The sequence below is a fragment of the Pseudomonas sp. KNUC1026 genome (assembly GCF_021650705.1).
Classification (GTDB): domain Bacteria; phylum Pseudomonadota; class Gammaproteobacteria; order Pseudomonadales; family Pseudomonadaceae; genus Aquipseudomonas.
Map to the genome: position 1 here is coordinate 2,058,990 of NZ_CP087138.1, position 57,216 is coordinate 2,116,205.

Genomic DNA, 57,216 nt, shown 5'->3' on the forward strand with positions numbered 1-57,216 from the left:
CTGTTCGGCGTATACCGCTTCATGTCGATGGCCATCGCCACCTGCAACACCATCGGCAACAGCGTGGCCACCGTGGTGGTGTCGAAATGGTCGGGCGAGTTCACCGAGCAAACGGCACGTTCGGAGTACCACCGGGTGTTCGGGCGCAAGCTGGAGGCAGCGCTCTAGAACGCTGGCCCAAGGCCCTGCGCTGCTTCGTCGAAGCGGGCTACGAGAAAATCCACTAACGCGCGCACCCGTGGTGCCAGGTAGCGGCCGCTCGAGTACAGCGCGTTCACTGGCGCTTCAGGTGAACGCCAGGCTGGGAGCACCTGCACCAGGCGCCCGCTGGCCAGGTCCTGGTGCACATCCCAGATGGACTTGAGCACAATGCCGTGCCCATCCAGCGCCCACTGGCGCGCCAGGGCGCCGTCGTTGGTTTCGCGCGCCTTGGCGAGGGGCACCTTGAAATCGAAGCGCTGCTCGCCGTTGCACAGTTGCCACTGGCTGGCCCAGCCCGCCTGCGAGCTGATGATCGGGTCGAAATCGCCCAGTTGCTCGGGGCATTCGGGTGCGCCTTTTCTTTGGAGATAGCCAGGTGCCGCACACAGCACGCGCCAGTTGTCGGCCAGCCGGCGTGCCGCCATGCCGCTGTCGGGCAGCACGCCGAAGCGCACCACAAGGTCGACATCGTCGCTGAGCAGGTGGGCCATCTGGTCCGACAGCAGCAACGCCGGTAACACTCGCGGATGAAGGCTCGCGAAGTCGTCCAGCCACTGCCGCAGCACATGCCGGCCGAAATCGGACGGCGCGGCGATGCGAATCTTGCCGCTCAGCGTGCCATTGGCCTGTGCCAGCGCTGCACGGCCCTCCTCCAAGGCGGCCAGCGCAGCCTGGCAATGCGCCAGATACCTGCCGCCCTCCTGCGTCAGGCGCAGTTGGCGGGTGGTGCGGTCGAACAACCGCGCGCTCAATGCCGCCTCTAACCGCTGCAACCGAGCGCTGGCCGCTGCGGGAGACAGCCCGAGCTTTCTGCCGGCGGCAGACAGGCCGCCTTGCTGCGCGGCCTCAACGAACAAGCGGATCGCGTCGAGATCTTCCATGGATTGTTCCAGTATTTTTGAAAATCCTTTCGAGCCTAGCCGCATTATCAAATCGATAGCAAGGATGCAGCATTGAGGTGCGGCCATGAGCCGTTCCCCTCGCAACGGACTTCAGGAGTCGAACCATGCGCACTTTCCTTGCCATCATTTTTGGTACAGCCGCTGTGGCTTGCGCCGCAAGCCCTGACACGTACGCTGCCGCAAGCCCGTCGCTGGTCGCGCCGGCAGAGTTGGTGGGCGGCAACGCCGGTAACGCCGCGCAAGTCCTCGCCGCCCGCCGCTACGCCAGCTTCTGGCAATCGGGCGACCCGGCGCTGGCACGCGCCGCGCTGGCACCCGGGTTCATGGATCGCACCCTGCCGCCAGGCCGGCCCCAAGGTATCGACGGGCCGCTGGCGGCTTCCGAGGCATTTCACACGGCCGTGCCGGACCTGCGCTGCGAGATCCGGCAGATGATCGTCAGTGGTGACCGAGTGGTGTCGCATCTGCACTTTTCCGGGCATTTCACCGGGGCGTTCAAAGGTGTTCAGGGTAAAGGCCAGGTGGTCGACTTTATCGCCACGGACATCTACCGGATCGCGGACGGGCGGATCGCCGAGAACTGGCATCTGGAGGACAACCTGACGTTTTTGCAGCAGATCGGGCTGGTGCCTGCAGGTTAGGCTCTGTTGGCTGAGTTTCTACCAATTACGACGGAGCCTGAATCAGCCCCTCTTCGGAGGGTTGTCAGGCTCTCAATGGCAGTCATATTGTCACCCGTCGAATCAGGCAGTTGGGGTTTGTTTTCGACGACTGCTTGCAAGCCGAGCTTTCAGAGAAATCCAGTCAAGCTCGGTGACAACCATGCCCACTAGTATCAGGCATGCACCCACTACGTTGGTTTCTGTGAGCCTATCACCTCCTATCAAGTAGCCAAATATCCCACCGAATACGGGCTCGAATACCAGTATCAGAGCTATGGTGGAAGCCTTGGCTCCCACTTGCGCCCGAGTTTGAACATAGTATGCAACAGCGGTACCGAGCACCCCAATAACGATCAGAGACAAGAACACTCCAGTTGTTCTTACAGGTGCAAGGGTGCCTTCCAGAAAACTCCAGGCCAGGGAGAGCAGCCCTACAACAAGAACTTGCACATATGCCAGCGGAAGCGGATCTACATTTTTACTGTATTTGGACAGCAACACGACGTGAAGAGCCGTAAATATGGCACACACTAAAACAAGAAGATCACCGATGTGTGTGGAAAACTCTTTCAAAGTGAGCAGCCCCAAGCCGAGGGTTGCTAACACTGCACCCGCCGCTTGACGCTTGTTAGGTACTTCTCCAAAAAGCAGATATGAAAATACCGGTGTAAACACTACTGCCAGCCCGGTAATGAAGCTCGCATTGGATGCAGACGTGTACGCCAGGCCACTGGTTTGAAATGTGAATGCGAGAAAGAGGATAAAGCCCACCCCTGCCGATTGCAATATCGCAAGAATCGGAACTTTCCTGAGTGCACCTGATACGAAGGGCGTCATTGCTATTGATCCGAATATGAATCGATAGGCATTGAGCGATGAAGCCGAGATTTCCTGAAGGGCAGAATGTATCGCGACGAACGACCATCCCCATAACGCAGTGACGAGCACCAGTGATATGCACCAGAACTTTGGCCCCCTCATGGCTGAGCCTCCCTGCAAAGGCTAGCGGCAAAGGTACGGTCAGGATTTGCGTGCATATGCAGGGACCTTTTATGATTCGATGAGTATTCGCTTATACCGAGCGAATAGACTCTTTCATAATTTTTAGCGGTACCTGCCTCTCAGACAGTAGACAGGAGCTGTTACGGAATCAATTTCGGAATCCCGCTTTTTTATAATTTTTTATCATATCGAGGATGCACATTCGAACTTGAGCCATCTGATCAATGACCACGATCTGCTCTACAAGCCGTTCCGCATTCTTTTCCAACGTCCGAGCGGAGCGCTAAACGCGGGCTTCGCAGCTTTCCATGTTTCGCAATGCCCCATACCTGCCCCGGAGCACCTAATGGCGCGCCTGCCGAGACGCTTTCGAAACGCTGAGCCTTGCGCTCTACCACTTGCCCGTCGTAAGGCGCGATCACGCTGCAGCGCTTGACCTGAACCTGATAACCCTGAGCGTGGGGCTGGGCAAAACGCGGGCGAACAGACGCTGCATCGGGAGGACTCCTTGTCACACCCACCGGAGTCTATGCGAGCCGCCCGAGACGTCAAGCGAAATGCCAGCATCCGTGCCAGGCGCGCCGCCGCGCGATCAGCCGCTACGCGGCATGGAAAAACGCCACCTTCTCGGTCAACCGATCCGCCAATTGCGCAAGCTCCGTGCTGGCAGAGGCCACGCCTCTGGAGCCGGTCGCCGACTGCACGGTCGACTCATGGATGCGGTTGATGTTCTGCGCCACATCATCGGCCACCGAGGTCTGCTGCACCGAGGCGCTGGCGATCTGGGCATTCATGTGGGTAATGGCGCCCACCTGCTCGCTGATCTTGGCCAGGGCGTCCTGAGCGCTGCGGGTTTTTGCCACGGTCCGGGTCACCAGCTCACAGCTGCTGCGCATGGTCTGGGCTGCGGCGTCTGTGCCCGATTGCAGGGTGGTGATCATCTCGCGGATTTCTTCGGTCGACTGTTGCGTGCGGTTGGCCAGCGAACGCACCTCATCCGCCACCACGGCGAAACCGCGGCCATGCTCGCCCGCCCGCGCAGCCTCGATGGCAGCGTTGAGGGCCAACAGGTTGGTTTGCGCCGCGATGGAGTTGATGACCTCGATCACCGATTCGATCTGTTCGCTGTGGCGAGACACCTGCTCGACGGTGCCGGTGGTCTGCGCCAGGGCGTCGGCCAGTTGCTCGATGGCCTGGGTGGTGCTGGCGACCAGCTGGTTGCCGCTTTCGACTTCGGCATCGGCCATGCGTGAAGCATCTGCCGCTTGCGCGGCATAACCCGACACTTCGTTCACCGTGGCGGCCATCTGCGTGATGGCGGCGGCCACCTGTTCTGCCTCGCGGGTCTGCAGGCTGATGTGGTCGTTATTGGCCGACGAGGTCGCAGACAAGTGGTTCGAAGAGTGATTGACCTCCTGAGCCGCCATGCGCACCTGCTGAATGGTCTCGGCCAGGTGGCTGAGCGCATCCTTCAACACACCCATCACGCTGCCGGGGTAGGCCGTGGTGATGGTTTGGCGCAGGTCACCGGCCGCCAGCCGCTCGATGGCTTTGGCCACTTCGGTCGGCTCGGCGCCCAGGGTGGATTTGACGAAGCGAATGATCACGGCGGTGAGCAGAATGCTCAGCACCAGGGCAATGCCGGTGGCGATAAGCATCAAGCTGCTGAACTGGCTGGCAGTGGCCTGCACCTGGCCCAGCTTGCCGTTGATCGAGGCTTCTTCGTAGTCGATCAGCGCGTTGACGCGCTTGAGCCACTCGCTGTAATACGCCGAGGTCTGGCGCAGCAGCAAGGTTTGCGCGCCCTGGATATCGCCTGCCACGCGCAGTGTGATCAGCGCCTGGGTCGATTGCAGGGTGCGCTGTTCGATTTCCTTGATGGCAGCGAGCAGCTGGCGCTCTTCGGCGGTCACGTTGGAGTGGGCAAACAGCTGGTCCATCGGGGTCGCCGAATCGCTGTAAGCCACTTCAAGGGTTTTGACTTCCGCCAGGTGCTGCCTGAGGTCTGCGTCGTTGGTCACCAGCACCGCATCACGGATGGCTATGGCGCGGTTGTGCACGCTGCCGCGGAAGTTGATCGCATAGCGCTGCACTTCGGCAGCGTTCTGGCTCACGTCGCTCAGGGTGGCGTCGATGAAGCCGACACGCTGGATGCCGATGGCGGTGATGATCACCAGCAGCGCGAGGATGGCCGTGAAGCTCAAGCCAATGCGCTTGGCCAGCGAGAGTGGTTTTTTCATGAGGGACCTCGGCAGTTTGCCCGAGCGGGCACGGCAACTTGAGTGATGCTATCGAGCTATCACTCTAATGTGCCGATCATAGGCCGAAGCAGTCCCTTTGCGAACTAAATTTAAGCAAACAAGTTAATAGCAGATCGCTATCGTCCCGCACATGCATGGCACGGGGGCCAATCAGTGAGCCGTCGCAGCGGTCAGCTCTACCTTGGCCGGGCCATTGACGTGGGCATCGCTATGTACACCGCTGGACGGCTTGCCCAGCTGGCCATACACCTGAGCCAGGTCGTCGGCCATCAGGTCGCTGGGCAGGTCATAGCCTTTGCCGCCCGGGCTGCGGATGGTCTCGAAGGTGCGCCCGTTGCTCAGGCGGATGAACACCGGGCCGACCAAAGGCTCGGCCGGGCGGCAGCGGGCGAAGTTGGCGTTGTCCTGCAATGCGGCGAATGCTGCGGTGCGGCATTCGTTCAGGGTGAGGCCGGCACGTACGGGCAACTCCTTGTGCAGGTTCAGGGCGGTGGAGAGAAACAAGGTGTAGATGTCCATGCCGGGGGGCCTCCCTATGAAAGATGAGCGCTATATAGGAGCGGGCCGGAGGGGTGTCAAACGCACGGATGTAATGGTTTTCCACCCCACCACGTGCAGTTTTCAGCAACACGCCAAGTTTTATTCTTTCAGTGCATTTAGCTGGTTTAATCGTATTTTTGCCGAAATTTACAAGTGTTAAGCGAGCGCTTGATTTCAAATATCTGACGCCATGAAGTGATCCCGTTTTGGGATCCGGTCCAGGAATGCCTGATTGATGGCGCGTACTGGCGGTTTGATGACGGGTTGGATGACCGGTCTCGCACGCCAGGGCCACATGCGGATAATCTGCGTCGACCTGTAGTCGCCTCCCGGATTGCCCCATGCGCATCGAACCGCTTCCTCCTTTGCACAACCTGATCGCCTTCGAAGCGACCGTGCGCCATGCCAGCTTTTCTCGCGCGGCAGTGGAGCTGCACCTGACCCAGAGCGCCGTCAGCCGCCAGGTCGCGCAGCTGGAGGAGTTTCTCGGGCGGGCGCTCTTTCGCCGCGAGCACAAGCGCATCGTACTGACCGTGGCCGGGCAGAACTACGCAGCCGACGTGCAGCGGCTGCTCACGCAATTCGCCGAGTCCACGGCGCAAGTGATGGCCCGGACCCACGAACAGACGCTCACCGTTGCGTCGTCATCCGGGGTGGCGCGGTTATGGCTGGCACCGTTGCTTGCCGAATTCGTGGAGCGCTTTGCCGAAGTGGATGCCCGCCTGCGGGTGGTGGACAGCCTCGAATCGCTGGTGCGGGCGGAAATCGACCTGGGCATCTACTTCATGCGTTCAGCGCCGCCCAAGGGCCTGGATGCCCGGCTGCTGTTTCAGGAGAAAGTCGGGGCCTACTGCTCGCCTGGCTACCTGGGCGGCCGCCAACTGGCTGCCCACGAAATAGCCAATGAGCGCTTGCTGATGGTCGAGGATGGCCAGCGGCAATGGCTGTCCTGGAACCAATGGTTCGCCCTGCAAGGCGTCGACAGCCCACCCAACCCTCGGCGTATCACCGTCAGCCTGTACCCGATCCTGATCGACCTGGCCATCGCCGGCCATGGCGTGGTGCTCGGCTGGTCGCCCTTGATAAATGCCCAACTCGAAAGCGGCGCACTGGTGCCTGCCTGCGCCAGCCAGGTGGATGGCGCGGGAGGTTATTACCTGCTGCAGCCGGCCGACCGCCTGCCCAGCCGCAGTGCCCGCCAGTTCGAGCAGTGGCTGATGCAGGCGAGCGAAGCGCTGAAAGCCTAGGCTCTGCATGCGCTCAGCGCATGCAAATGCACGCATTAAGCGTTTTATCCCTCGCTTGCCTCCAGCCTATGCTCGGCTCACTGGACAGACAGATCCAACCCGCTCCAATAACGATGTCACTGCCTTTCACTCGATCGCGGGGCGTTTCCCCGCACCTGTAAAAGTGGGAGTCCCAGCTGTGAGCACCACCACCCTTCCCCCTCACGTATCGTCCTCCGGCCAGGCTCGCCGTGCTGTCATCGCCACGGTGATCGGCAACGGCCTCGAATGGTTCGACTTCACCGTCTACAGCTTTTTCTCGGTCATCATCTCCAAGGTGTTCTTTCCAACCGGCGATGAGCTGACGTCCTACCTGCTGGCACTGGCCACCTTCGGCGTGGGTTTCGTGATGCGGCCGGTGGGCGGCATCGTGCTGGGGATCTACTCGGACGAATACGGGCGCAAGGCGGCGCTGTCGGCGACGATCTTGCTGATGGCCCTGGGCACGTTGATCATTGCCGTCACTCCCGGCTATGCACAGATCGGCCTGGCGGCGCCCGCGCTGATTCTGTTCGCGCGGCTGTTGCAGGGCTTTTCGGCGGGGGGCGAGATGGGCAGTGCCACGGCCTTTCTGACCGAGCACGCCCCGGCGGGGCAAAAGGGTTTCTACTCCAGCTGGATTCAGTCGAGCATCGGCTTGGCCGTGATGATCGGCGCAGGCCTGGGCGCGTTGCTGTCGGCCTGGCTCAGCCCCGAAGCCCTGGAAAGCTGGGGCTGGCGTGTGCCGTTCATCGTGGGTTGCCTGATCGGCCCGGTGGGGTTTTATATCCGCCATCGCATGGAAGAAACCCCTGCCTACCAGGGTGAGCAAGCACCCGACTCACCTTTGCGTGAAGTGATTCGCAGCTATCCCGGCAAACGCTGATCAGTTTCTCGCTCATCGTGCTGTGGACGGTGTGTACCTACGCGATCCTGTTCTACATCCCCTCCTACGCCACGCGGGTGCTCAAGCTGCCCAGCAACGTCGGCTTTGTTGCCGGGCTGCTGGGTGGCCTGGTGCTGGTGGTCGCCACGCCACTGGTGGGCAGGTTGTCCGACCGCTACGGCCGCAGGCCCTGGCTGCTGGGTTCAGCGCTGGCCATTTTCCTCTGCGCCTACCCGATGTTCTGGTTGATCAACGCGATGCCGGGGCTGGGCAGCCTGCTGGTGTTCGAGCTGGTGCTGGGCCTGTGCATCAGTGGCTACATCGGCTCGATCCTGGCGGTGTTCAGCGAATTGCTGCCGGCGCGGGTGCTGTCCACCGGGCTGTCGGTGGCCTACAACCTGGCCGTGACGCTGTTCGGTGGCTTCGCCACCTTCACCATCACCTGGCTGATCGCGACGACTGGCAGCAATGTGGCGCCGGCCTTTTACATCATGATCGCCGCCGCCATCAGCACAGGGGGTGCGCTGCTGTACCGGGACACCGCCCGGCCGTTTCACGCTGTATTCAAGGAGGCTCACCGATGAGCGACACCACTGCAGCAACCCTCATCCTGCGTAATGGTCGGGTTCTGGACCTGGATAAAGGCCAACTGATCTCGGGGCTGGAGGTGATCATCGCCGGCGAACGCATCCAGGCCCTGCGCCCGGCAGGCCAGGCTGCCGAGCCCACTGCCAGGGTGCTGGACGTCAAAGGTCGCACGATCATGCCGGGGCTGATCGACTGCCACGTTCACGTGCTGGCCTCCAACGCGAACCTGGGCCTCAACGCGCTGCAGCCCAATGCCATCGTGATGTACCGGGCCATCCCAATCCTCAAGGCCATGCTCGAACGGGGCTTCACAACCGTTCGCGACGCCGGCGGGGCGGATTGGGCGCTGGCCCGCTCCATCGCGCTGGGGCTGATCGCCGGGCCGCGGATCTTCGCCTCGGGCAAGGCACTGTCGCAAACCGGCGGCCATGGGGACTTTCGCGCCCGCGGCAGCCTGCTTGCGACCGAGCCCTGCACCTGTTGCTTCCGCGCCGGGGCCATAGCGCGGGTGGTGGACGGGGTCGACAACGTGCGCCTGGCGGTGCGCGAAGAACTCCAGCAAGGCGCCAACCAGATCAAGATCATGGCCTCCGGCGGCGTGGCCTCGCCCACCGACCCCATCGCCAACACCCAGTACAGCGAGGCGGAAATCCGCGCCATCGTCGATGAGGCCCGGGCCGCCAACACCTACGTCATGGCCCACGCCTACACGCCCCGGGCCATCCGCCGCGCAGTGGAGTGCGGCGTGCGCACCATCGAGCACGGCAACCTGGCCGATGCCGAAACCGCGCGCATCATGCGCGAACACGGCGCCATCGCGGTCCCCACGCAAGTGACTTACGAGATGCTCGCCGAGCACGGAGAAAAGTTCGGCCTACCGGCCGAGTCCCTGGCCAAGATCGCCGATGTCCGCGAGGCCGGGCGCCAGGCGCTGTTGCATTTCGCCGAGGCCGGTGTGCCCATGGGCTATGGCTCGGACCTGCTCGGCGAGATGCACGAGTACCAGACCTGGGAGCTGAAGATCCGCGCCGAGCTGCTGGGCAACCTGGAGGCGATCCGCAGCGCGACCTGTGTGGCAGCGCACATTCTGGAGCGTGACGGTGAGCTGGGCTGCATCGCAGCGGGGGCCTTGGCCGATGTGCTGGTGGTCGACGGCGACCCGCTCAGCTCGATCGAATGCCTGCTGGGCCAGGGGGAGCGGCTGGATGTGATCCTGCAGGCGGGCAAGGTGATCAAGAACGGGTTGTCGATCTGAGCGCGACCCTCAACCGCATTCCCGGCAGTTGACGAGAGCAACGACCCTCTCCACTGCCGCCTGGATGGACCGTACCGAGGTGTCCAGCGTGAATGGCTGAGGCGCCCACACTTCAAAATCATGCGCGAGCACCGACGCCCAGCTGGGCGGCACCAGGCCAGGGATATCGCTGCCGGCGGCTTTCGACGCGGCGCCGATGTTCCTGGGTGTCCGAACAGATCACCTGGATGTCCAGCAGCGCCGCGTCGGCGCTGCGCGCGGTCGCAGCCCAGGCCTGCCGGCTCTCGGATACGGGATTTACGCAGTCGGCCACCACGGTGTGGCCCAACCGCAGATTGGCCAGCGCCAGTTGATTGGCGACCTGATAACCGCTGGCGCCTACGTCACCCGCCAGCACCCCGGCATTGCGAATGGCTTGCTCGATGGTATCGATGCGCAGGTACACCGCCGCGATGCGCTGCGCCAGCGCATGGGCCAGCGTCGTTTTACCGGTGCCCGGCAGGCCGCTGAATACGATCAGCACGGGGTTTGCCCGGCAGCACCTATCACTGCTCGCCCTCTTCTTCTTCCGCCTCGGCCTCCTCGTTCACCTCCTCGTCCCGCGCTACCGGCGGCTTGCCCTTGTCGGGGTCATCTGATGAAGGGGATACGGTTGGGGCCCTGTTCTTCCAGGCCTTCGGTACGAGGGTTCATGCGCGTTCTCCGGTTGGCATGCGTATTGGCTCTGATTCAGCGCCCACGAAATTGTTCATCCGGCCGCTGCGCTTGCCCTTGAATAAATGAAACCAACATCCCTGCTTCGCTCTCCAGAGAAAAGGCAGCTCGCCACTCACCTGTGAAGAGGTTCGCATCATGGATCTAGGCTTGAACAATCGCGTTGCATTGATTACCGGCGCCAGTGGCGGAATCGGGCTGGCCACGGCTCAGTTGCTGGCCGAGGAAGGTGTGAAGCTGGTGCTGAGCGACCTCAAGCAAGAGGCCCTGGAAGAGGCCTGCAGCGGCCTGAGCAGCGACGTGCTGATGATCGCTGCCGACATGACCCAGCAAACCGAGGTCGATGCGCTGGTGCAAAAGGCCCAGGCGCGCTTCGGCGCAGTCGATATCGTGGTGCACACTGCGGGCGTCACCGGCGCCAAGGGCGACCCGCTGGAGCTCTCTGACGACGACTACCTGGAAGCCTGGGAAACCGACTTTTTCAGCGCTGTTCGCGTAGCCCGCGCCACCATCCCCAGCATGCGTGGCCGCGGCTGGGGCCGATTCGTCTGCATCACCTCCGAAAACGCCGTGCAGCCGTATTGGGAGGAGGCGGTGTACAACGTCGCCAAGGCTGGCCTTGCGGCCTTCATCAAGAACCTCTCCTACAAGGAAGCCCGCCACGGCGTGCTCTGCAACACCGTTGCACCGGCCTTTATCGAAACCGGCATGACCAACGGCATGATGGAAAAGCGCGCCGAGGAAATGGGCGTGAGTTTCGACGAGGCGGTCAAAAGCTTTCTCGAAGAAGAGCGCCCGGGGATCGTGCAGCAGCGCTGTGGCCAGCCGAAGGAAGTCGCAGCGGCGATCGCACTGCTGGTGTCGGAGCGCGCCTCGTTCATCAACGGCAGCAACTTGCGGGTAGACGGCGGCTCGGTGCAGAGCGTGCAGAATTGAGTTGAACCTTCCCTGTTGCCGTGGCGCCTAAATTTTCAGGCGCAACATTGCGCCAATCTTGGCTGCCTTTTAAGGCCTTCGGGCCGTCCATCTGGAGAACAAGCTATGACCGATATTCATAAAGAGACCATCAAGGTACTGAACGACCTGATCGAAACCTCCAAAGATGGTGAAGCAGGCTTCAAAGATCTGGCTGAACACACCAAGAACGATCACCTGCGCGGCGTGTTCGCCAGCCGCGCTGCCGACACCGCCTCCGCAGCTGTCGAGCTGCAAGCCATCGTTACCCGCCTGGGCGGCGAGCCGGAAACCACCACCAGCGTCGGCGCTGACCTGCACCGCCGCTGGGTCGACCTCAAGGCTGCCCTGACCGGCAAGGACGACGAAGCGCTGCTCAACGAAGCCGAGCGTGGCGAAGACGTCGCCAAGAAGAGTTACTCCAAGGCGCTCGAGAACCAGCATCTGACCCCGGACGTGCGTGCCGTGATCCAGAAGCAATACGACGGCGTGCTGCGTAACCACGACCAGATCGAAGCGCTGCGTGACCAGGCGCGCGCTGCCAAGTAAGCCTGCGTTCAGGCCCTGTGCGGAGTGCTCCACGCCGCCAGGGCCTGTTACTCACTGATTCGTTTCACCTCGCCTGTCCCCCTTCCCCGCTTCAACGGAATTTCCGTCCTCGCTCTGCTGTCCTTTCTCCGTACCCTTTCACCCCGCGGAGGCACTCAGATGGCTAAAGTTCTGGTTCTTTACTATTCCATGTACGGCCACATCGAAACCCTGGCCAACACCGTGGCCGAAGGCGCGCGCAGCGTCGAGGGTGTGGAAGTGACCGTCAAGCGCGTTGCCGAAACCATGCCGCCAGACGCGTTCAAGGCCGCCCACGGCAAAGCCGACCAGCAGGCGCCGGTCGCATCGCCCAAGAGCTGGCCGACTACGACGCGATCATCTTTGGCTCCCCGACCCGTTTCGGCAACATGGCGGGCCAGATGCGCACCTTCCTCGACCAGACCGGCGGCCTGTGGGCCAAGGGTGCATCGGTGGGCAAGGTCGCCAGCGTGTTCACCTCCACCGGCACCGGTGGCGGCCAGGAAATGACCATCACCTCGTTCTGGACCACGCTGGCGCACCACGGCATGGTCATCGTGCCGCTGGGCTACAGCATTCCTCGAGCTGGCCGATATCTCCGAAGTGGGCGGCGGCACGCCCTATGGCGCTTCGACCATCGCCGGCGGCGACGGCTCGCGCCAGCCGGATGCCCGCGAGCTGAAGATCGCCCGGCACCAAGGTGCGCATGTGGCAGCTATCGCCGCCAAGCTGGCCAAGGCCTAACGCGCCGGGCCAAGCACCTCGAGGGTCTTCTCAAGTCCCATCGCAGCCCGCTGCTCACCCGTGAGCGGCGGCACCTGCACCGTGGGGGCTTCAACGCTGATGGCAATGCCCGCAGGCAATGCGGCCAGCAGGCCTTGCAAATCGCAGTCACCCTCCCCTGGAAACCGCCGCTCCTGCCGCGCCTGGCGCAGGATTTCATCCATGCTGGCGGGCACCGGCCCGAGCACGTCACAGATCTGCATGTAGCGAAAGCGCGCCGGCGCCTGCTCGCAGGCATGCTCAAGCTGCGCCAGGGACGAGCGCGACCGGTTGAAATGAAAGGCGTCCACCAGCACACAGCCGTTGGGCTGGGCTGCTGCCTCCACCATCCGCAAGGCCTTGGCCAGGTCCGGAACGTCGGTCCAGGGCATGAACTCCAGGTTCACGTAGAGGCCATAGGGCCGCGCCAGTTCGCACAAGGCGGCGAGGCGAGCGGTCATGCGGGCTTCGTCAGGGTCATTGCCGGCGACCAGCAACTCGGTAGCACCAAAGGCGGCACCAACCTCAAGGTACCGCTCGAACTGGGCGATGTCGGTTTCCGCCTTCAGGCGCAGGATCTCGATGTCCAGCACTCTGATACCGGTGTCGCGTAGCGCCTGGGCCGTGCGCTGGCGCAAGGCTGCGTCGGCCATCAGTGGAAAGTGGTGTTCCTGCGGGTAGCAGGCTCCAGGCGCAGGCCGACATGGCTGTACCCTGCTCGCGCAGCAGCCTCCACCATTTGAGGCGGCGGCAACTCAAGGACCGTCAAAGCGGCCAGCGAAAATACGCGTGAGGGCATGGCATCAAGCTCGTGCAGAAGAGGACGGCTTATTTAGAACAATGTTCCAGTTATTTTCAAGCCTTGTCAGATTTGATCCGCTGGAGGGTTGCTGGCATTTCAGTCACGATGTTTGACAGCACGATCAGATTAGTGGAACTCTGTTCCGAATATTTCAAAGAGACCTCTCCATGGCGTACCGCCCTGCCCCCTCACGCATCATCGACTGCGACCTGCTGGTCATCGGCTCTGGCGCTTCCGGCTTTGCGGCGGCGGTCAGCGCTGCGTGGCATGGCCTTAATGTGGTGGTCGTCGAGAAGCACAGCCATTTCGGCGGGGCCACCGCCTGGTCCGGAGGCTGGGCCTGGGTGCCCGGCAACCCGCTCGCCCGCCGTGCCGGCATTCATGAAGATCCCGAACAACCCAAACGCTACCTGCGCAACGAACTGGGCGAGCGCTACGAGGCTGCACGTATCGACGCCTTCCTCGATAACGCGCCGCACATGGTGGCGTTCTTCGAAAACACACCGAGTTGCAGTGGGCAGACGGCAGCGGCATCCCCGACATTCACGGCCACGTGCCCGGTGCTGCCACTGGCGGCCACCAGGTAATCGCCGCTCCATACGACGCGCGGCGGATGGGCAAGCTGATCAAGCGCATGCGCAAGACGATGCGCGAAACGGCCTTCCTCGGCATGCCGATCATGGCCGGCGCCGACCTCTCGGCATTCATGACCCTCACCCGCTCGGCCAAATCCTTCCTGCACGTCACTCGCCGAGTGCTCAGCCACCTGCGCGACCTGGCCGTGCATGGCCGGGCCATGCACCTGGTCAATGGCGTGGCGCTGGCAGCGCGGCTGGCCAAGTCTGCGCAAGACCTAGGGGTGCTGTTGATCGAATCCGCCCCCGCACACGCGTTGCTGCAGGAAAACGGCCGGGTGACCGGCGCACAGGTGCACTCACCGCGCGGGCCGTTGCAGATCAACGCCCGCAAGGGCGTGGTGCTGGCCGCTGGCGGCTTCCCCCACGACATCGCCCGGCGCCAGGCGTTGTTCCCGCGCACACCCACAGGCCGCGAGCACCTGGCCCTGCCGCCGGCCCAGTGCAACGGCGACGGCATTCGCCTGGGTGAATCGGCGGGCGGCGTGCTCGCCACCGAGCTCGCCAGCCCGGCGGCCTGGGCGCCGGTCTCGCTCGTGCGGCATGGCAATGGCGAGATCGGGCATTTCCCGCACATCATCGACCGCGCCAAGCCCGGCGTGATCGGCGTGCTGGCGAACGGAGAGCGGTTCTGCAACGAAGCCGACGGCTATTACGACTACACCAGCGCAATGATCGCCGCCTGCGCAGAGGGCGAGGAAGTCGCCTCCTGGCTGATCTGCGACCACCGCTGCCAGCGCCGCTTCGGCCTGGGTTACGCACGGCCCTTTCCCGTGCCGCAGGGCCCGGTGCTGCGCAGCGGTTATCTCAAGCGTGGCGCGACCCTGGCCGAGCTTGCAGGCCATTGCGGCATCGACCCGCAAGGCTTGCAGCGCACCGTGGCTCAGTACAACACGCACGCCCGCCAGGCCGAAGACCCGGCTTTTGGGCGCGGTTCTACCGCCTATAACCGCAAGATGGGTGACCCCTCTGTTACCCACGGCAACCCCTGCGTGGCGCCCATCGAGGCTGGGCCGTTCTATGCGGTGAAGGTGCAACCGGGAAGCTTCGGCACCTTCGCGGGCCTGAAGACCAATGCCCAGGCGCAGGTGCTCGATGCGAGCGGCGCGCCGATTGCCGGGCTTTACGCGGTAGGCACCGACATGGCCAGCGTGATGGGCGGCTTCTATCCCTCAGGCGGCATCAACCTGGGGCCGGCACTGACGTTCGGCTACATCGCCGGGCGCCATGCCGCCGGCGTGCAGGGTTACGAGAGCGAAGCCTGAGGCCCCCAGGCTCAACGCACATCCTGCGCCAGGCGCTCGATGTGCTCTGGCCCGATACCGCAGCAACCGCCCAACAGGCTGGCCCCGCGCGTGCGCCAGTCTTGCGCCCAGCGCAAGTAACCTGGCGGGTCGAGGTCCTGGCGTAACTCATCCAGGCCATCGTTGGCCTTGGCATCCTTGGGCTGCGGCGGGAGGGCGTTGGCGTAGGCTCCGATAGCGATGCTCACACCCAGCGCTTCGAACTGTGACCGCGCCACATCGATGGCGGCGCCAATCACTTCCGGCTGGCTGCAATTGAACAGCAACGCCTGCACGCCCAAGGCAGCGACCGCCTGCGCCGCCTCAGCCACCGTCTCGCCCGAACGCGATCGAGGCACGTCTTGCTCACCTTCATCCTGCAAGGTGAAAGACACCCAGAACGGCTTGCCGCCCGCTGGCAGGTGCGCATGAATGGCCTGCACTTCAGCGATCAGGCTCTGGGTTTCGGCCAGCCATAGGTCCACGTGCGGGGCCAGGCCCTGCAACAACGGCTTGAGCACAGTGCCGGCCAAAGCAGGCTGGAACAGGTCCGGCCGATAGGAGCCGAACAAGGGCGGCAACGAGCCGGCTACTCGCACGGGCCCGGCGCTGGCATCGGCTGCTTGCCGCGCCAACTGCCCGGCAGTGTTCGCCAGCTGTTCGGCTTCGGCGTCGAAGCGCGCCTGGCCGATGTGAAACGGCACAACGGCGTAGCTGTTACTGGTGATGACCTGCGCACCTGCATCGATAAAGGCTGAGTGGGCTTGCACCACCGCTTGCGGTGCTTCGGTCAACGCGAGCGCTGACCACTCCGGCTGGCGAAATGGCGCACCGCGGCGCTGCAGTTCGCGGCCCATGCCACCGTCGAGAATAATCAGAGGCTGATCAGGCATATAAGATTTATTCCTATGGATATAACTAGAATTCACAAAGCGTTACATATCTATAACCATTAAATATCGATAAGCTGGCGTTTTACAACATTTTGTTAGAGAGCTCCCATGCGTCCATTCGCTGCCCTGGCTACGGGCTTGCTGGCCCTGACCGCCTTTTCCCATGCCATCGCTGGCACCACCCTTGACCGAGTCGAGTCGCATAAAGAGCTGGTCAACGTGCTGATGGAGAGCTACCCGCCGTTTTCATTTCTTAACGAGCAGAACCAGCTCGATGGCTTCGACGTCGATGTCGCCAAGGCCGTGGCCGAGAAACTGGGCGTCAAGCTGCGCCTGGAAACCCCTTCCTGGGACGTGATCGCAGCCGGCCACTGGAGCGGGCGCTACGACATCTGCATTTGCTCGATGACCCCCAGCCAGGCGCGCGCGCAGGTGTTCGATTTTCCGGTGACCTACTACGCGTCGCCCGCGGTGATCGTGGTGAACGCCAAGGACGACCGCATCCATGGAGCCAAGGACCTGAACGGGCTGAAGGTCGGCCTGACCAGCGCCTCCAGCTATGAGAGTTACCTGAACAAGAACCTGGTGATCGAAGGCGCTGAACAGCAGAAGATCGACTACCCCTTCGAGGCGGTGCAGGCCGTGCCTTACGACACCGACAACGTTGCGTTCCAGGACCTGGCGCTCGGCGCAGGCGTGCGCCTGGATGCGGTGCTGACCAACCTGGTCACCGCCCAGCCGCGCCTGAAGCAGGACACACGCTTCAAGCTGGCCGGCGCTGCGCTGTACGAAGAGCCCAACGCGGTGGCCATCGAAAAGGGCGACCCGCAATGGGACGCCAAGGTACGCGAGGTTTTTGCGCAGCTCAAAGCTGACGGCACCCTGGCCCGGCTCTCGCAAAAGTGGATCGGTGCCGACATCAGCAAATGAGTGCTCACGAACCTTTGCCCAGCGCCGCTGCCAGGCGCCTGGGCTGGCCGGGCTTTCGTACCCGGCTGTATTTGACCTGGCTGGTGATGCTGGCCATTTTCGTCGGCTTTTTCCTGAGTTTCGATCTCAAGTTCTCGATCATTCTGGAAAAACTCCCCAACCTCGCCGGCCTGCGCCTGAGCCCTCAGGGCTTCTTGCAGGGCGCTGCGCTGACGTTGTTCGTGTGCGCCTGCGCGATGCTGCTTTCGGTGGTATTAGGGTTCGCAGCGGCTTTGGCGCGGCTGTCGCCCAGTGCGGTGTTGCAAGGGGTGGCCAGTTTCTACACCTCGTTCTTTCGCGGCACGCCGCTGCTGATCCAGATCCTGCTCATCTATCTGGGCCTACCCCAGGTCGGGCTGGTGCCGGGTGCGATCAGCGCAGGCGTGGTGGCGCTGTCGCTGAACTACGGCGCTTACCTGTCGGAAATCTTCCGCGCCGGGATCATCGGCGTTGCGCATGGGCAACGGGAAGCCGCATTGGCCATGGGGCTGCGCCCACCGCAGGTATTCACCGCCATCGTCCTGCCGCAGGCGATGCGCGTGATCATCCCGCCCACCGCCAACCAGTTCATTTCCATGCTCAAGGACTCGTCGCTGATTTCGGTGATGGGGGTCTGGGAGGTGATGTTCCTGGCGCAGTCCTACGGCCGCTCCAGCTACCGCTATCTGGAAATGCTCACCACCGCAGCGGTGATCTACTGGCTGTTGTCGATGCTGCTGGAGTGGGTGCAAGCCAGGCTTGAACGGCGCTACGCGCGCGCTTACCGGCGCTGAGCGCTCAAGGCTCTGCCAGCAGTGCTGTGCAGCGCGCCTGCAGAAACTCCCGCAAGCGCACCACCAGCGGGGTGAGCCGGCTACGGTGCGCGCAGATGAGGTTCAACGGCGCCGGCTCGCAGTGCTCAGCCGGCAACAGCTCGACCAGCCGCCCGGCGCGCAGGTCATCGATCACATCCAGCCTGGACTTGTAGACCACCCCGAAGCCACTCACGCCCCAGCGGCGCACGGCGTCGGCATCGTCGCTCACCCGGTCGCCGGCCACGACAACCACACGCTCGCCCTCCGGCAAGGTGAAGCGCCAGCGCTCGTGCACCTGCTCGCCCCAGATGAAGCGCAGGCAGTTGTGCTGTTTCAGATCCTCGACCTGCGCCGGGCGGCCGTGCCGGGCCAGATACTCGGGCGACGCGCAGAGCACCCGGCGGTTGTGCTCGGCCAGCGGCAGCGCCACCAGCGAAGAGTCGCTCAATGCTCCGTAGCGCAGCGCCACATCCAGTGGCTGGCGCAGCAAGTCGGCGGCGCGGTCGCTCAAGCGCAATTGCAGCGACACACCAGGATGCTGTTGCTGGAAGTCGTCGAGCCAGGGCAGCACTACGTTGCGGCCCAGGTCCGACGGCGCCGACAGCCGCAGCGGGCCGCTGAGCGCGCTGTGCCCGCTGGCCAGGGCTTGCTGGCCGCCGCGCTGGGCTTCGAGCATGGCGCGGGCATGCGGCAGGTAACGCTCGCCCTCCTCCGACAGCTGCATGCTGCGGGTGGAACGGTCGAACAGCCGCGCGCCAAGCGCCGCTTCGAGCCGCATCACCGAGCTGCTGGCAAGGCCCGGGGCAATGTTCAGTTGCCGCGCAGCGTTGGAGAAGCTGCCTTGTTCGGCGGCGAGCACGAAGATCTGCACATCATCCAGGCGAAGCATTCGGTTCTCGGCACAGGCGCGGTGAGCGGGGCGGGTATTTTTTATGTTTCGAAGAAAATGCACAATGCACCACCCTCCCAGCGCAGCGGCCAGCGGGCCCGTTCAAGAAACCCCGCGCCACGCCGATTCAGGGTAAACACACCTACCCGTTCACTCGCCGCCGGAGGGCATCGATGAAGCACGTTGCCCTGCCGGCGATGGCGTCGCTGGCCCTGGCCATCGCCTGCGTTTCAAGCACTGCCAAAGTCGCCGTCACCCAGGCCCCGGAGCTGGCCTGGCTGGCCGATGCGCAGGCCTGCGCCGCCCTTACCTCGTTCAAGCTGGAACAAGGCCAGGTCACCGCCGCCGCGTTCGTCGCCTCGGCCAGCGCTGCGGATTTTCGTGCGGTGCCGGCCAACTTCAGCACGCCGTTCTGCCGTGTGCGCCTGACCACCACGCCTGCGTTGGGCGCGAGCATCAATCATGAAGTCTGGCTGCCGGTGGGCCACGCCTGGAACGGGCGCTTTCTCGGCACCGGCAATGGCGGTTTCGCCGGGCGCATCGTCTACAGCGCGCTGGCCAATGGACTGAGCCGCGGCTATGCGGTGGCCAACACCGACGTGGGCACCCACGCCGACACCGGGTTCATCCAGATGGCCGGCGACCCCCAGCGGGTCGAAAACTACCACCAGCGCGCCATCCACCAGATGACCGTGCTGGGCAAGGCGGTGACCGCCGAGTTCTACCAGCGGGCGCCTCGCTACGCGCTGTTCGCGGGCTGCTCCAGTGGCGGCTTCGAGGCGATGACCGAAGCCCTCAATTACCCCACCGACTACAACGGCATCGTCGCCGGCGCACCGGGTATCGACTTTGCTGGCGCCGGGCTGTTTCAAGGCTTCAGCTACGCGCAAACCCACGTTTCCGCCGCTGCGGCCATCGGTGCGAACAAGTTGCCGGCCATCGAAGCGGCGGTGCTGAAACAGTGCGATGCACGCGATGGCCTGGCCGATGGGCAGATCGACGACCCGGCTCGATGTTCGGTGAACCTTGAGCCATTGCTTTGCCAGGGCAGCGAAACCGACCAGTGCCTGACCCGCCCGCAGCTCGATGCACTGGCGGCATTGCGCAACGGCCCCGTGAACCCGCGCAGTGGCCAGCGTTACTACCCGGTGTTCCCTGCTGGCGCCGAGAACGCTGGCGGCGCGCGGGCACGCATTGCCCACCTGAGCACTGGCACCTCCATCGTCGACGCCAGCCCCGGCCCGCTCACGCTGGTGCTGGGGCCTGGCTGGCGTGCCGAGCGCTGGTCGAGCTTCAACTTCGACACTGACGCGCAGGCGGCGCTGGCCGCCTACGCCCCACTGGCGCCCAGCCGGCCCGACCTGGGGCCGTTCATGCGCGCGGGCGGCAAGCTGATCCTGTTTCACGGCCTGCGCGATGCCAATATCTTCGCCCAGAGTTCGGTGGACTATTACCGCAAGCTGCACACCACCATGGGCAGCGCCAATACCGAGGCGTTCAGCCGCCTGTACCTGGTGCCGGGCATGGACCACTGCGCCGGCGGCACCGGCCCTGACGAATTCGGCCAGGTCGACTGGAAAGCACCTGCCGAGGGCGCACCGGAGAGCGACGTGATCGGCTCGCTGGACAGCTGGGTCAGCGCCGGGCAGGCACCAGCCACGCTGGTGGCGGCGGCTTATGAAGGTGAACGGCTGACCCGCACACGGCCGCTGTGCCCGTGGCCGCAGGTGGCGAAGTACCAGGGTGGGGATATCGACCACGCGGATAGCTTCATTTGCCAGGCCGCGCCTTTGGAGGCAGCAGGGTTGTAAGTACGTCGCCCGTTGCACGTCGCCCGTTGCACGTCGCCCGGCGAGCCGGCCTCCTGACCCTGTGAACGGTATAGCTGCAGTGGAAGGGCGGCTTGCCGAATTCACTGGCGCTATACAGATCATCTGGTGGGAGGCCGGCTCGCCGGGCGACGTGCAACGGCGACGGGCAACGGCGACGGGCAGCTCGGCAGCCCCTGAAATGTTCAGCGCCTGCATCAATAGGCTCGCCACACCGAACTTGCCGAGCGATTGAGACTCTAGCTGATTGCGCCGCTGCGGTTGGAGTGCGCCGAAGCGCCCGATACCACCAGCCCAACCCCTCTGTGCCAAGCATTCCCAACGCTGGAGCCCGACCCGTGCCACGCCTGTGCCTGTTGTTACTGCTCACTTTACTGAGCCTGAACCTCAACGCCGCCACCCCTGCAGCCGCACCCGAAAAGCCACCCGAGCCTCTGGTGCAAGGCGGCCTGCTCGGCACCCTGGGCTCAAGCCTGGACAACCTGCAGGATTCACTGAACCTCAACGACAGCCTGGTCGACACCTGGCGCCTGCGCACCGACCGCGCGGCCGATGAGGCCGGCAAGTTGCTGGACCAGCACGACGCCAACGACGGCCTGTGGCTGACCCGCGACTTCCTCATCCTGAGTGCGTGCTGGATCGGCAGCTTCGCCGTGCTGCACCTGCTGGCGCGCACCTTGTGGGGCGGGCCGGGCGCTTACGGCTGTTCAGGCAGCGCCAGCGCCTGCACGACGTGTTCGGCTATCTGCTGCGCTTCACCGCCCCGGCCTTGCTGGCACTGCCGATCACCCTGAGCGTGGCCCACCACCTGGCCTTTTCACCCGCCAGGGCGCTGGCCCTGTCGCTGGCCTACGCCACCGGCAGCGGGATTTTCTCAACCTCGATGGTGATGTGCGTCATCACCCTGTTCGACGCCGGCCACAAGCGCGCTGCGGTGCGGGTGCTGCGCCAGCACGCACCGCGGCAGTTGTTCCTGATCGGCTTCTTCGCGGCCTTGGGCGACGCACTGACCAGCCCGCAGATCGCCCGCCAACTGGGCGGCAACCTCACCGACAGCCTGGCGGTGTTCTGCGGCCTGGCCGCCACCCTGCTGTTCGCGGCGCTGGTGCTGCGCATGCGCAGGCCAGTGGCGCACCTGATCCGCAACCGCAACTACCGCACGCGCCACCAGCACCGCGCCGTGCAGGAAACCCTGCGCATTTTCTCCGCGCTGTGGTATTTGCCGATCCTGCTGATGATCCTGGTGTCGATGGTGCACCTGATCGGCGCGGGCGAAGAGAGCCAGCAGGCCCTGCAACGCGCCTTGATGACCACCGTTCTGCTGGTGGGCGCGGTGTTCCTCAGCACCCTCGCCCATCACCTGCTGCGCCCGCACAGCGCCACCGACCTGGAGCACACGCGGCCGTACCTTGAACTGGTGCGCAGCCTGGCGCACGCCTTGGCCCGGGTCGCCATCGCGGTGGCCTTCATCGAGTTGTTGTCACGTATCTGGGGGTTCTCGGTACTCAAGTTCGCCGCCAGCAACTCGATCGGCCGCGCCATCAGCGATTCGCTCAGCGCCATCGGCCTGATCCTGCTGGTCACCTGGCTGCTGTGGGTGGTGATCGACACGGCTATTCAGGAAGCCCTCAAGCCCGCCGTCGGCAAGCGTGCCAGCCGCCAGCCCAGCACCCGGGTCAAGACCATCCTGCCGATGCTGCGCAATGCCGCCAAGATCGTGCTGGTGGTGATCTGCGTGATCACCACCATGGCCAACCTTGGCATCAACGTCGCGCCGTTGCTGGCCGGTGCCGGTGTGGTCGGCCTGGCCATCGGTTTCGGCTCGCAGCAACTGGTGCAGGACGTGATCACCGGCCTGTTCATCCTGATCGAAGACACCATCGCCATCGGCGACTGGGTGGTGCTGGACTCCGGCCATGCCGGCACCGTCGAGAGCCTGACCATCCGCACCCTGCGCCTGCGCGACGGCAAGGGCTTCGTGCATTCGGTGCCGTTCGGGCAGATCAAGGCGGTCACCAACCAGTCACGGCAGTTCGCCTATGCGTTCTTCTCGGTGCAGGTAACCTACGACAGCGACATCGACACCGCCCTGCGGCTGATTCGCGAAACCGCCGACGACATCGAAAAGGACATTCTGCTGAGCAGCAGCCTGCAGGGGCCGTTCCAGGTGTTCGGCGTCGACAAGATGGACCTCAACGGCATCACCCTCACCGCGCAGTTCCGCACGACCTCCGGCGGCCAGTACGGCGTAGGCCGGGCATTCAACGAGCGGCTGAAGAAGAAGGTCGATGAAGTGGACAACGTCAGTTTCGCCCAGTACCTGATGGCGCCGCGCCCGCAATGATGCGGTGCGATCAGCGCACACCCCGCCCCGCTGCGCAGTTTCGCGCGGGATTGGGCTGGGGTATGCTGCCGGGCACTTTATTCCCTGAGCCTGACCGATGCCGAACCGCCGCGCTGTGCACTTGCTGCTGATTGCCGTGGCCGCCTGCGCCGCCGACATGCTCCTGGCCCGCGCGCTGCAAGCGAGCGTAACGTTCTGCATGGGCGAAGCGCCGCCGTGCGGGGTGCTCGCCTGGCAACAAGGCGCGCTCGAGCTGCTGCAACTGCCCGGTTCGCACATTTCCAGCTGGTTTCATCACGGCGCCCTCGCCCGCCTCGGCGCCACCGCCTGGTGGTGGCTCGATGGCCTGGCCTGGGGCCTGCTGGCGGCGCTGGTTGCCGCCGCCTTCTATCGCCGCACTCCACCTTCTGCCTGAATTCCAAGGACAAAAAAGCCCATGGCTAAACGCCTGCTCGTTTTGAACGGCCCCAACCTGAACATGCTCGGCCTGCGTGAGCCTGCTACCTACGGCAGCGAAACCCTGGCCGATGTCGAAGCCATGTGCGTGGCCGCCGCCAAGGCACATGGCCTGGAGGCCGAGTGCCGGCAGACCAACCATGAAGGCCAGATGATCGACTGGATTCACGCCGCGCGTGGCACGGTAGACGGCATCGTCATCAACCCCGGCGCCTGGACTCACACGTCCGTTGCCATTCATGATGCTTTTGCTGCAGCTGAAGTGCCGGTGCTGGAAGTGCACATCTCCAACGTGCACAAGCGCGAGAGCTTTCGCCACCACTCCTACGTGTCGCTGATTGCGGTAGGTGTGATTGCGGGGTTCGGCACGCACGGCTACACGCTTGCGATCGACCATTTCGCCAAGTTGCTCAAGTGAACCGAACGCCCAAAAAAGAAGGCGGCGGCCCCTGACGAGGCCGCCGCCTTTTTCATGCCTGCGCCTTGAGCGGTGCAGGCACGGCAGCGTTGCTCAGACCAGCGCGCTGCGGCGCTTGAGCTCAGTGTTGAGAATGAAGTCATTCTCCGAGTAATCCACCGGGCAGTCGATCACGTGCACACCTGGGGTTTTCAGGCAGTCCTGCAGCAGCGGCAGGAAGCCTTCGGCGCTCTCGACACGGTGGCCATGGGCACCGTAGCTCTGGGCGTACATCACGAAGTCCGGGTTGCCGTAGTCCAGGCCGAAGTCGGTGAAGCCCATGTTCGACTGCTTCCAGCGGATCATGCCGTAGCCGTCGTCACGCAGGATCACCACCACCAGGTTCATCTTCAGGCGAACGGCGGTTTCCAGCTCCTGGCTGTTCATCATGAAGCCACCGTCGCCGCACACGGCGATCACCGGGCGGTCCGGGTACACCAGGTGCGAGGCCATGGCCGATGGCAGGCCTGCGCCCATGGTCGCCAGCGCGTTGTCGAGCAGCACGGTGTTGGGCTTGTGCGCCTTGTAGTTGCGGGCGAACCAGATCTTGTAGATGCCGTTGTCCAGCGCCACGATGCCTTCGGACGGCAGCGCGCGGCGGATGTCGGCAACCATGCGCTGCGGGTAGATCGGGAAACGGTCGTCGTCGGCGCCTTCGATGATCTGCGCTTCGTTGGCTTCACGCACCTGCAGCAGGCGGCTGAAGTCCCAATGGGCGGTGTCGCCCAAAGCTTCGCTGATCTGCCAGACGGAGTTGGCGATGTCGCCGATCACTTCGATCTGCGGGAAGTACACCGCGTCCACTTCGGCCGAGCGGAAGCTTACGTGGATGACTTCGGTGCCGCCGCGGACCATGAAGAACGGCGGCTTCTCGATCACGTCGTGGCCGATGTTGATGATCAGGTCGGCCGCTTCCACTGCGCGGTGCACGAAGTCACCGGCCGACAGCGCGGCGTTGCCGAGGAAGCGCTCGTGGCGCTCGTCGACCACGCCTTTACCCATCTGCGTGGTCACGAACGGGATGCCGGTCTTGTCGATCAGTTGCTTGAGAACCTTGGCGGTCATCTTGCGGTTGGCGCCGGCGCCGATCACCAGGATCGGGCTGCGGGCCTTTTTCAGCTTTTCGACGGTCGCTTCGATGGCGCGGTGCTCGGCCAGCGGGCGGCGGTGCAGGCTGCGCGGGATCGGCATCGCGTCGGTCTGGTCGGCGGCGATGTCTTCAGGCAGCTCCAGGTGCACGGCACCGGGCTTTTCTTCTTCGGCCAGGCGGAAGGCTTCACGCATGCGCGCCGGGATGTTGTCGGCCGAGGCGAGCTGGTGGGTGTACTTGGTGATGGGGTCCATCATTCCGCACACGTCGATGATCTGGAAGCGGCCCTGCTTGGACTTCTTGATCGGCTTCTGGCCGGTGATCATCATCATCGGCATGCCGCCCAGATACGCATAGGCGCCAGCGGTGACCAGGTTGGTGGCGCCAGGCCCCAGGGTCGACAGGCTCACGCCGGTCTTGCCGGTCAGGCGGCCATAGGTCGCGGCCATGAAGCCCGCGGATTGCTCGTGACGGGTCAGGACCAGCTTGATCTGCGACTTGCGCAGCGATTCCAGCAGATCGAGGTTCTCCTCGCCCGGGATGCCGAACACGTACTCGACGCCTTCGTTTTCCAGACACTGCACCACTACATCGGCGGCCTTGGCCATCTTCCTCGTTACCTCGAAGTTCACTGAGGGTTCACCGCCCTCCCGTGAGAGCGGTGTGGGCCGCCTCGCGCAGGCGAAACGGCCACGAACGGCAGCGGCGTGCAGCGCCCGTGCTACAGGCTCTTGGCGATGCCTGTAGCGCAGGCGTTGGCCGGCTACAGAATTCTCGACGCCAGCGGCCTGGAGAAAGTCACGGCCGTGCCACAAACACTTACTGCCCATCGAGCAGAAAGTTCCCCACCCGGGGTTCGCCTTCGAGGGTCGGCACCTGGGCTTCGTCCTTGAGGTTCACCCCGCTCAGCTGGCGCTGCCAGGCCTGGCGCATCAGGTACAGCAAGGTGTGGCTGGCCATGGCGTAGCTCATGCCCTCCAGGCGCACATTGGAAATGCAGTTGCGCGCAGCGTCGGTCAGGCCCACGCGCGGCGCGTAGGTGAAGTACAGGCCCAGGCTGTCCGGCGAACTCAGGCCGGGGCGTTCGCCGATCAGCACCACCACCATGCGTGCCTTGAGCCGCTGGCCGACGTCATCGCCCAACGCCACTCGGCTCTGCCGCACCAGGCTGACCGGCGCCAGGCGCCAGCCTTCGGCACGGGCCAATTCGCTGATGCGTTCCACCATCACCTGCCCGTGGCGCTCGATGGCAAGCGACGACAGCCCATCGGCCACCACCAGGGCGAGATCGTAGCCCTCCGGGTGTTCGGCCGCCCACTCGTCTAGCCGTGCGGCGCTGGCGTCATCCAGCCGGCGGCCCAGGTCCGGGCGTTGCAGGTAGGTGTGCCGGTCGGCGGCGGCGCTGTGCAGTGGCAACACCTCGAAGCCCTTGGCCTCAAGCGCTTTGCCCACGGCATCGGCGTCGAGCGGCACGTGCACGGCGTCGCGCGCCTGGGCGTGGGCGTACTGAAAATCCAGCTGCGCGGCGGTCGGCAGGCTGGTGCCGGCGCGGCCCAGCGCGATGCGCGCGGGCGTGAGCCGGCGCAGGGCCTGCCAGGGGTCGGGCCGCGCAGGGGTGTCATGGTCGTCGTCGTGCATAGGCAGTGCTCATCCCAAATGGGCAAGGGCCGGGCGAAACGCCGGCGGTACATCACGGCCCAGCTGCAGGCGGCCGCCGTCCTGGCGCAGGATCCCGGTATGGGCCAGCCAGGCTTCGAATTCAGGTGCGGGTTTCAGGCCCAGCGCCTGGCGCGCATACAGCGCATCGTGGAACGAGGTGGTCTGGTAGTTGAGCATCACATCGTCCGAGCCCGGGATGCCCATGATGAAATTGATGCCGGCCACGCCCAGCAGCGTCAGGAGCATGTCCATGTCGTCCTGGTCGGCTTCGGCGTGGTTGGTGTAGCAGATGTCGCAGCCCATCGGCACGCCGAGCAGCTTGCCGCAGAAGTGGTCCTCAAGGCCGGCGCGGATGATCTGCTTGCCGTTGTAGAGGTACTCCGGGCCGATGAAGCCGACCACGGTGTTGACCAGGAACGGGTTGAAGTGCCGCGCCACAGCGTAGGCGCGGGCCTCGCAGGTTTGCTGGTCGACGCCATGGTGGGCGTTGGCCGACAGCGCACTGCCCTGCCCGGTCTCGAAATACATCAGGTTCTGCCCCACGGTGCCGCGCTTGAGGCTCAGGCCTGCCTCGTAGCCCTCCTGCAGCACGCTCAGGCTGATACCGAAGCTTTCGTTGGCCGCCTGGGTGCCGGCGATAGACTGGAACACCAGGTCCAGCGGCAGGCCGCGTTCGATGGCAGCAATCGACGAGGTGACGTGAGTGAGCACGCAGGATTGGGTGGGAATGCCGTAACGCTGGATCACCCCGTCGAGCATCTTCAGCAGCTCGCCGATGGCGCCCAGGCTGTCGGTGGCCGGGTTGATGCCGATCATGGCATCGCCGTTGCCGTACAGCAGGCCGTCGAGCACGCTGGCGGCGATGCCGGCGGCGGCGTCGGTCGGATGGTTGGGCTGCAACCGGGTGCTCATGCGCCCGCGCAGGCCCACGGTGTTGCGAAACGCGGTGACCACGCGGATCTTCTGCGCCACCAGCACCAGGTCCTGCACCCGCATGATCTTCGACACCGCTGCCGCCATCTCCGGAGTCAGGCCCGGCGCAAGCGCGCGCAGGCTCTGCTCGGTAGCCTGCTCGCCCAGCAGCCAATCGCGAAAGCTGCCCACGGTCAGGTGGCTGACCGGGGCAAACGCGGCGCGGTCATGGCTGTCGATGATCAGCCGGGTCACCTCATCCGCTTCGTAGGGGACCAGCGCCTCTTCAAGGAAGCGCTTGAGCGGCACGTCGGCCAGTGCCATCTGCGCGGCGGCGCGCTCGGCATCGGACTGCGCCGCGATACCGGCCAGGCAGTCGCCCGACCGGGCCGGGCTGGCCTTGGCCATCAGCTCACGCAAATCCTCGAAGCGCCAGTGGTGCCCACCTGCTACCTGGGTGAAGCCGGCCATCGGTCATACCTCCGTTGCCAGTCGTTCGCTTGGGTTGGTGCGGCTGCGCACCAGTTTCGAGAACACCGCGCCCACGGCCATCAGCGCGGCGAAAATCACGGTGATGGTGGGGTTGAACCAGACCATCGCGATCAGGCACACCACCGCCAGTGCCAGGGCGATGCCCGGCACGATCGGGTAACCCGGGGCGCGGAAGCTGCGCTCAAGGTTCGGCTCGCTGCGGCGCAGCTTGAACAGGCTGAGCATGCTCATGATGTACATCACGATAGCCCCGAACACCGACATGGTGATCATTGCGGCGGTCAGCGTCATGCCTTGCAGGTTTACCGCACCATCGCTGAGCACGGCCGCGATGCCCACCACGCCGCCGGCCAGGATGGCGCGGTGCGGGGTCTGGAAGCGTGAAAGCTTGGCCAGCGCTGGTGGCAAAAAGCCCGCCCGGGCCAGCGCGAAGAACTGCCGCGAATAGCCCAGGATGATGCCGTGAAAGCTCGCCACCAGGCCGAACAGACCGATCCACACCAGCATGTGCATCCACGCCGAGTTGTTGCCCACCACGGTTTTCATCGCCTGTGGCAGCGGGTCGTTGATGTTCGAAAGCGCCCGCCAGTCGCCGACGCCGCCGGCGAAGATCATCACCCCCAGGGCAAGGGTCACCAAGGTCAGGATGCCGGCGATGTAGGCACGCGGAATGGTGCGCTTGGGATCGCGCGCTTCTTCGGCGGCCATGGCCGCCCCCTCGATGGCCAGGAAGAACCAGATGGCGAAGGGAATGGCGGCGAAAATGCCGGAGATGGCCTCAGGGCCGAATGTGTCACTGCCCGACCAGCCGCCGAGCACGAAGTTGCTGAAGCTGAAGCCCGGCGCTACCACGCCCATGAACACCAGCAGCTCGATCACCGCCAGCACCGTCACCACCAGCTCGAAGGTGGCGGCGATGTTCACGCCGACGATGTTGAGCGTCATGAAGATCAGGTACGCCCCCACCGCCGCCATGCTGGGGCTGAGGTCGGGGAACTGCACGTTGAGGTAGGCGCCGATGGCCATGGCGATGGCCGGGGGCGCGAACACGAACTCGATCAAGGTCGCCAGGCCCGCGACCGTGGCACCGCCCGGGCCGAAGGCGCGCAGGCTGTAGGCGAAGGGGCCACCGGCATGGGGGATGGCGGTGGTGAGCTCGGTATAGCTGAAGATGAAGCAGGTGTACATCACCGCCACCAGCAGGGTCGAAACCAGAAAGCCCAGGGTGCCTGCGGCGCCCCAGCCATAGCTCCAGCCGAAATACTCACCGGAAATCACCAGGCCCACGGCCAGCCCCCACAGATGCAGGGTGCCCAAGGTCGGTTTGAGTGTTGTCGCGGTCATCTGACACCTCGTCATCAGGTAGCCCCGGTCCGGGGGTATGGCGGCAGGATAACCACGAAAAAACCCGCAAGACTTGACCGCCGAATACGCAACCAGGCCGCTGCGGTCAAGTTTGAAAGCCCGGTGCCAGCATGGGGCACGCCGTAGGGCGTTGCACCATTTCGGCCCTGCCTGCGAGTAGATTCCACCTGTCGATGAGTACATCGGTAACGCCGCTGAGCGAGCCGCCCGTGCGCTTCGCGCCTCTGGCGCTGGCTCTGCATGAAAAAGGTACGGTGTTTGCTTGAAACAATTTCATACACTAGCACTCGGCGAACACCACGATGCTGCAAAACCTGGCCCACCCCGGATCTTCACTCAGCGCCGCTGGCACCAATCAGGGCGTGCTGGCGGCTGCTGCCAGTGGCCTGGAGGGGTTCATCACCCAGCACGGTGGCGACCTGGACAGGGTGTTCGGCCATGCCGGCATCGACCCTGAACAGCTGCGCAGCCCCACGCTGTCGCTGAACCTGGCCAATTACTGCCAGGTGATGGAAGAAGCAGCCCGGCAGACCGGCTGCGACAACTTCGGCCTGCACTACGGCCAGCAATTCAAGCCCCAGGCACTGGGCCTGCTCGGTTATGTGGGGCTGTGTTCGGGCACGCTCGAAGAAGCCCTGGTGAATTTCGCCGAGGCCTTTCCGCTGCATCAGCACCACACGCTGATCGAGCTGGTAGACCAGGGCGAGAGCTACCGCTTCGACTATCAGGTGCGCCAGCCCGGCATCGACGCCCGCCGCCAGGACGCCGAGCTGACCTTGGGCATGGCTGCCAACCTGATGCGCCACGTGCTGGGCCAGGGTTGGGCGCCCCGCGAGGTGCACTTCGAGCACCGCCGACCGGCCGACTGGCAGGCGCACCGCGAGCTGTTCGATGCGCCCGTTCACTTCGGCCAGGCCTGCAACAGCCTGATGATCGCCAAGCAGGACCTGGCCGGGCGGATGATGCCCGGCCGTGACCCGGTTTTGCTGATGCTGGTAAAGGACAGCCTGCGCCAGCTCAGTGGCCTGGCCGGCGGCCCGGACCTGCTGGCCCAGGCCAGCGATGCGCTGCGCCATGCGCTGCACCTGGGCGAGCCCAGCCTGGAACGCGTGGCCTGCCAATTGAGGCTGGGTGAGGCCACGCTGCAGCGCCGCCTGCGTGAGCACGGGCTGTGCTTCAGCCAACTGGTGGAACAGGTACGGCGCGACCTGGCACTGCGGCATCTGCGCGAACAGAGCCTGAGCATCAGCGAACTGGCCCCGCTGCTGGGCTACTCGGAAACCAGCGCATTCTCCCGAGCCTTCCGTCGTTGGTTCGGTGTCAGCCCCCGGCAGTGGCGCAGCGTTCAGGGTTGAGGCCGCCGAGCGTCGCGCGGCAAGCCGCCCTCCCACCTCAAGATCAGTGGCATCTGCCCAGTGGGTGGAGCCTGCCAAGTGGATTGAATCTGACAAGTGGGAGGCCGTGTAACGGGCGACGTGCAACGGGCGACGAGCTGCCCAGGCTCAGCCTTTATGGCGAAACAACAGCTGCTGAGCGGTAAACGCCAACAGCCCCTCCTGGCCGAACTCCACCCCATAGCCCGACATCTTGCAGCCACCGAACGGGGTGTCAGGGCGGATCTGCGCATGGCAGTTGACCCATGCCACACCACTTTCAAGCCGTGCCGCCAGCGCAGCCGCTGCTTCGCCATCAGGCCCCCAGACCGAACCGCCGAGGGCGAACTGACTGGCATTGGCGCGTTGCAGCACCTCTTCCACATCGTCGTAGGCCACGATCGGCAACACCGGGCCGAACTGCTCCTCGTCCACCAGGCGGCTGCCATCGCTGATATCGGCCACCAGGGTCGGTGGGTAGAAAAACCCTTCCCCTGCCAGCCGCTCGCCACCACATAGCACCGTCGCCCCCTGAGCGCGCGCATCGGCCACCAACGCTTCAACCAATGCGAGCTGGTCGGGATTCTGCACCGGGCCGAAAGTCACGCCCTCCTCCAACCCGTTTCCGATCACCGCTTGCTGTGCCAGGCCCACCAGCGCCTGGCACAGCGGCTGGTAGATCGACCGATGCACATACAGGCGTTTGAGCGCCGCGCAGGTTTGCCCCATGTTCAGAAACGCTGCCTGGAAGATCGGCCCTGCAATCTGCTGCACGTCGCTGCCCGGCAGCACGATGGCCGCGTCGTTGCCGCCCAGCTCCAGGGTCAGGCGCTTGAGGTTGACCGCGCCGTCGCGCATCACTCGCTGGCCGGTCTGGGTGGAACCGGTGAACACGATCTTGTCGATGCCCGGGTGGGCGGCCATCGCACCACCCAGGCCGCCCACCCCGGTGAGCACGCTCATCACCCCGGCCGGCACATGCCGGGCGATGATTTCACCCAGCTTCAGGGTGCTCAACGGGGTGAGGCTCGACGGTTTGCTGATCACGCAGTTGCCAGCCCGCAGTGCCGGCATGATGTGCCACACCGCGATCATGAACGGCCAGTTCCACGGCGTGATGGACGCCACCACGCCCAGCGGCCGGCGGTGCAGCTCGATGCGGTTCTGCCCGCTGTCTTCGATCACCTCTACCGGCAGCTGCTGGGCCGCGCGATAACGCGCCCACGCCACACCTCCCATCACCTCGTTCATGGCCAGCGCCAGGGGCTTGCCCTGCTCGCGAACGATCAAACGAGCGATAGCCTCGGCGTCGGCCTCGATATCAGCTGCGATATTCGACAGCGCCGCGCCGCGCTGCTCGTGGCTGCTGCAGCGCCAGCCGGCGAAGGCCTGGCGGGCCAGCGCAACGGCTTCGTCCAGTTGCTCCCGGCCGGCGGCCGCACAACGCGCAAAGGGCTTGCCGGTGGCAGGCTCGATGACCTCGAAGCTGCCTTCACTGCCGCTGCGGGCCTGGCCGCCAACGATGTAGGGGTACTCGTGCATGACGTGGGTCTCTTCTTGTTGAGTCTGGGCACCGGGCATCTTAGGCAGGCCCCCGGCCTCACGAAATCCCGTTTTGGTCAGGTTCGACGCCTGGGAACGATCTCTTGGAAAGGGATTCGCGGGCGCAGGCCGATCGGTTACGCTACGCCCCCTCGGCCATGGGCTGGCGCAAGGCGCGCCATGGCGGTAACAGAACACGAGGTTTCGCCTGACCATGAGTAGTTTGAGCAAGATGCTCAGCGTGCTGGACCTTTTCGGCCCGCACTCCCTGCGGCTCGATGCCGACACCATCGCCGCACGCATGGGCCTGTCCCGGGCGACGGTGTACCGCTATGTCAAAGACCTGTGCGAAGCCGGGCTGATCACCCGCCTGCCCGGCAGCCTGTACGGGCTGGGCCCGCGCATCGTCGAGCTCGACTGGATGATGCGCCAGTACGACCCACTGCTGATCGCCGGCCGTGAGCTGATGCACGCGCTATCGGATGAAACGGGCCTGGCGATCTTCACCAGCGTTTATTACGACGGCCACATCATCAACACCTACATCGCAGAGCCGAAGGGGCGCTTCGACTTCGCCTTCGGCCGCGGCCACCCGTTGCCGCTGTTTCGCGGCGCGCAGTCCAAGGTACTGGTGGCGCACCAGAACGGGCGTAGGCTCAAGCGGCTCTACGACGAACAGATCCAGCCCCATGAAGGCGCCACGCTTGATTGGGCGACGTTCAACCGTGAGTGCCGGCGCATTCGCAAGGATGGCCATTGCACCACCCACGACGAGCTCAACGCCGGCCTGACCGGCATCGCCGCGCCGATCTTCCAGCAAGGCGCACAAGAGATCCTCGGCGCGCTGGCGGCGGTGGGCACTAGCGCCAACTTCAAGCTGCTGCGCCAGGAAACAGTCCTGGAAATGCTGATGGACACCGCGCAGCGCATCGCTCACAACCTCGAACCCTTGGCGCCTCGCTCCGCCGTGCCGGCGCCAGCAGCCTCGGAACTGGCCCAGCGATAGCTGGCCAGGCAACCGAGCCCCGCCACGCCGATGAGTACACACATCGGCAGCTCCGTGCCATCGTTCAAATAGCCCACCCAGGCGCTGAACAGCGAACCGCAGGCGAACTGCAGCGCCACCGCCAGCCCGACCGCAGCGCCCGCCTGGCGAGGGAACAGCGCCATCAGGCTGGCGGTGCAGTTGGCACCGATCACCCCGGTCATGCCGATGTAGACAACCACACACGGCACGATGGCGCCCGGCACCGCCCACCCCGCCAGGCTGGTGGCTGCCAGCGCCACACCGGCAGCCGCTGCCACGGCGGTAGTCGCCCGCAGCACCCGCGGCGGGCCGAGCCGGGTGACCCAGCGCGCATTGCACCAGGTGGCCACGATCACCCCGGCGATGTTGAGAGCGAACAGCACCGTGTAGGTTTGCGGCGCGAGCTGGAAGTGTTCGATGAACACGAACGGTGAGGCGGTGATGAACACGAACAACCCGCCAAAGGTGCAGCCCATGCAGGCGATGAAACCCAGCGCGCGCGGCTCGCGCAGCACCGAAGCGTAGGCCCGATAGGCGTGCCAGAGCGACGGGCTGCGCAGGGCTTGCGGGTGCGTTTCTTCCAGCCGCCAGAGGCTGAGCAACAGGCAACCGGCGCCCATCAGTGCCAGCACCGCGAACACGCTGCGCCACCCCAGCCACTGCGCCAGCCAGTTACCGGTCATCGGCGCAACCAGCGTGGCGACCATCGAGATCACGTGCATCAGCGACAGTACCTGCGCCGCCCGGCCCAGGTCGAACACGTCGCGGGCAATGGTGCGGGCCAGCACCAAGGCTGCGGCGCCGCCCACTGCCTGCAAAAAACGCCAGCCCATCAGCGCCGTTACGCTGGGGGCGAGCATGCAACCCAGCGACGCGATGATGTACAGCACCAGCCCCGCCAGCAGCGGCCGCCGCCGGCCGACCCGGTCGGACAACGGCCCGTAGATCAGCATGCCGGTGCACAACCCGGCCAGGAACAAGCCGATGGTGAGCTGCACCTGGGCAGCGTCGCTGTTCAGCTGCTGGGCGATGACCGGCAAGCTGGGCAGGTAGGTATCGATCGACAACGGCGTGAACGAGGCCAGCGCAGCGAGAAGGCCGATAACACCGCGGCTGGATAGGCGTAAGGGCATGGAAGCTCCAGAAGGTCGCCGGCGCTACCGGCGAGGGGTTTGCGAGGGGGCTTCGGCGAACAGCGCGCGGTAGTTGCCGGCGAAGTGGCTGAGGTGGCCGAAGCCCAGGTCGGTGGCGATCTGCGCCACGCTGTACTCCTGCGCACAGGTCAGCCGCAGGCGCCGGCGCGCCTCGTTCAAGCGCACTGCGCGCAGGTACTCGACCGGGCGCATGCCGGTAACCTCCTGGAAGCTCACCTGCAAGGTGCGGCGGCTGACGTTCAAGGCGCGGCAAATCTCCAGAATGCTCGGCGGCGCATCGAGCGCGTCGAGCACGCACTCCTGGCTTTTGCGCACCAGATAGGCGTAAACCCCGTAGCTGCTGCGGCGCAGGGTGTTTTCACTGGCGTGTTCGAGCAGGTCGAGAAACACCTCGGTCGCCACCTGTTCGGCCTGCTGTTCGTCCGGGGCTTCGTTGAGCAGGCGGTAAAGGCGTGAGCTTGCGCAGCGCAGTTGCGGCTCGGGCACCTGCAACGTCCAGCTGCGGGCCAGGTGCTGCCATTGGCTGTCGGTGAGCGCGTGGCCGGCCGCCTGGGCGAAGTGCTCAGCGTCCAGGGTCAGCGCCAGCAGTGCCAGGCCGCCGTCGCTTTGCACGAAGAACTCTTCATCGGCGCGCAGCAACGTGACCCGCCCTGCCCCCACCGGCTGGCCCTGGAACAGCGGCATGGCGCTGCGCGATGTCGACATCGCGACGCACAGCCTGCCGTGAGGCGAACGCCCTCGCTGGGCCACGCACTTGTCGATCGCCTCATGGAACACCTGCACCCGCGCACCGCTGAGTTGCCGCAGCACCGTGTGAGCCGCGCCACTTTCGAGCTGGTCGTAGGCCTGGCGCCAGCCGGGGATGGCGCAGGCATGGAGCTGTACATCGTTGAAAACGTCGGTTTGCGCAAGCATGGCGAACGCCTCTGGAGGCTGTGTAGCTCAGGGCTGGCGGGCCCTGGGAGAGCGCGGCGCAGCCGAAGCGATCATCTGCCTCGACGCCGGGGCCCGTCTATCCCGAAGTAGTCACCCCTGCCGCTGCGGAGTGGCCACGGCAGGATGAAAGATTTATGTCATCTAAAGTCACCAAAGACAAGCGCTTAAATTATGTATTTATCATTATGTGAGAATTAACAAATTTTATAGGCTATCAATAGGCATAAAAAAACCCGGCATCACCTTTCTGTGAGACCGGGCTCGGTTTTAGCTATCGGAGCCAGGGCGGCTCAGGCGCTGGAGTTGCTCAGCCCGCGCACCGTACGCCGGGGCCGGCTCCGTTGTTTCTGCCGGCTCGCCAGGAGCATGCCGACCATCAGCGCTACCGGAATCGCCGCGCACAGCCCATAGGAGATCTGCGAGCTGGCGCCGGTGAGCACGTCGAAGTGAAGCAGCGCCAGCCCCCACACCCCGAACAGTGCCGCGCCGGAGACCAGCGGCAGGTACAGGCGGCTCAGCCGGCTGGCCTCGAGCTCCGGGTGCTTGCGGAAAAAGCCCACCACTGCCAGTGAGGTCATGGCCATCAGCAGAATCAGGCACAGCGTCGCCAGGTTGGAGAACCAGGAGAACAACTGCAGCACCGGGTCGGCATCGAGCAGCGCAGCGGCCACCAGAATCACCGCAGCGATCACCGTCTGCAGCACCGAGCCCATGTGCGGGCTCTGGTGCCGCCGGTGGGTGGCGCCGAGCATTTTCGGCAGCAGCCCGTCACGGCCGACGGCGAAGAAGTAGCGCGCCGCAGCGTTGTGGAAGGCCAGCAGGCCGGCGAACAGGCTGAACATGAACAGCAAGCGGATGGCGGTGGTCAGCCAACTGCCCACGTAGTGGTCGGACAGGCTGTAGACGAAGGTGGTCGGGTCTTGCATGGCTTGCAGCAGCGCGACGATCTTGTCGCTGCCGGCGCCCACCACCATGGCCCACACCGACAGCGTGTAGAAGCCGCCGATCAGCAGCACCGACACATAGGTGGCCAGCGGAATGGTGCGCTTGGGGTTCTTGGCCTCTTCGCCATACAGCGTGGTGGCCTCGAAGCCGATGAAGGCTGCAAAGCAGAACAGCAGGCCGATCGACGGTGTGCCGCTTTGCACGTTCACCGGCTGGAAGGCCGAGAAGTCCACACCCTGCGCCCCGCCCTTGGCCAGGATCGCGACATCCAGCAGCAACATGGCCAGGTACTCGGCGATCACTACCACCGCCAGCAAACGCGCGGAGAGGTCGACGTTGCGGTAGCCGAACCAGGCAATCAGCGCCAGCGCTGCGAGGGAGCAGGCCCACCACGGCACGTCGATGCCGAAGGCCACCGAGATATTGCCCGCCACCACCGTGCCGAACAGCCCATAGATGCCCGCCTGCAGCACGTTGTAGGCCAGCATCGCAAGGATGCCCGAAGCACCGCCTGCCACACTGCCCAGGCCGTGGGAAATGATCGCGTAAAAGCCCCCGGCGTGGGTCACGTGGCGGGCCATGGCGGTGTAGCCGGCGGCGAACAGCAACAGCACCGCCAGCGTCACGACCAGCAAGGCCGGCGTGCCGGGGCCATTGCCGAGCATGATGCCGATGGGGAAGCCCCCGGCGATCACACTCAGCGGGCTGGCGGCGGAGACGACGAAAAAGACGATCAATGCGGCACCCAGGGTGCCGCGACGCAGTTCCGTGGAGGAACCGCCACACGCAGGTACGCTCATTTTTTTTACCTTGTTCTATGAGGCAGTCGCGACGTGGAACCGGCTGTAGGCTAAGGCTGCCCAGCACGGCATGTTCTTGTTGTCACCGATTAGGCCCGGCGCTGAATTGATGCTATGCCGGGTGGATCAGGGGCGGGTATCCCAAATTGGCGGGAAAATGCCGAACGGCGTGCAGGCGGTCGCGGGGCTCGGTGGCCGAGCCCCGCGCGAAGGGTAGGCTCAGAGTTTATGCAGGAAGTTGATGACGAACTTGTTGCCCTCGGTGCGATTTTCAGCGCCTTGCTCGAAGTAACTGTTCACCGTCAGCACGTTCTCCCGGTCGAAGGCGTAGGCGAACCCCGGCCCGATGGCCCAGACCTTCTCGCGCCGGCCGCTGGCCTGATGCCCATCGATGCGGGTGTCGGTGATCTGCTTGAGCACATAGCCGTTGATGCCCACGCTCAGTTTGTCGGTGAGTGCGTACTGGGTGGTGAGGTTGGCGTGCAGCGCCTGGCCGGCCTGAGTGTCGGAAACATCGCCGAAGGAGCGCTGCGGGTCATGGTTCTCGGCATTCCACAGGTACATGAAGCGCCCGCTCACCGACCACTTGGGGGTGAACCAGTAGGTGGCAGCGTAGTACGGGTTGAAGGAGAAGAAGTTGCTGCCGGGGTTGATCGACTTGTCGCGGTCATAGGCCCCGGTGGGCAACACGAAATCGGCTTCGATGCGCTGGGTGAGCAACGGTGAGCCGTCGGCGCGGGTCAGGGTGGGCAGTTGCAGGAACGGGCCGATGGTCAGGTCGCCGATGCCTTCGCGTGAACTCAGCACAGCGTTGTCCAGCCCGTCGTGTACGCTGACGTGAGCCAGTGAGGTGACCAGCGCCGTGACCCCAAGGGTTGCGCCGTTGCTCATGGGCTCGGGCACCCAGATCAGTTGGGTGGTGGGGGCGAACACCGTCACGTCCTGGCGCGGCAGGCCCAGCTTGTGGCCGTCCGCGTCGTTGAAGCGGCTGGCCTTCGAATAGGTGAAGTACTGCTCCAGGTACAGGCCGGGGCCGCCGGGCACCGGTGAGCCGTCGTAAAAGCTGGTGCTGCCGAGGTTGAGCCCGGGCAGGTCATAGGCGTGGGCTGCCAACGACTGGCAGGCAAGAACAGCGGCCGCGATCAACCGCAAGCGTGGCTTGAGCATGGTGTGCATCCTGATTGTTATTGTTGGGTTGCATAGCCCGGCCGTTGCGGCCGGGCGCCGCTGCCTTTACAGGTACGTGGCCGCCAGCCCGCCATCGACGGGCAGGTTGACGCCGTTGACCCAGCGCGAGGCGTCGCTGCACAGAAAGGCGATCACCGCCGCCACTTCATCGGCCAGCGCCGGGCGCACCATGCGCGAGGCATCGCGGGCCACCCGCTCTTCCCCAGCATGCTGACGAAGTCACCCAGGATCGGCGTGAATACCGGCCCTGGCGCCACGCAGTTCAGGCGCACACCGTGGTCGCGGAACCAGCGCTGCGATTGCTGGAAGGTCCAGACGATCAGCGCCTCCTTGAAGTACTGGTAGCAGGTCCTGGGGTCTACAGCGTTGGCCTCGAGCCACTGCTGGCCGGCGGCGAAATCCTCGGTGGCGGCCAACGCCTTGTGCTGTTCCAGGCGCAGCGGCCATTCGGCGCCCAGCACCGAGGCGACGTTGACAATGCTGCTGCCGGCCGGCATCCGCCCCAGCAAGCCCTGGCTGAGGTGGCGCAGGCCCAGATAGTTCACCCGCCCCACCAGCTCCGCCGGCGCCGTGCCCGGCACCCCGGCCACGTTGCACAGGCCATGCACCGCGCTCGGCAGTTGCCCCAGCAGCGCGTCGATCGATGCGGGGTCGCCGAGGTCGGCCTTGAAGAAGCCATCCAGGGTCAGTTGCGGCTCGTTGCGGTCCACACCGATGACGGTGGCGCCGGCAAAGCGCGCCAGCCGCGCCAGCTCTGCGCCGATGCCCGACGAGACGCCGGTGATGACTAGTGTTTTGTTGTTCAGATTCATGACGGCGACCTTTTATTGTTGTTGTCGGATGCGTTGGGTTCGAAACCTAGAAGGGGTAGGCCGGCGGTGTGTCCTTGACCGTCACCCACTGCCACTGGGTGTACTCGTCCCAGTCCGCCGGGCCGCCCACGCTGCCGCCGTTGCCGGAGTGGCCGCGGCCGCCGAAGGGGTTCACGCACTCATCGGCCACGGTCTGGTCGTTGATGTGCAGCAGGCCGCAGTGCAGTTGTTCGCCGATGGCCATGGCGCGGCCAATGGAGGGAGTGATGACCGCAGCGCTCAGCCCGTATTCGGTCTGGTTGGCCAGCTCGATGGCCTGCGCATCGCTGGAGAAGGTCACGACCGTGGCCACCGGCCCGAAGATTTCCTCGTCGAAGGCGCGCATGCCGGGTTGCACGGCGCTGAGCACGGTGGGCTGGTAGCACAAGCCGTGGTACTCGCCGCCCGCCTCCAGCCGCGCCCCAGCCTGGAGGCTTGCCTGGACGATGCTGTCCACCCGCTGCAACTGACGGGCGTTGATCAACGGGCCCAATGCCGCTTCACCGCGCGCGGCGTTGCCCACGCTGAGCGACCGGGCCTTGGCCACCAGCCGCTGCACCAGCGCATCGGCAATGGCCTCGTGAACCAGAATGCGCCCGCTGGCCATGCAGATCTGCCCCTGATGCAGCCAGGCGCCCCAGGCAGCGTTGCTGGCAGCCAAGTCCAGGTCGGCGTCTTCGAGAATGATCAGCGAGTTCTTGCCGCCCAGCTCCAGCGCCACCTTCTTGAGGTTGCGCCCGGCGACTTCCGCCACCTTGCGCCCCGCACCCGTGGAGCCGGTGAAGGCGATCATGCCCACGCGCGGGTCGCTGCACAGCGCCTCACCAGCGTCAGCGCCACCGGGCAGCACCTGCAAAAGCCCCTTGGGCAGCCCGGCGGCCTCGAACAACCGGGCGATAAGGAAGCCACCGCTGACCGGCGTCTGTGGGTCGGGCTTGAGCACCACGGCATTGCCTGCGGCCAGCGCCGGCGCCACCGAGCGCAGCGAGAGGATCAGCGGGAAGTTGAACGGCGAAATCACCCCGACCACGCCATGGGGCAAGCGCCGCGCGTAGGACAGGCGCCCGCCTTCGCTGGGCAGCACCACACCATGGGGCTGGGCCAGCAGGCCGGCGGCCTGGTGCAGCAGCACGATGGCTTCGCGCACTTCGTGCTCGCCCTTGAACAGCGCCGCGCCGGTCTCGCGGGCGACGTACAGCGCCAGCTCGTCGAAATGCGCCTCGGCGTGGCCGGCAGCGGCGCGAAAGATCGCCGCGCGCTGGCGAGGGCCGACCTTGGCCCATTCGCGCTGGGCGCTGGCGGCCTTGGCACAGGCCTGGGCGATGTCTTGCGGGTTGGCGATGCCGGGCTGGCTGAGCAACAGGCCGGTGGCAGGCTCCACCACGGCCTGCTGGCCACCCTGGGCGGCGACCCATTGGCCATCGAACACACGGCCGGCCCACAGGGCATCGTCGAGCAAAGCATTTTCATGGGTGACTGACATCTGCAACTCCCGCTCTTATGGTTGTATTCGCGGCGGCGCCGCGTGCACAAGCACCAGAGCAAGGCCTGTGCCGCTACGCTTGCAGCCTTGCAGATTTGTGGGCGATGGCTCTGGCCTGCAGCTTCCCGGTTGTGCCCGGAACCTGCGTGGTTTGCCCCGCGAAGGCGGCCATTGCTCAAATGATAAAGTTATGTTTAATAACTATATCGCCTTGTGATGATTTGAGCAGGGCCACCCAGAGGCCAGACAACAATGAAAAACAGCCACTGCCCGATCCCTGACCATCAGGTCCCTACCGTGCATTTCGCCCCGCGCGGCGACAGCCGGGAGCTCGCTGACAGCGGCTCGCCGAGCCTTGAAGACCTGCGCGAGTGCCTGCTGTTTTCCCCGACGACGGCCGCATCTGGCTCAACGACCAGCGCATGCTGCTGTTGCACACCTCCTCGTTCGGCGCGCTGCGCCAGGAGATCATCGAGCGCCTGGGCACGCCCCAGGCGCGCGCCCTCTTCACCCGCACCGGCTACCTCTCCGGCGCCCGCGATGCGCGGCTGATCCGCGAACGCTGGCCGCAGGCCTCGGCCGCGTCGATCTTCGCGGCCGGCACGCACCTGCACACGCTCGAAGGCATGACCCGCGTCGAGCCGCTGTACTTCAAGTTCGACGCCGATTGCGGCTTTTACGAAGGCGAGTTCCTCTGGCACCACTCTTGCGAGGCCGATGAACACCTGGCCGCCTATGGCGTGGGCCAGGACCCGGTGTGCTGGACCGAGCTGGGCTATGCCATGGGCTTTGTCAGCGGCCTGTTCGGGCGCATGGTGGTGTTTCGCGAAATCGAATGCCGCGGCATGGGCCATGCCCACTGCCGGGTGGTGGGCAAAACCGCCGAACAATGGGGCGATGCCGAGGCCGACCTTGCCTATCTCAACGCCGCAGGCAGCCAGGTGGCCAGCGCCCCGCCCGCCGCCGCCACATTCGAGCCAGCGCCCGCACAGGGTCTGGAGCCAATCGGTGCCAGCGCGGCCTTCAACGCGGCCAGCCTCGCCTTGCAGCGCGTCGCGCCCACGCCAGCCACCGTGTTGATCAGCGGTGAGTCGGGCGTCGGCAAAGAACTGTTCGCCCGCCAGGTGCACCGGCTGAGCCCGCGCCGCGACGCGCCCTTCATTGCGCTGAATTGCGCAGCCATCCCCGACAACCTGATCGAGGCCGAGCTGTTCGGGGTGGAGCGCGGCGCCTTCACCGGCGCCAGCCATTCGCGCCCCGGCCGTTTCGAACGGGCCCAGGGCGGCACGCTGTTTCTCGATGAAATCACCTGCCTGAGCCTGGAAGGCCAAAGCAAGCTGCTGCGCGCCCTGCAGGAGCGTGAGATCGAGCGGGTGGGCGGCACCCAGGCGATCAGGGTCGATGTGCGGCTGGTGGCAGCATGTAACGTCAATTTGCAGAAAGCGGTAGCCGGCGGGGCCTTTCGCGAGGACCTGTTCTACCGCCTGAACGTCTACCCCATCGCGCTGCCACCCCTGCGCGAGCGGCGTGACGACATCCCGCTGCTGATCAACGCCTTTTTGCAGCGGCTGTGCCGTGACTACGGCCGCACGCCCTCGGGGTTGACGCTGCGGGCCTTGAAGACACTGCTGCGCTACGGCTTCCCCGGCAACATCCGCGAGCTGCAAAACCTGATCGAGCGCGGGCTGATCGCCACCGAAGACGGCCAACCCATCGACCTGGTGCACCTGTTTCGCAACGAGCGGCTGCCCGAGCAAGGCTATGGCGTGGACCGCTATGGCAGCCTGGAAAGCGCGGCGCCCGCCCCGGAAGCCAGCGAGCCGCTGCTCGACACCCTGGCCCAGCGCGACCCCGGTTTCAGCATCGAGGGCCTGGAGGCGCGGCTGATTCAGGAGGCGCTGGTGCAATGCGCCGGCAACCTGTCCGCCGCGTCACGGGCAGTGGGCCTGAGCCGTGCGCAATTCGCCTACCGCCTGAAGAAGCACAGCGCTAAAGATCCAGCACCAGCAGCGGGCTGCGAGCCCTCGAGCAACAAGGGGTGAACTGATCGTTGCGGGCCTGTTCTTCCTCGCTCAGGTACAGGTCGCGGTGCTCCGGCGTGCCTTCCAGCACACCGGTCAGGCAGGTCCCGCAGATGCCCTGCTCACAGGAGACCGGCACCTCGATGCCGTGGCGCTGCAAAGCCTGCACCACGCTTTCATCCGCCCCCACTTCCAGCACCTGGCCGGTGCTGGCGACCTTGATCGCAAAGCTCGCCTCGGCGCCGGCAGGCGACGGCGCAGCGCTGAAGTATTCGCGGTGCAGGCAGGCGTCTTTCCAGCCGTGGTCGTGGGCGGTGCCCAGCACATGCTCCATGAAGCCGCCGGGACCGCACACGTACAAGTGGGTGGCCGGATGCGGATGGGCCAGCAGCGCGGCGGTGTCCATCCGGGTGTCGGGCTCGTCGTCGCAATGCAGCCACACCCGGCCGGCCAGCGGGCCAGCCTGCAAGCGAGCCTTGAACGCGGCCAGCTCACGGCTGCGCACGCAGTAGTGCACGGCGAAGTTGGCACCCTGCGCCAGCAGCGCTTCGGCCATGCACAGGATCGGCGTGATGCCGATGCCACCGGCGAACAGCAGGCTGCGGTTGGCCTGCGGCGCCAGGGCGAACAGGTTGCGCGGTTCGCTGATCAGCAGCCGTGAACCTGTCTGGAGTTGTTCGTGCACGGCGCGTGAGCCGCCCCGTGAGGCCGGGTCGTTGAGCACGCCGATCAGGTAGCGGTGGCGCTCGCTGGGGGCGTTGCACAGCGAATACTGGCGCACCCACCCGCCGGGCAGGTGCAGGTCGATGTGCGCACCTGCCGTGAATGCCGGCAATGGCGCGCCGCTGGGGCTAGCCAGTTCGAAACTGCAGATGCCCGGCGCTTCGAGCACGCGGGCGGTCACCTGAACCTCGATCATGCGCAGTACTCCTCTTACGCCTGGCGGGCGATCAGGTCGGGTTGGGCCGCACGCTCGGCGGCGACGATGCGCTCCAGGATCTTGCGCGACTGCACGCCACCGGCGTCGATGTTGAGCTTGAGCAGGTTGCGCTCGGGGTAACGCAGCAGGTTCTGCTGTTGCTGTTCGAGCATTTCTAGGTCTTCGCTGAAAATCTGGCCCTGGCCTTCGCGGATGCTGGCGGTGAGCGCTTTATCGCCTGGGTTGAAGTTGCGCGCCATGCCCCAGAAGTACCAGATGCTGGTCTCGGTCTGCGGGGTGATGAAGTCGACCACGATGCTCGACGCCTTGTGCTGCGGCTCGGCGTCGTAGCCGCCCTTGCCGGCGTGGGCCACGCCGACTTCGATCAGCACGTGGCTGGGCGGCGTGAAGCGGCAGATCTGCCAGCGGTCCACCGGCACGTCGTCGGCCAGCCCGTTGCCGCGCAGGGCCATGCGCCAGAAAGGCGGGGCCATGATGTTGTCCATGTAGCGCGCGGTGACCACTTCATCACCGTTGACGGTGGTCACCGGCGGCGCTTCGTCGATTTCCTTCTGGCCGATGCTGGAGGCGTGCACGTAGGTTTCGTGGGTCAGGTCCATGAGGTTGTCGATCATCAGGCGGTAGTCGCATTTGATGTCGAACAATCCGCCGCCGTAGGCCCACTGCTCGCTCTCGGCCCATTCCAGATGGGGGATCAGTGCCGGGTCGGCCAGGGCCGGGTCGCCCGGCCAGACCCAGATGAACCCATGGCGCTCCACCGCCTGGTAGCGCTTGTTGGCGGGGAAGCCGCGCACGCGCTGGCCGGGCATGTGCTGGGTCTTGCCGTCGCCGCCCATCACCAGGCCGTGATAGCCGCACACCAGCTGGCCGTCGACCACCTTGCCCAGCGACAGCGGCGCGCCACGGTGCGGGCAAAAGTCTTCCACCGCCAGCACCTGCCCCTCGGGGCCACGAAAGAACACCATAGGCTCGGCGCAGATCTGCCGGCCCAGGGGTTGCTGTTCAAGTTCATCGGGGGTGCAGGCAACGTACCAGGTGTTCTTGGGAAACATCGGAAGCTCCTTCGGCCCTACAGCGGGGCCCATGAAATCGGTGGCCGTGGCAACCGATTCGATGCAGAATTAGTTAATTTTGTTAATTGATCAGGTACTTCTCACGCATGTCGGCACACAGCTTCCTCGATTCTCTGGTGGGCTACGCCCTGCGCCGGGCCCAACTGAAGGTGTTCCAGCATCTGGTGGGCAGCCTCGCCGAACACGACCTGCGCCCCGCCGAGCTCACCGCCCTTGCGATCATTCAGGACGAACCCGGCCTGATGCAGGCAGAGCTCGCCCGCCAACTGGCCATCGACCCGCCGCAACTGGTGCCGCTGCTCAACAAGCTGGAGAAGCGCGGCCTGGCCGAACGGGTGCGCGCCCAGCAGGACAAACGCGCCTACGGCGTATTCCTTACCGCTGAAGGCCAGGCCCTGCTCGAACCGCTCAAGGCCCTGGCCGCGCAAAGCGACCTGGCCGCTACGGCGCCGCTGACCGACAGCGAGCGTGAGCAGTTGCTGGCGCTGCTGCACAAGATCGACACCGCGCCGCTTTAACGGCCGGCCCGCAGCAAACGCGGGTCGCTGCCGCTGTACAGCGCATCGACCAGCTCGGCACGCCAGCGCAATACGGCGCGCTGGTTGATCGAGCCTTTGTCGGTGATTTCACCGCGATCGATCGACGGCGCCTCATCGAGCAAGGCGATCCATTCCAGCCGCGAGGCGTTGCCACTGCCGTGCTGGTTGAGGCCTGCCAGCCAGTCGCTGAACCACTGGCGCACCGGCTCGCTCATCAACACCTGCGCGTCACTGGCCTCGGCTGGCAGGCCTGCCAGCGCCCGGCACGGCCCCAGCCGCGGGAACACCAGGGCGCCCAGGCAAGGCCGGTCGGGTGCGGTAATCACCAGGTCGCTCAGGTGCGAAGCCCCGGCCAGCACCGCGCGGTTGCGCAGCGGCCCGACGCTGACGAAAACGCCGAAGAGAGCTTGAAGTCCTCGGCGATGCGGCCGTCGAACATCAGGCCCAACGCCGGCTCGGCCGGGTCAGCCAGGCGCACGGCATCGCCGGTGCAGTAAAAGCCTTGTTCGTCGAAGGCTGCGCGGTTCTGCTCATCGCTGGCTCGCCAGTAGCCAGGCATCACGTGCGGCCCGCGAAAGCGCGCTTCGAGTTTGTCGCCCACCGGCACCAGGCGTACTTCGCAGCCAGGCGCCGGCAGGCCGATGTAGCCGGCCATCGACAGCGGCCCGGTGGTGAAGGTGCACGAGGGTGCGGTTTCGGTCATGCCCAGCCCGGCCATCATGCGGATGCGCTGGCCGCAGTGCTGCTCGGCGACGCGGTCCAGGCGGTCCCAGATCGATTGTGAGAGCCCGGCAGCGGCGAAGAAGAACAAGGTGATGCGCGCAAAGAAGCGCTCGCGCAGGCTCGCGTCACGCTCCAGCGCACCGACCAGCTCTTCCCAGCCCTTGGGCACCGTAAGGTAGGCCGTGGGCGAGATGTCCTGCAGGTTCTGCAGCGTTTGTGCAAAGCCCTGTGGCGTGGGCTTGCCGTCGTCGAGGTAGAAGGTGCCGCCGTTGTACAGCACGATGCCGACGTTGTGGCTGCCGCCGAAGGTGTGGTTCCAGGGCAACCAGTCGACCAGCACCGGCGGCACCCGGCCGAACTCGGGGAAGGTCTGCAGCAGCATCTGCTGATTGGCGCAGAGCATGCGCTGGGTGGTCATCACCGCTTTGGGCAGCTGGGTGGAGCCGGAGGTGAACAGCAGCTTGGCCAGGGTATCGGGCCCGGTGCGGGCAAAGGCGGCTTCTGCCCTGGCGCCACCGCGTTGCGACAACAACGCGGCAAAGGGTATGCAGGGCCGCCCTGATGCCAGCTCACCCCGCACACTGACCACCGGCGTTGCGGCCGGGATCACCGTCTCGATGGCGCGTTCGAAGGCCGGGGCGTCGTTGACGAACACCAGCCCCGGGGTCAGCAGGCTGCACACGTGGCGCAGCTTCTCCAGGTCCTGGGACAGCAGCGAATAGGCCGGCGACACCGGGCAATAGGGGATGCCGACGTACATGGCCGCCAGCGCGATCTGCAGGTGCGGGATATCGTTGCCCGACAGGATCACCAGCGGCCGCTCGGCGCTCAAGCCATAGCTGAGCAGCGCCTGGCCGATGGCGCGCACATCGCTGAGCATCTGCTCGTAGCTGACCTCGCGCCAGCCGCCGCCGGGGTGGCGCGCGGCGATGAAGGTCTGCTGCGGGCGCACTGCTGCCCAGTGCACCAGGCGGTCCAGCAGCCTCGCCGGCATCGCTTGCAGGGGCTCGGCGGAGCGCATGTGCAGCACGCCGCCTTGCTCGGTGACTTCGACGCCGGGCTGGCCGAGGGCAACCGGGCGGTATTGCGCCGTGTTCTCGAAACTCATCTCACACTCTCCCGCTGATTGTTGTTGTCGGTGGTGAGGCAGGGAGCGGTCAGCGTTTGTAGGTTTGCAGGCCCGGCTTGATGGATTTGTCGTCGAGGAACTGCTTCATGCCCTGGGCGCGGCCGCCTTCGGGGTCGAGCAGGCGCGACTGGTCGAGCTTGGCGTAAAGGTAGTCCTCGTTCTGCTCCCAGGTAAGCTCGCGGGAACGTTTGAAGCCGATCTTGGCCGCACGCAGCACCACCGGGTTCTTCTCCAGCAGGTTGCGCGCCAGGTTTGCGGTGACTTCCTTGAGTTGCGCCAGCGGCACGCTCTGGTTCACCAGGCCCATCTCGGCGGCGCGGCGGCCGTCGAAGGTCTGCCCGGTCATGATGTAGTACAGCGCTGCGCGGTGGCCAACGGTGTCGGCCATGGCCTTGCTCACCAGGTTGCCCGGCGGGATGCCCCAGTTGATTTCCGAGAGGCCGAAGGTTGCCTCATCGGCTGCAATGGCCAGGTCGCAGGCCACCAGCGGGCTGAAGCCACCGCCGAAGCACCAGCCGTTGACCATGGCGATGGTGGGCTTGGTGTACATGCGCAGCAGGCGCCACTGCCATTGCGAGGCTTCACGGCGGATCTTCTCCTGAAGGATCTCGGGGCCGGCGTCGGTTTCGCGGAAATACTCTTTGAGGTCCATCCCCGCTGTCCAGGATTCACCAGCCCCGGTGAGCACCAGCACGCCGGCGTCCGGGTCCTGCTCCAGCACCTCCAGCACCTCGACCATCTCGCGGTTGAGGGTGGGGCTCATGGCGTTGCGTTTTTCCGGGCGATTGAGGATGACCCAGGCGATGCCCTGATCGATCTCTACCTTCACGGTCTGCCAGCGGTCTTGGTACGTGCTCATCGCGAGTGCTCTTGTTGTGGGGGCGATGAGGCGAAATTAGCCCGGCCATTTAGTTATGTCAATTAATCATTTATGAATTTAACCAATGCTCCGATGTGTCCTTTCAGCCTGCGAAGGAGCATCCACTTATAAGATTTATGCCTATATAAATTCTTATTTAGCTGTTTTGGAGCTATAGCCGATCGCTATACCCTCTCCCCACACCTTTGCACCGCACCACTCCACACAGGACCGCCTGGCATGAGCCCATCTCTGAACCTGGTCGCCGAGCGCACCGCCCAACCGCTTAGGACAAGGACGCGACCATGACCGCCCACCTCCACCGCGCCACCCTGGCGCCCCTGCAAACCGCCGAGCAACTGGCCCGGCGTTTCGCCGAAACCGCCGTGGAACGTGACGCCCGTGGCGGCACGCCCAAGGCCGAGCGCGATGCGCTGCGCGACAGCGGCCTGCTGGCCCTGGCAATCCCCCGTCAGTTCGGCGGCCTGGGCGCCAGCTGGGCCGAAACACTGGCGGTGACGCGGGTGTTCGCCCGGGTCGACAGCTCCGTCGCCCATGTCTTCGGCTTTCACCATTTGATGCTGGCCACCGTGCGGCTGTTCTCGCGGCCCGAGCAGTGGCAGCCCTGGTTCGAGCAGACCGCGCGCAAGCATTGGTTCTGGGGCAACGCACTCAACCCGCTGGACAAGCGCACGGTGGTCAAGCGTGTGGAGGGCTGGTACGAATTCTCTGGGCGCAAGAGCTTCTGCTCCGGCGCCAGCGATTCCCAGATGCTGATCGCCTCGGCGGTGGATGAACAGGCCGGCGGCAAGCTGCTGATCGCCGCCATTCCCAGCGGCCGCTCCGGCATCACCCTGCACGATGACTGGAACAACATCGGCCAGCGCCAGACCGACAGCGGCAGCGCCACCTTCGAGCGGGTGCGGGTGGAGCAGGATGAATCACTGCTCGACCCTGGCCCGCTGAGCACGCCGTTTGCCAGCCTGCGCCCGCTGATTGCGCAATTGCATTTCGCCAACCTGTTCCTGGGCATCGCCGAGGGCGCCTTCGATGAGGCGCGCCTATACACGCTCAAGGAAAGCCGGCCGTGGTTTCGCGCAGGCGTAGACAGCAGCGAACAGGACCCCTACGTGCTGCACCATTACGGCGAGTTCTGGGTGGGCCTGGAAGGCGCGCGCCTGCTGGTGGAGCGCGCCGCAACGCTGCTGGACGAGGCCTGGGCCAGAGGGCCTGACCTGGATGCCGAAACCCGGGCGCAACTGGCAGTAGCCGTAGGCACGGCGAAGGTGGCCACCACCCGCAATGGCCTGGACATCTGCAACCGCATGTTCGAGGTCAGCGGCGCCCGGGCCACCCACGCGTCGCTGCGCTTCGACCGCCACTGGCGCAACCTCAGAACCCAGACCCTGCACGACCCGGTGGATTACCGCCTGCGCGAGCTGGGCGAATGGGCACTGAGCGAGCAGCGCCCTACTCCTTCCTTCTACTCATAAGGCGCGCTTTATGAACCTGCTGACCCTCCCCCTTCACCGGCCCTGGCCACCTCGATCCGAGCCACGGCACAAGTGTTCGAAGACCCGACATCGCAAGCGCTGCTGGCGCACTTGAGGCAGGTGGCCCCTAGCGAAGCCAGCGTGCTGATCATCGGCGCCACCGGGACGGGCAAGGAGCTGGTCGCGCGTTACGTGCACAACCTGAGCGGGCGCAAGGCCGGCCCGTTCGTTGCGGTGAACTGCGGCGCCTTTTCCGAAACGCTGGTGGAGGCAGAGTTGTTCGGCCATGAGAAAGGCGCCTTCACCGGGCACCGGCGGCCAAGGCCGGCTGGTTCGAGGAAGCCAACGGCGGCACGCTGTTCCTCGATGAAATCGGCGACCTGCCGCTGCCGATCCAGGTCAAGCTGCTGCGCGTGCTGCAGGAACGCGAAGTGGTGCGGCTGGGCTCGCGCAAGAGCATCCCGATCAATGTGCGGGTGCTGGCCGCCACCAACGTCAACCTGGAAAAAGCCATCAACGCTGGGCACTTTCGCGAAGACCTCTACTACCGCCTGAACGTGGTGAGCCTGCACCTGCACCCGTTGCGCGAGCGCCCCGGCGACATCCTGCCCCTGGCACGGCACTTCATCGCCGAATACAGCCGGCGCCTGGGCTACCCGCGCATCGAGCTGAGCGACCAGGCTGCCGAGCGGCTGGTGAGCTACGACTGGCCGGGCAACATCCGCGAGCTCGAAAACGTGATTCACCACACCCTGTTGCTGTGCCGCGACACGGTTATCCGCGCCGAGAACCTGCACCTGACTCACCTGCGCATCACCCGCGACAGCGAAGCGCCGCCCGCGGATGAAAACGCCAGCGAACTGCTGCAGCGGGCATTCGGCAAACTTTTCGAGGAACACAGCGGCGCGCTGCATGAGCAGGTCGAAGACGCGCTCCTGCGTGCCGCGTACCGTTTCTGCCATTACAACCAGGTGCACACCGCCAACCTGCTGGGGTTGTCGCGCAACATCACCCGTGCGCACTTGATCCGGATCGGCGAGCTGGTGGTCAACCGCCGCCGGCCCGGCGAAGCCCCGGCAGGCGGCCGGGTGCTCCACCTTTCGGTATGAGGCTCAAGCCACCGCAGGCTCGGTGGCGGCAGCGGCCTCCAGCTCGCGCACCAGCGGCAGCACGCGCGCGCCGAAGTATTCCACCTCTTCCTGAAAATGCAGGAAGCCCGCAAGGATCAGGTCCACGCCCACCGCCTTGAGCGCCACGATGCGTTCGGCGATCTGCCGGGGGTGCCGATCAGGTTGGTCTTGAAACCGTCGTCTGTATTGCACCAGGTCCTCGAAGGTCGATTTCGCCCAGTTGCCCTCGCCTTCCGGGCTGGCGGCGCCGGCGTTCTTCGCTTCGCTGGCGAAACCGTTCACCGCATCGGGGTCGGCCTTGTCGATGATTTCCTGCAACACCGCGCGCGCCTGGGCTTCGGTCTCACGGGCGATGACGAAAGCGTTCACGCCGATCTTGACGCTGTGGCCGTTGGCGGCGGCCTTGGCGCGAATGTCATCGACCTGCGCCTTGATGCCTTCGACGCTGTTGCCGTTGGTGAAATACCAGTCCGACACCCGCGCCGCCATGTCCCTGGCCGCCCGCGAGCTGCCGCCCTGGAAGATTTCCGGGTGCGGCCGCTGCAGCGGTTTCGGCCTGAGCGTGTAGCCGTTGAAGCGGTAGAAGTCGCCGTGGAAGCTGAAGTTGTCCTGGGTCCAGATGCCCTTGAGGGCGTGGATGAATTCTTCCGAACGGCGATAGCGTTCGTCGTGCTCCAGCCAAGGCTCGCCGATGGCGCGGAACTCGCCCTTGAACCAGCCCGAAACGATGTTGACCGCGATGCGGCCGTGGGTGAACTGGTCGATGGTCGCCAGTTGCTTGGCCGCCAGTGCCGGGTTCCACGGCCCAGGCAGAATGGCGGCGATCACCTTGAGCTTTTCAGTGGCCGCCAGCAGTGCGTGGCTGATCGCCACCGACTCGTGCTGGTTGTCGGCGCCGTAACCGGCGGTGAAGCGGATCTGCGACAGCGCGTAATCGAAACCTGCGCGCTCGGCGATTTGCGCCAGCGTGCGGTTGTAGTCGATGTCCCAGCTGGTGCGCTGCTCGATCTTGCTGACGACCAGCCCACCGCTGACGTTGGGTACCCAGTAGGCGAACTTGATGGCTGCGTGGCTCATTGGAGCGTCTCCTTCGATCAATTCAGGCGAGGCAAGGCGTTTTGCAGCAACCATGCCAGTGCCCGGAGCCTCCAGAACCGTGGGTTTCAGGCGGTGGGCCGCGTTTGGCTGCCCGCAGGCAGGCAGCCTGTGCAAACGCTGTTGCCCTGCCGACAGCAATGCCGGTTCCGGTTCCGGTCCCGGTTCCGGTCGCTGTTGCCCAGCCAACAGGCCTTGCGCAACCCGCCCCGCAGCGGGCGAACCACGGGCGTTGCCGGCGCCTGCCAGCCTTGCGAACGCGGGCGCCGAGCCAGCGGCACAGTCTGTGCAATCACCCCAGCCATGCGCAGGGCCGCGGCCTTGCATCCTCGTTGCCTGAAAACAGGAGTTGCCATGACCATCCCAGCACACCCCTTGCCGGCCTTTTCCAACGGCACCGACTACGCCGCGCTGGCCGCGCGCTTTCGGCCGATCTTCGCCAGGATCGCCGAGGGCAGCGTCGCCCGCGAACGGGCCCGCAGCCTGCCGCACGAGCCGATCCAATGGCTCAAGGCCGCAGGCTTTGGCGCGGTGCGCGTGCCCGTGGAGCACGGCGGCGCGGGCGCTTCGCTGCCGCAATTGTTCGAGCTGCTGATCGAGCTGGCCGAGGCCGATTCCAACGTCACCCAGGCACTGCGGGCGCACTTCGCCTTCGTCGAAGATCGCCTCAATGCCCACGCCAGCGCCCCGCAAACCGTGTGGTTCGAACGCTTCGCGGCTGGCGAACTGGTGGGCTGCGCCTGGACCGAAGTGGGTGCGGTCAAGATCGGCGACGTCATCACCCAGGTCACGCGCCAGGGAGAGCAATGGGTGCTCAACGGCACCAAGTACTACAGCACCGGCAGCCTGTTCGCCGACTGGATCGACGTGTTCTCGCGCCGCCAGGACACGGGCGCGGACGTGATCTCCGTGGTGCGAGTGCAGCAGCCCGGCGTGCGCCAGCAGGACGACTGGGACGGCTTCGGCCAGCGCACCACTGGCAGCGGCACCTCGGTGTTCGAGAACGCCGTGGTGGAAGAAGGCAACGTGATCGACTTCACCGAACGCTTCAAATACCAGACCGCCTTCTACCAACTGGTGCTGCTGGCCGCCATCGCCGGCACCGGGCGTGCAGCGGTGCGCGACTTTGCCGCCGAAGTGCAGGCGCGCAAACGGGTCTTCAGCCACGGGGTGGGCGGCGCGGTGAGCCAGGACCCGCAAGTGCAACAGGTGATCGGCAAAGCGTCCGGGCTTGTCTATGCCGCGCAGGCCGCGACGCTGAGCGCAGCCGAGGCCTTGCAGCAAGCCTACCTCGCACGCTTCGGCGCCGACCCACAGGCCGAGCGCAGCGCCAACGTGGCCGCTGAGCTGGAGTCGGCGCAGGCGCAGGTCGCGGTGGTCGACCTGGTGCTGCGCGCCACCAGCGACCTGTTCAACGGGCTGAGCGCCTCGGCCACCAGCGTGAGCAAACAGCTCGACCGCCACTGGCGCAACGCCCGCACCGCAGCCAACCACAACCCGGTGATCTACAAGGAGCGCATCATCGGCGATTGGCATGTGAACGGCAGCGAGCCGCCGTATGTGTGGCAGATCGGCGGTGGGGTGAAACAGGCCGGCTGAGCACGGCCGGCCTGGGCAGTTCAGCCTTGCTGCCTGCCCAGGTAGAAATGCCGCAGGTCTTCGCGGGCGGCCAATTGCGCCGCCTCGCCCTCGCCCGCCACGCGGCCGTTTTCCATGATGTAGCCGTAGCTGGCATGGCGCAGCGCAACGTTGATGTTCTGCTCGGCGATCAGAAAGCTCACCGCTTCACGGGCATTGAGCTGGGCGACGATCTCGAAAATCTCCTCGACGATGATCGGCGCCAGGCCCATCGAGGGCTCATCCAGCAGCACCAGGCGCGGGTCGGTCATCAATGCCCGGCCGATGGCGAGCATTTGCTGCTCACCGCCTGAGGTCAGCCCGGCCTGGGTCTTGCGCTTGGCCAGCAGCCGCGGGAACCAGGCGTAGATGCGCTCCAACCCCTGCTGCAGCGCCGCCCGCGACGGCTTGCGCAGGAAGCCGCCGGTGCGCAGGTTCTCTTCCACCGTGAGGTGGGCGAACACATGCCGGCCCTCCAGCACATGCACGATGCCTTGCCGCGCCAGCTGATTGGCTGCAAGCCCTGCCGTGTTCTGCCCACGAAAGCGCACGGCGCCACGGCTGATCTGGGCGCGGTCGGCGTGCACCAGCCCCGAAACCGCCTTCAAGGTGGTGCTTTTGCCCGCACCATTGGCGCCGAGCAAGGCGACGATGCCGCCCTCCGGCACCCGCAGCGAAACACCAGCGACGGCGAGAATCGCGCCGTCGTAGATCACTTCGATATCATCGACGGCCAGCAGCGCTGCCTGCTCGGCCTTTGCCTGGATCTGTGTGCCCATCGGGGCGCACCTCGGCTGAAAAGGTTGGGCGTCATTGCTCGGCCTGGCAGTCACGCGGGGTCACGTGCTTTTCACTGGCGTACTGCGCTGCCTTGGCATCGATCAACGGGCGCAAGGTCGGGCGGTCGGCCTGCACCCAGTCGGTGAGCAGGTTCCATTGCTTGCCGTCCCACTGCTGCACCTTGGCCGAACCGCCGCCTTCGTGGTCGCGGCACGACAGTTTCAGCGGCTGCATCAGGCCCAGAAAGCCGATCTCCTTGAGCCGTGCGTCATCCAGGTTCAACGCTCCAGGCCCCAGCGCCCTTCCTCGCCGTTGAGCGGGCGCTTGCCGAATTTCGCTTGCCCGGCACGGATCGCCTCTACCGCGATGGCCGCGTTCACCAGGCCAGAGTTGTAGTAAACGCTGCCGAAACTGCGTGGGTCTTTCAGGTCGCTCTTGCCGGTGTCGAGGATGTATTTCTTCAAGCGCTGGTGAATGTCGAAGGTCGCCCCACCGGGGTATGGGGTCAGCGCCAGATAGCCCTTGCCCGCCTCGCCGGCCGGCAGCACGTCTTCATCGGAGCTGGCCCAGATGTCGCCGACGATGTGGTCCACCGGGAAGCCGAAGCGCGCGGCGGTCTTGATCGCCACCGGCGTCGACACGCCCCAGGTGCGCAGGAACACCCAATCAGGCTTGAGCTGGCGCACCTGGCGCCACTGCGAGGCCTGCTCGTTGCCGGGGTCGGCCACCGGGATCTGAATGTTTTCGAAGCCGTATTTCTCCGCCAGCAGTTTCAGCGGCCCCTGGGTTTCGCGGCCGTAGGCCGAGTCGTGGTAAACGGTGGCGATCTTCTTGCCGCGCAGCTTGTCGAGGCCCCCTTCGCGCTGGGCGATGTAGTTGATGAAAGCCGAGGCCTCGCTGTAGAAGGTCAGCATCACCGGGAAGTTGTAGGGGAACACCGCGCCGTCGGTGGCCTCGGTGCGGCCGTAGCCCAGGGTGATGAGCGGGATCTTGTCGGCCTCGGCCTTTTCCGCCAACGCGTAGGCTGCCGGTGCGCCGTTGGGCTGGTAGACCGCCACCGGCGCGCCATCCAGGCCTTGCTTGAAACGCTCGTAGCACTCGATGCCCTTTTCGGCGGTCCACTCCGTTTCACACTCCTGCCAGACCAGCTTCACGCCATTGATGCCGCCTTCGACCTCGTTGATGTAGCGCAGGTAGTCGATCATCCCGGCCCAGACCGGGATGCCGCTGGAGGCGTAGGCGCCGACCCGATAGGTGGCCAGCGGCACGAATTGTTCGGTCGCTGCCGCCTGCGCGGCAGGTGCACTGAGAGTAGGAAGGCCCAGGGCGAGCACGGCGCCGAGGACGGTACGCTGCAAGGTTGTCCGCATGTCGTTCACTTGTGTGGAGAAGGATAGGTGTGGGGTGAGGTGCATCAGAAACGCAACGGCCACGCCTTGAGGCGCGCGCCGAGGTTGGTCAACAGGCGCGCCAGCCCTTCGGGTTCCTTGATCAGGAAGAAGATGATCAGTGCGCCGAAGAGGATCTTTTGCAGGTTCTGCAATTGCCCGGCATCGATGCTGCCGGCGAACCACCATTGGCCCACGTGGTTCAGTGCGATAGGCACCAGGCTGATGAAGGCCGCCCCGATGAAGTTGCCGGCAATGCTGCCCATGCCACCGATGATGATGATGAACAGGATCTGGAAGGATCGATTGATATCGAAGCTGCCGGCGCTGGCGGTGCCGAGGTAGGCAAAGGCCCACAACGCGCCGGCGATGCCCAGGTAGAACGAGCTGATGGCGAAGGCCAGGCGCTTGTAGCGGTCGACCGGGATGCCGATCACCGCCGCAGCGGTGTCCATGTCACGGATCGCCATCCAGTTGCGCCCCACCTGGCTGCGCACCAGGTTCACCGCAGCCCAGGTCAGCAGCACCACGCAGGAGAGGGTCAGCAGGTAGCGCCCGGCCGGCGACGCCAGGCTGTAGCCGAACAGCTCCAGGCGCGGCGCGCTGATGGTGCCGGACGAGGCGAAGTTGTAGAACCAGGGAAACTTGGAAAACAACCACTCCAGAAAGAACTGCGCCGCCAGCGTGGTCACCATCAGGTAAAAACCCTTGATGCGGTTGCTCGGGATGCCGAACACCAGGCCCACCACACCGGCGATGAGCCCACCGCCGAGCAGCGCCAAGGGCAGCGGCAACGCTGGCACCCGAAGCAACAGGCCGTAGGTGGCGAACGCGCCCACCGCCATGAAGCCTGCTGCGCCCACGGAGGTCTGGCCGGTATAGCCGGTGAGCAGGTTCAGGCCCAGCCCGGCCAGCGACAGCACCAGGAACGGGATCAGAATCGCGTTGAGCCAGTAGTCGTTGCCCAGCCACGGCACCGCCACGAAGGCCACCGCCAGCAGCACGCCCAGGTGCCATGGCCAGCGCCGCTTGACCAGGATGAGTGGCGCACTGCCGAGCACACTCGGCGCGGGAGATTGGATAGCCGTCATCAACTCATACCCGTTCGATGGCCCGGTCGCCGAACAGGCCGGCGGGGCGAATGTAGAGGAACACCAGGGCCAGCGCGTAGGCGAACCAGGTGGTGATGCCACCGCCGATCAGCGGGCCGATATAAGCCTCGGCCAGGCTCTCGGCAGCACCGACGATCAGGCCGCCTGCAATGGCGCCGCCGATCGAGGTGAAGCCGCCGATGATCAGCACCGGCAGGGCCTTGAGCACCACCAGCGAGAGGGAAAACTGCACACCCTGGCGCGCGCCCCAGAGCAGCCCGGCCACCAGCCCGACGCTACCGGCCACGGCCCAGACCACTTGCCAGATGCGGTTGAGGTTGATACCTACCGACAGCGCCGCGCGGGTGTCGTCGGCCACGGCGCGCAGCGCGATGCCCAGGCGGGTGCGGTCGAACAACAACGCCAGCACCGCCACCAGCACAGCGGCCACGGCGGCGGCCACCAGGTCGAACTGGCTGACCATGATGTCGCCGAGAAACAGCGGCACGTCTTCGATGCCCAGGTCCAGGGCACGCACCTGCGCCCCCATCAGGCCCTGAGCCACGCCTTCGATGATGAACGACAGGCCGAGCGTGGCCATGAACAGTGTG

General features: G+C 65.2%; 40 protein-coding genes and 12 pseudogenes (2 of these 52 running past the window's edge). 22 read left to right on the top strand and 30 right to left on the bottom strand.

The features are described 5' to 3' along the window. A protein-coding gene (dctA, locus tag LN139_RS09440) for a C4-dicarboxylate transporter DctA (protein WP_236359669.1) crosses the window boundary here: on the top strand, nt 1-168 show its 3' portion. The gene continues 1,134 nt to the left of window position 1, outside the view; the window shows 168 of its 1,302 coding nt (coding positions 1,135-1,302); its start codon lies beyond the left edge, outside the window; it ends in the stop codon at nt 166-168. On the opposite strand, the gene LN139_RS09445 is transcribed toward dctA, so the two are convergent. Further along, nucleotides 165-1,082, bottom strand: coding sequence for a LysR family transcriptional regulator (locus tag LN139_RS09445; protein WP_236359670.1), 918 nt, complete (start codon nt 1,080-1,082; stop codon nt 165-167). The genes dctA and LN139_RS09445 overlap by 4 nt on opposite strands. A 125-nt stretch (nt 1,083-1,207) precedes the next feature. On the opposite strand from LN139_RS09445, the gene LN139_RS09450 reads away from it, so the two are divergent. Beyond that, the gene (locus LN139_RS09450; RefSeq protein WP_236359671.1) at nt 1,208-1,744 is read left to right on the top strand and encodes an ester cyclase; all 537 of its coding nucleotides are present in this window, start codon (nt 1,208-1,210) and stop codon (nt 1,742-1,744) included. Nucleotides 1,745-1,846: 102 nt separating this feature from the next. Here the strand turns inward: LN139_RS09450 and LN139_RS09455 are convergent, their stop codons facing one another. From LN139_RS09455 to LN139_RS09470, 5 genes and pseudogenes are all read right to left on the bottom strand, one after another. Continuing rightward, nucleotides 1,847-2,746, bottom strand: a complete 900-nt coding sequence (locus tag LN139_RS09455; protein ID WP_268944845.1) for a DMT family transporter — start codon at nt 2,744-2,746, stop codon at nt 1,847-1,849. A gap of 365 nt (nt 2,747-3,111) precedes the next feature. Continuing rightward, nucleotides 3,112-3,237, bottom strand: a pseudogene (locus LN139_RS09460) (efflux RND transporter periplasmic adaptor subunit); the annotation flags it as partial. 129 nt (nt 3,238-3,366) lie between these two features. Further along, complete coding sequence (locus LN139_RS25585; RefSeq protein WP_442964424.1) at nt 3,367-4,425, bottom strand: methyl-accepting chemotaxis protein; 1,059 nt, start codon at nt 4,423-4,425, stop codon at nt 3,367-3,369. A gap of 72 nt (nt 4,426-4,497) precedes the next feature. Further along, a pseudogene (locus tag LN139_RS25590) lies at nt 4,498-5,007 on the bottom strand (MCP four helix bundle domain-containing protein); the annotation flags it as partial. A gap of 171 nt (nt 5,008-5,178) precedes the next feature. Continuing rightward, nucleotides 5,179-5,547 carry a hypothetical protein gene (locus LN139_RS09470; protein WP_236359674.1) on the bottom strand — a complete coding sequence of 123 codons (369 nt, stop codon included), beginning with the start codon at nt 5,545-5,547 and terminating at the stop codon, nt 5,179-5,181. Between the two features lie 362 nt (nt 5,548-5,909). Here LN139_RS09470 and LN139_RS09475 point away from each other — a divergent pair, with 362 nt between their 5' ends. The 3 genes and pseudogenes from LN139_RS09475 to LN139_RS09485 all read left to right on the top strand — a co-directional run bounded on the left by LN139_RS09475 (nt 5,910) and on the right by LN139_RS09485 (nt 9,562). Further along, nucleotides 5,910-6,815 (top strand): LysR substrate-binding domain-containing protein, encoded by a 906-nt coding sequence (locus LN139_RS09475; RefSeq protein ID WP_236359675.1) that lies wholly within the window; start codon nt 5,910-5,912, stop codon nt 6,813-6,815. A 178-nt stretch (nt 6,816-6,993) separates the two neighbouring features. Next, nucleotides 6,994-8,303: pseudogene (locus LN139_RS09480) on the top strand (MFS transporter). After that, on the top strand, nt 8,300-9,562 hold the full coding sequence (locus LN139_RS09485; RefSeq protein WP_236359676.1) for a metal-dependent hydrolase family protein: 1,263 nt from the start codon (nt 8,300-8,302) through the stop codon (nt 9,560-9,562). Before LN139_RS09480 ends, LN139_RS09485 begins: the two are co-directional and overlap by 4 nt. A gap of 9 nt (nt 9,563-9,571) precedes the next feature. Here the strand turns inward: LN139_RS09485 and LN139_RS09490 are convergent. Beyond that, nucleotides 9,572-10,085 (bottom strand): annotated as a pseudogene (locus tag LN139_RS09490) (AAA family ATPase). Between the two features lie 341 nt (nt 10,086-10,426). On the opposite strand from LN139_RS09490, the gene LN139_RS09495 reads away from it, so the two are divergent. The 3 genes and pseudogenes from LN139_RS09495 (at nt 10,427) to wrbA (ending at nt 12,541) form a co-directional block, all read left to right on the top strand. Next, on the top strand, nt 10,427-11,212 hold the full coding sequence (locus tag LN139_RS09495) for an SDR family NAD(P)-dependent oxidoreductase (RefSeq protein WP_236359677.1): 786 nt from the start codon (nt 10,427-10,429) through the stop codon (nt 11,210-11,212). Between the two features lie 105 nt (nt 11,213-11,317). Beyond that, nucleotides 11,318-11,779, top strand: a complete 462-nt coding sequence (locus LN139_RS09500) for a PA2169 family four-helix-bundle protein (RefSeq protein WP_236359678.1) — start codon at nt 11,318-11,320, stop codon at nt 11,777-11,779. A gap of 159 nt (nt 11,780-11,938) precedes the next feature. Beyond that, nucleotides 11,939-12,541: pseudogene (gene wrbA / locus LN139_RS09505) on the top strand (NAD(P)H:quinone oxidoreductase). Here wrbA and LN139_RS09510 read toward each other — a convergent pair. Continuing rightward, nucleotides 12,538-13,358, bottom strand: a pseudogene (locus LN139_RS09510) (sugar phosphate isomerase/epimerase family protein). The pseudogenes wrbA and LN139_RS09510 overlap by 4 nt on opposite strands. Nucleotides 13,359-13,528: 170 nt before the next feature. Between LN139_RS09510 and LN139_RS09515 the strand changes: the two are divergent. Beyond that, a pseudogene (locus LN139_RS09515) lies at nt 13,529-15,261 on the top strand (FAD-dependent oxidoreductase). Nucleotides 15,262-15,272: 11 nt separating this feature from the next. Here the strand turns inward: LN139_RS09515 and LN139_RS09520 are convergent. Next, a complete protein-coding gene (locus LN139_RS09520; RefSeq protein ID WP_236359679.1) occupies nt 15,273-16,172 on the bottom strand; it encodes a homocysteine S-methyltransferase family protein in 900 nt (299 codons plus the stop codon). A 108-nt stretch (nt 16,173-16,280) separates the two neighbouring features. Here LN139_RS09520 and LN139_RS09525 point away from each other — a divergent pair, with 108 nt between their 5' ends. Both LN139_RS09525 and LN139_RS09530 read left to right on the top strand, forming a co-directional pair. Beyond that, nucleotides 16,281-17,102 (top strand): ABC transporter substrate-binding protein, encoded by an 822-nt coding sequence (locus tag LN139_RS09525; protein ID WP_236359680.1) that lies wholly within the window; start codon nt 16,281-16,283, stop codon nt 17,100-17,102. Then, the gene (locus LN139_RS09530) at nt 17,099-17,914 is read left to right on the top strand and encodes an amino acid ABC transporter permease (protein ID WP_236359681.1); all 816 of its coding nucleotides are present in this window, start codon (nt 17,099-17,101) and stop codon (nt 17,912-17,914) included. The genes LN139_RS09525 and LN139_RS09530 overlap by 4 nt, the downstream gene beginning before the upstream one ends. A 4-nt stretch (nt 17,915-17,918) precedes the next feature. Here LN139_RS09530 and LN139_RS09535 read toward each other — a convergent pair whose 3' ends face one another. Beyond that, on the bottom strand, nt 17,919-18,824 hold the full coding sequence (locus LN139_RS09535; RefSeq protein ID WP_236359682.1) for a LysR family transcriptional regulator: 906 nt from the start codon (nt 18,822-18,824) through the stop codon (nt 17,919-17,921). A gap of 173 nt (nt 18,825-18,997) precedes the next feature. Between LN139_RS09535 and LN139_RS09540 the strand changes: the two genes are divergently transcribed. The 4 genes and pseudogenes from LN139_RS09540 (at nt 18,998) to aroQ (ending at nt 23,871) form a co-directional block, all read left to right on the top strand. Next, entirely contained in the window at nt 18,998-20,635 is a 1,638-nt protein-coding gene (locus LN139_RS09540) for a tannase/feruloyl esterase family alpha/beta hydrolase (protein ID WP_236359683.1), read from the top strand. 356 nt (nt 20,636-20,991) lie between these two features. Then, nucleotides 20,992-22,997: pseudogene (locus LN139_RS09545) on the top strand (mechanosensitive ion channel family protein). Nucleotides 22,998-23,094: 97 nt separating this feature from the next. Further along, nucleotides 23,095-23,412, top strand: a complete 318-nt coding sequence (locus LN139_RS09550; protein ID WP_236359684.1) for a hypothetical protein — start codon at nt 23,095-23,097, stop codon at nt 23,410-23,412. 21 nt (nt 23,413-23,433) lie between these two features. Continuing rightward, complete coding sequence (gene aroQ, locus LN139_RS09555) at nt 23,434-23,871, top strand: type II 3-dehydroquinate dehydratase (RefSeq protein ID WP_236359685.1); 438 nt, start codon at nt 23,434-23,436, stop codon at nt 23,869-23,871. A 93-nt stretch (nt 23,872-23,964) separates the two neighbouring features. Here aroQ and LN139_RS09560 read toward each other — a convergent pair whose 3' ends face one another. The 4 genes from LN139_RS09560 to eat all read right to left on the bottom strand — a co-directional run bounded on the left by LN139_RS09560 (nt 23,965) and on the right by eat (nt 29,407). Next, nucleotides 23,965-25,608: an acetolactate synthase large subunit gene (locus LN139_RS09560; RefSeq protein WP_236359686.1), complete on the bottom strand. Its 1,644-nt coding sequence runs from the start codon at nt 25,606-25,608 to the stop codon at nt 23,965-23,967. A gap of 211 nt (nt 25,609-25,819) precedes the next feature. Beyond that, nucleotides 25,820-26,638 (bottom strand): ethanolamine ammonia-lyase subunit EutC, encoded by an 819-nt coding sequence (gene eutC / locus LN139_RS09565; protein WP_236359687.1) that lies wholly within the window; start codon nt 26,636-26,638, stop codon nt 25,820-25,822. A gap of 9 nt (nt 26,639-26,647) precedes the next feature. Beyond that, nucleotides 26,648-28,042, bottom strand: a complete 1,395-nt coding sequence (locus tag LN139_RS09570; RefSeq protein ID WP_236359688.1) for an ethanolamine ammonia-lyase subunit EutB — start codon at nt 28,040-28,042, stop codon at nt 26,648-26,650. A gap of 3 nt (nt 28,043-28,045) precedes the next feature. Beyond that, nucleotides 28,046-29,407 carry an ethanolamine permease gene (eat, locus tag LN139_RS09575; protein ID WP_236359689.1) on the bottom strand — a complete coding sequence of 454 codons (1,362 nt, stop codon included), beginning with the start codon at nt 29,405-29,407 and terminating at the stop codon, nt 28,046-28,048. A gap of 323 nt (nt 29,408-29,730) precedes the next feature. On the opposite strand from eat, the gene qhpR reads away from it, so the two are divergent. Continuing rightward, nucleotides 29,731-30,783 carry an AraC-like transcriptional regulator QhpR gene (gene qhpR / locus LN139_RS09580; protein WP_236359690.1) on the top strand — a complete coding sequence of 351 codons (1,053 nt, stop codon included), beginning with the start codon at nt 29,731-29,733 and terminating at the stop codon, nt 30,781-30,783. Nucleotides 30,784-30,930: 147 nt separating this feature from the next. Here qhpR and LN139_RS09585 read toward each other — a convergent pair whose 3' ends face one another. After that, complete coding sequence (locus LN139_RS09585; RefSeq protein ID WP_236359691.1) at nt 30,931-32,343, bottom strand: aldehyde dehydrogenase family protein; 1,413 nt, start codon at nt 32,341-32,343, stop codon at nt 30,931-30,933. Nucleotides 32,344-32,557: 214 nt separating this feature from the next. On the opposite strand from LN139_RS09585, the gene LN139_RS09590 reads away from it, so the two are divergent. Then, nucleotides 32,558-33,349, top strand: a complete 792-nt coding sequence (locus LN139_RS09590; RefSeq protein WP_236359692.1) for an IclR family transcriptional regulator — start codon at nt 32,558-32,560, stop codon at nt 33,347-33,349. Here the strand turns inward: LN139_RS09590 and LN139_RS09595 are convergent. The 6 genes and pseudogenes from LN139_RS09595 to LN139_RS09620 form a co-directional block, all read right to left on the bottom strand. Beyond that, nucleotides 33,277-34,503: a multidrug effflux MFS transporter gene (locus LN139_RS09595; RefSeq protein WP_236359693.1), complete on the bottom strand. Its 1,227-nt coding sequence runs from the start codon at nt 34,501-34,503 to the stop codon at nt 33,277-33,279. The two genes, LN139_RS09590 and LN139_RS09595, sit on opposite strands and share 73 nt — an antisense overlap. 24 nt (nt 34,504-34,527) lie before the next feature. After that, on the bottom strand, nt 34,528-35,439 hold the full coding sequence (locus LN139_RS09600) for a helix-turn-helix domain-containing protein (RefSeq protein WP_236359694.1): 912 nt from the start codon (nt 35,437-35,439) through the stop codon (nt 34,528-34,530). A 311-nt stretch (nt 35,440-35,750) separates the two neighbouring features. Beyond that, a complete protein-coding gene (locus tag LN139_RS09605; RefSeq protein ID WP_236359695.1) occupies nt 35,751-37,205 on the bottom strand; it encodes an APC family permease in 1,455 nt (484 codons plus the stop codon). A gap of 219 nt (nt 37,206-37,424) precedes the next feature. Further along, nucleotides 37,425-38,372: a SphA family protein gene (locus LN139_RS09610; protein ID WP_236359696.1), complete on the bottom strand. Its 948-nt coding sequence runs from the start codon at nt 38,370-38,372 to the stop codon at nt 37,425-37,427. 66 nt (nt 38,373-38,438) lie between these two features. Next, nucleotides 38,439-39,205 (bottom strand): annotated as a pseudogene (locus LN139_RS09615) (coniferyl-alcohol dehydrogenase). A 46-nt stretch (nt 39,206-39,251) separates the two neighbouring features. Beyond that, nucleotides 39,252-40,727, bottom strand: coding sequence for a benzaldehyde dehydrogenase (locus LN139_RS09620; RefSeq protein WP_236359697.1), 1,476 nt, complete (start codon nt 40,725-40,727; stop codon nt 39,252-39,254). A 422-nt stretch (nt 40,728-41,149) separates the two neighbouring features. On the opposite strand from LN139_RS09620, the gene LN139_RS09625 reads away from it, so the two are divergent. Next, the gene (locus tag LN139_RS09625) at nt 41,150-42,769 is read left to right on the top strand and encodes a sigma 54-interacting transcriptional regulator (protein WP_442964425.1); all 1,620 of its coding nucleotides are present in this window, start codon (nt 41,150-41,152) and stop codon (nt 42,767-42,769) included. Here the strand turns inward: LN139_RS09625 and LN139_RS09630 are convergent. Further along, entirely contained in the window at nt 42,717-43,667 is a 951-nt protein-coding gene (locus LN139_RS09630; RefSeq protein WP_236359698.1) for a PDR/VanB family oxidoreductase, read from the bottom strand. The two genes, LN139_RS09625 and LN139_RS09630, sit on opposite strands and share 53 nt — an antisense overlap. A 14-nt stretch (nt 43,668-43,681) precedes the next feature. Further along, nucleotides 43,682-44,740: an aromatic ring-hydroxylating dioxygenase subunit alpha gene (locus LN139_RS09635; RefSeq protein WP_236359699.1), complete on the bottom strand. Its 1,059-nt coding sequence runs from the start codon at nt 44,738-44,740 to the stop codon at nt 43,682-43,684. 107 nt (nt 44,741-44,847) lie between these two features. On the opposite strand from LN139_RS09635, the gene LN139_RS09640 reads away from it, so the two are divergent. Then, nucleotides 44,848-45,279, top strand: a complete 432-nt coding sequence (locus tag LN139_RS09640; protein WP_236359700.1) for a MarR family winged helix-turn-helix transcriptional regulator — start codon at nt 44,848-44,850, stop codon at nt 45,277-45,279. Here the strand turns inward: LN139_RS09640 and LN139_RS09645 are convergent. Both LN139_RS09645 and LN139_RS09650 read right to left on the bottom strand, forming a co-directional pair. Then, nucleotides 45,276-47,131 (bottom strand): annotated as a pseudogene (locus tag LN139_RS09645) (feruloyl-CoA synthase). The gene LN139_RS09640 and the pseudogene LN139_RS09645 overlap by 4 nt on opposite strands. A gap of 49 nt (nt 47,132-47,180) precedes the next feature. After that, nucleotides 47,181-48,011, bottom strand: a complete 831-nt coding sequence (locus LN139_RS09650) for a p-hydroxycinnamoyl CoA hydratase/lyase (RefSeq protein ID WP_236359701.1) — start codon at nt 48,009-48,011, stop codon at nt 47,181-47,183. A gap of 305 nt (nt 48,012-48,316) precedes the next feature. On the opposite strand from LN139_RS09650, the gene LN139_RS09655 reads away from it, so the two are divergent. Next, nucleotides 48,317-49,504, top strand: a complete 1,188-nt coding sequence (locus LN139_RS09655) for an acyl-CoA dehydrogenase family protein (protein ID WP_236359702.1) — start codon at nt 48,317-48,319, stop codon at nt 49,502-49,504. Between the two features lie 42 nt (nt 49,505-49,546). Continuing rightward, a pseudogene (locus LN139_RS09660) lies at nt 49,547-50,613 on the top strand (sigma-54 interaction domain-containing protein). Between the two features lie 3 nt (nt 50,614-50,616). Here LN139_RS09660 and sfnG read toward each other — a convergent pair. Beyond that, nucleotides 50,617-51,711, bottom strand: a complete 1,095-nt coding sequence (gene sfnG, locus LN139_RS09665) for a dimethylsulfone monooxygenase SfnG (RefSeq protein WP_236359703.1) — start codon at nt 51,709-51,711, stop codon at nt 50,617-50,619. A gap of 372 nt (nt 51,712-52,083) precedes the next feature. Here sfnG and LN139_RS09670 point away from each other — a divergent pair, with 372 nt between their 5' ends. Continuing rightward, on the top strand, nt 52,084-53,328 hold the full coding sequence (locus tag LN139_RS09670) for an acyl-CoA dehydrogenase family protein (RefSeq protein WP_236359704.1): 1,245 nt from the start codon (nt 52,084-52,086) through the stop codon (nt 53,326-53,328). A 20-nt stretch (nt 53,329-53,348) separates the two neighbouring features. Here LN139_RS09670 and LN139_RS09675 read toward each other — a convergent pair whose 3' ends face one another. From LN139_RS09675 to LN139_RS09690, 4 genes and pseudogenes are all read right to left on the bottom strand, one after another. Continuing rightward, nucleotides 53,349-54,125, bottom strand: a complete 777-nt coding sequence (locus tag LN139_RS09675) for an ABC transporter ATP-binding protein (protein WP_236359705.1) — start codon at nt 54,123-54,125, stop codon at nt 53,349-53,351. A 31-nt stretch (nt 54,126-54,156) separates the two neighbouring features. Beyond that, nucleotides 54,157-55,496: pseudogene (locus LN139_RS09680) on the bottom strand (ABC transporter substrate-binding protein). Nucleotides 55,497-55,540: 44 nt separating this feature from the next. Next, nucleotides 55,541-56,605 (bottom strand): branched-chain amino acid ABC transporter permease, encoded by a 1,065-nt coding sequence (locus tag LN139_RS09685; RefSeq protein ID WP_236359706.1) that lies wholly within the window; start codon nt 56,603-56,605, stop codon nt 55,541-55,543. A gap of 4 nt (nt 56,606-56,609) precedes the next feature. Further along, nucleotides 56,610-57,216, bottom strand: partial view of a branched-chain amino acid ABC transporter permease gene (locus LN139_RS09690; RefSeq protein ID WP_236359707.1) — the 3' portion only. Its footprint extends 275 nt past the window's final position; 607 of the gene's 882 nt are visible here — the last part of the coding sequence; its start codon lies beyond the right edge, outside the window; it ends in the stop codon at nt 56,610-56,612.

Bases quoted from the DNA above. Each gene is read 5' to 3' on its own strand.
- LN139_RS09520 (WP_236359679.1), bottom strand. From the start codon at position 16,172: ATGCCTGATCAGCCTCTGATTATTCTCGACGGTGGCATGGGCCGCGAA.
- LN139_RS09500 (WP_236359678.1), top strand. From the start codon at position 11,318: ATGACCGATATTCATAAAGAGACCATCAAGGTACTGAACGACCTGATC.
- eat (WP_236359689.1), bottom strand. From the start codon at position 29,407: ATGACCGCGACAACACTCAAACCGACCTTGGGCACCCTGCATCTGTGG.
- LN139_RS09475 (WP_236359675.1), top strand. From the start codon at position 5,910: ATGCGCATCGAACCGCTTCCTCCTTTGCACAACCTGATCGCCTTCGAA.
- LN139_RS09630 (WP_236359698.1), bottom strand. From the start codon at position 43,667: ATGATCGAGGTTCAGGTGACCGCCCGCGTGCTCGAAGCGCCGGGCATC.
- eutC (WP_236359687.1), bottom strand. From the start codon at position 26,638: ATGCACGACGACGACCATGACACCCCTGCGCGGCCCGACCCCTGGCAG.
- LN139_RS09635 (WP_236359699.1), bottom strand. From the start codon at position 44,740: ATGTTTCCCAAGAACACCTGGTACGTTGCCTGCACCCCCGATGAACTT.
- LN139_RS09640 (WP_236359700.1), top strand. From the start codon at position 44,848: ATGTCGGCACACAGCTTCCTCGATTCTCTGGTGGGCTACGCCCTGCGC.
- LN139_RS09485 (WP_236359676.1), top strand. From the start codon at position 8,300: ATGAGCGACACCACTGCAGCAACCCTCATCCTGCGTAATGGTCGGGTT.
- LN139_RS09650 (WP_236359701.1), bottom strand. From the start codon at position 48,011: ATGAGCACGTACCAAGACCGCTGGCAGACCGTGAAGGTAGAGATCGAT.
- LN139_RS09450 (WP_236359671.1), top strand. From the start codon at position 1,208: ATGCGCACTTTCCTTGCCATCATTTTTGGTACAGCCGCTGTGGCTTGC.
- LN139_RS09600 (WP_236359694.1), bottom strand. From the start codon at position 35,439: ATGCTTGCGCAAACCGACGTTTTCAACGATGTACAGCTCCATGCCTGC.
- LN139_RS09670 (WP_236359704.1), top strand. From the start codon at position 52,084: ATGACCATCCCAGCACACCCCTTGCCGGCCTTTTCCAACGGCACCGAC.
- LN139_RS09620 (WP_236359697.1), bottom strand. From the start codon at position 40,727: ATGTCAGTCACCCATGAAAATGCTTTGCTCGACGATGCCCTGTGGGCC.
- LN139_RS09570 (WP_236359688.1), bottom strand. From the start codon at position 28,042: ATGGCCGGCTTCACCCAGGTAGCAGGTGGGCACCACTGGCGCTTCGAG.
- LN139_RS09540 (WP_236359683.1), top strand. From the start codon at position 18,998: ATGAAGCACGTTGCCCTGCCGGCGATGGCGTCGCTGGCCCTGGCCATC.
- LN139_RS09595 (WP_236359693.1), bottom strand. From the start codon at position 34,503: ATGCCCTTACGCCTATCCAGCCGCGGTGTTATCGGCCTTCTCGCTGCG.
- LN139_RS09455 (WP_268944845.1), bottom strand. From the start codon at position 2,746: ATGAGGGGGCCAAAGTTCTGGTGCATATCACTGGTGCTCGTCACTGCG.
- sfnG (WP_236359703.1), bottom strand. From the start codon at position 51,711: ATGAGCCACGCAGCCATCAAGTTCGCCTACTGGGTACCCAACGTCAGC.
- LN139_RS09525 (WP_236359680.1), top strand. From the start codon at position 16,281: ATGCGTCCATTCGCTGCCCTGGCTACGGGCTTGCTGGCCCTGACCGCC.
- LN139_RS09560 (WP_236359686.1), bottom strand. From the start codon at position 25,608: ATGGCCAAGGCCGCCGATGTAGTGGTGCAGTGTCTGGAAAACGAAGGC.
- LN139_RS09445 (WP_236359670.1), bottom strand. From the start codon at position 1,082: ATGGAAGATCTCGACGCGATCCGCTTGTTCGTTGAGGCCGCGCAGCAA.
- LN139_RS09535 (WP_236359682.1), bottom strand. From the start codon at position 18,824: ATGCTTCGCCTGGATGATGTGCAGATCTTCGTGCTCGCCGCCGAACAA.
- LN139_RS09530 (WP_236359681.1), top strand. From the start codon at position 17,099: ATGAGTGCTCACGAACCTTTGCCCAGCGCCGCTGCCAGGCGCCTGGGC.
- LN139_RS09585 (WP_236359691.1), bottom strand. From the start codon at position 32,343: ATGCACGAGTACCCCTACATCGTTGGCGGCCAGGCCCGCAGCGGCAGT.
- qhpR (WP_236359690.1), top strand. From the start codon at position 29,731: ATGCTGCAAAACCTGGCCCACCCCGGATCTTCACTCAGCGCCGCTGGC.
- LN139_RS09655 (WP_236359702.1), top strand. From the start codon at position 48,317: ATGACCGCCCACCTCCACCGCGCCACCCTGGCGCCCCTGCAAACCGCC.
- LN139_RS09470 (WP_236359674.1), bottom strand. From the start codon at position 5,547: ATGGACATCTACACCTTGTTTCTCTCCACCGCCCTGAACCTGCACAAG.
- LN139_RS09610 (WP_236359696.1), bottom strand. From the start codon at position 38,372: ATGCTCAAGCCACGCTTGCGGTTGATCGCGGCCGCTGTTCTTGCCTGC.
- LN139_RS09605 (WP_236359695.1), bottom strand. From the start codon at position 37,205: ATGAGCGTACCTGCGTGTGGCGGTTCCTCCACGGAACTGCGTCGCGGC.
- LN139_RS09685 (WP_236359706.1), bottom strand. From the start codon at position 56,605: ATGACGGCTATCCAATCTCCCGCGCCGAGTGTGCTCGGCAGTGCGCCA.
- LN139_RS09675 (WP_236359705.1), bottom strand. From the start codon at position 54,125: ATGGGCACACAGATCCAGGCAAAGGCCGAGCAGGCAGCGCTGCTGGCC.
- LN139_RS25585 (WP_442964424.1), bottom strand. From the start codon at position 4,425: ATGCTTATCGCCACCGGCATTGCCCTGGTGCTGAGCATTCTGCTCACC.
- LN139_RS09625 (WP_442964425.1), top strand. From the start codon at position 41,150: ATGCTGCTGTTGCACACCTCCTCGTTCGGCGCGCTGCGCCAGGAGATC.
- LN139_RS09550 (WP_236359684.1), top strand. From the start codon at position 23,095: ATGCCGAACCGCCGCGCTGTGCACTTGCTGCTGATTGCCGTGGCCGCC.
- LN139_RS09590 (WP_236359692.1), top strand. From the start codon at position 32,558: ATGAGTAGTTTGAGCAAGATGCTCAGCGTGCTGGACCTTTTCGGCCCG.
- aroQ (WP_236359685.1), top strand. From the start codon at position 23,434: ATGGCTAAACGCCTGCTCGTTTTGAACGGCCCCAACCTGAACATGCTC.